This window comes from Streptomyces sp. NPDC001568, from assembly GCF_042893755.1.
Taxonomy (GTDB): domain Bacteria; phylum Actinomycetota; class Actinomycetes; order Streptomycetales; family Streptomycetaceae; genus Streptomyces.
On sequence record NZ_JBIAVF010000001.1, the window covers coordinates 110,196 to 167,494 of the forward strand.

Sequence of the window (57,299 nt, forward strand, 5' to 3'; positions counted from 1 at the left end):
GCCGCATGCTTGAGGTGTGCCGCATTCTTGGAGACGTGCAGTCCTCGGGGAAGATCCGGGCCGAGCGGAGGGGAGGGTGCAGGAGATGACTTCCGGCGCACCCGCTCCCAACGCTCCGCATAACGCTTCGACGCACAACACGGACCGCGGTGCCGCGAATCCTCCGACGCCAAGGCACCATGGATTGATGCGCGACGACGAGGCCCTGGGGTCACCCGCGGCCACCGGCCCGAACGGCGCCGCCAAGAGCGGCGGTACCGGGGCCGTCAGCGCGCTCGTGCGGCGGGCCGTCGACGGTGACGAACAGGCCACGCACGACCTGCTGGCCTTCGTGCACCCCCTCGCCATCCGCTACTGCCGCACCCGCCTGTCGAGGCTCCCGGGTGACGCTCGTCACTTCGTGGAGGACCTGGCGCAGGAGGTGTGCGTCGCGGTGCTGATGGCGCTTCCCCGGTACCGGGACACCGGTCGCCCCTTCGAGGCGTTCGTGTTCGCGATCGCCGCGCACAAGGTCGCCGACCTCCAGCGGGCCGCGATGCGTCACCCCGGCAGTACGGCCGTGCCCTCGGACGAGATGCCGGAGCGGCCGGACGACTCGCTCGGGCCCGAGGAGCGCGCCCTGCTCAGCAGTGACGCCGCCTGGGCGAAGAAGCTGCTCGCCAACCTGCCCGAGAACCAGCGCGAGCTGCTCGTCCTGCGGGTCGCCGTCGGGCTGACGGCCGAGGAGACCGGGCAGATGCTCGGGATGTCACCGGGTGCGGTGCGCGTCGCGCAACACCGCGCGCTCAGCAGGCTCAGGGCGCTCGCCGAGCAGTGAGTCCGTTCGGCGGGACGAGCGGGTCCGGCCCGTCGGCTTCGAGTGGCTCGATCTCGTCGATTTCATCGTAGGAAACGACGAAACTTCTGCTTGGTCTTGGTCGTGGAATGAGACGCTGCGGGATCCCGTTAGCATGGACATCCGCGCTGGGCAAGACCATTTGGGAAGGTGTCATGACTGACAGCGGTTCGACTGGAGTACCCGACAAATTCGCCACGCTCGGACTGACCTACGACGACGTGCTGCTGCTGCCGGGCGCGTCGGACATGTCGCCTGACGCGATCGACACCTCTTCCCTGATCTCGCGGAACGTCCGGGTGAACGTCCCGCTGCTGTCGGCCGCCATGGACAAGGTCACCGAGGCCCGCATGGCCATCGCGATGGCCCGCCAGGGTGGCGTCGGCGTCCTGCACCGCAACCTGTCGATCGCCGATCAGGCGAACCAGGTCGACCTGGTCAAGCGCTCCGAGTCCGGCATGGTCACCGACCCGATCACCGTGCACCCGGACGCCACGCTGCGCGAGGCCGACGAACTCTGCGCCAAGTTCCGGATCTCCGGCGTCCCGGTCACCGACCCGGCGGGCAAGCTGCTGGGCATCGTCACCAACCGCGACATGGCCTTCGAGTCGGACCGCAGCCGTCAGGTGCGCGAGGTCATGACCCCGATGCCGCTGGTCACCGGCAAGGTCGGCATCTCCGGCGTCGACGCCATGGAGCTGCTGCGCCGCCACAAGATCGAGAAGCTTCCGCTGGTCGACGACGCGGGCACCCTCAAGGGCCTCATCACGGTCAAGGACTTCGTCAAGGCCGAGAAGTACCCGAACGCCGCCAAGGACAAGGACGGCCGCCTGCTGGTCGGCGCGGCCGTCGGCGTCGCGGGCGACGCGTACGAGCGGGCCCAGGCGCTGATCGAGGCGGGCGCCGACTTCATCGTCGTCGACACCGCGCACGGTCACTCGCGTCTCGTCGGCGACATGGTCTCCAAGATCAAGTCGAACTCCTCGGTGGACGTCATCGGCGGCAACATCGCCACCCGTGACGGCGCCCAGGCCCTGATCGACGCCGGCTGCGACGGCATCAAGGTCGGCGTCGGCCCCGGCTCCATCTGCACCACCCGCGTCGTCGCCGGCATCGGCGTCCCGCAGGTCACCGCGATCTACGAGGCCTCGCTGGCCGCCAAGGCCGCGGGCGTCCCCGTCATCGGTGACGGCGGCCTGCAGTACTCCGGCGACATCGCCAAGGCGCTCGTCGCGGGCGCCGACACGGTGATGCTCGGCTCGCTCCTCGCGGGCTGCGAGGAGTCCCCGGGCGAGCTGCTGTTCATCAACGGCAAGCAGTTCAAGTCCTACCGCGGCATGGGCTCGCTCGGCGCGATGCAGTCCCGAGGCGACCGCAAGTCCTTCTCCAAGGACCGCTACTTCCAGGAAGGGGTCGGCGGCGACGACAAGCTGATCCCCGAGGGCATCGAGGGCCAGGTCCCCTATCGCGGCCCGCTGTCCGCGGTCGTGCACCAGCTCGTCGGCGGTCTGCGCCAGTCGATGTTCTACGTCGGCGGGCGCACCGTTCCCGAGCTCCAGGACCGGGGCCGGTTCGTCCGGATCACCTCGGCGGGCCTCAAGGAGAGCCACCCGCACGACATCCAGATGACGGTCGAAGCGCCGAACTACAGCCGCAAGGGCTGAATCGCGTGAGGTGAGGGGCGGACCCGGCGGAGCGCCGGGTCCGCCCCTTCGCCGTGCCCGGGCAGGCCGCGTACGTCCGTACAGCGGTCACCGAAACGCAGTCCCGCGCCCGTCGGGGATACTGGACGGGCAGACCCACAGGAAAGGCCACCACACGTGACTGAGATCGAGATCGGGCGCGGCAAGCGCGGCCGCAGGGCGTACGCGTTCGACGACATCGCCATCGTCCCGAGCCGGCGTACCCGGGACCCGAAGGAGGTCTCGATCGCCTGGCAGATCGACGCGTACCGCTTCGAGCTCCCGTTCCTGGCCGCCCCCATGGACTCGGTCGTCTCCCCGCAGACCGCGATCCGCATCGGCGAGCTCGGCGGCCTCGGCGTGCTGAACCTCGAAGGACTGTGGACCCGCCACGAGGACCCGCAGCCGCTGCTCGACGAGATCGCCGGGCTGGACGAGGAGACGGCCACCCGCCGCCTCCAGGAGATCTACTCCGCTCCGATCCAGGCCGACCTGATCCGGCAGCGCATCAAGGAGGTGCGCGACTCGGGCGTCGTCACCGCCGCCGCGCTGTCCCCGCAGCGCACCGCCGAGTTCTCCAAGGCCGTCGTCGACGCGGGCGTGGACATCTTCGTGATCCGCGGGACCACGGTCTCCGCCGAGCACGTGTCGGGCGCCGCCGAGCCGCTGAACCTGAAGCAGTTCATCTACGAGCTCGACGTCCCGGTCATCGTGGGCGGCTGCGCCACCTACACCGCGGCCCTGCACCTGATGCGCACCGGCGCGGCGGGCGTCCTGGTCGGCTTCGGCGGCGGCGCCGCGCACACCACGCGCAACGTGCTCGGCATCCAGGTCCCGATGGCGACCGCCGTCGCGGACGTGGCCGCGGCCCGCCGCGACTACATGGACGAGTCCGGCGGCCGTTACGTGCACGTCATCGCCGACGGCGGCGTGGGCTGGTCCGGCGACATCCCGAAGGCCGTCGCCTGCGGCGCCGACGCCGTGATGATGGGCTCCCCGCTGGCCCGTGCCACCGACGCGCCCGGCAAGGGCCACCACTGGGGCATGGAGGCCGTCCACGAGGACGTGCCGCGCGGCAAGAAGGTCGACCTCGGTACGGTCGGCACCACCGAGGAGATCCTCACCGGCCCGTCGCACTCCCCGGACGGCTCGATGAACATCTTCGGCGCGCTGCGTCGCTCGATGGCCACCACCGGCTACAGCGAGCTCAAGGAGTTCCAGCGGGTCGAGGTCACCGTCGCCGACTCGCAGCACCGCCGCTGACCCCACGGGTCGCACGCGTACCGGAGGGCCGGCACCCCGAGCGGGGTGCCGGCCCTCCGGCGTGCGCGGGTCGGCCCAGGCCGTTGTGGCGGCGGCGCAGGCAGACGCCCCAGGGGATCAGGAAGACCGCGGAGACGATCCAGAGGGCGGCGACGACCAGCCAGTGCCTGGGGTCGTCGGTCCCGTCGGAGAGCAGGGCGAGGGTGACGATGGCGGACAGGCCGCCCAGGACCAGCGCCGGGATGCCGAGCAGCCACATCACCGCGGTGAGCCGGCAGCCGTTTCGGTGGCTGTCCTGATCCCGTAGTGCCTGCTCAGCGCGGTGAGGGACCGGTGGGTGGGTCAGCCGCCGGCCTTCTTGGCCGCTCCGAAGGCCACGGCGGCGCCGATCACCAGGAAGGCGTGGTCCGTCACCTCGGCAGATTTCTGCCGGATGCCGGCCAGGCCGCCGAGGCCTTGGTCGCCGATGACCTCGATCAGGCCGGCCGCGTTGACGTCGGCGATGACGAGCGCGATGAAGAGCAGCTGGCCCAGGTACAGGGCGCCGAGCGTGAGGACCGCGGCGGCGGCGGGCATCAGTGACCCGCGCCGGCCGGCCTTGCCCGCGGCGAGGCCGACGAGCAGGCCGACGGCGACGGCCGCCCAGCTCGCCTGGCGGTCGATGGAGTAGCCGATGGCGCTGTAGGCGCCGGCTCCGAAGAGGGCCGCGGCGAAGGCGGCGGCGAGGCCGAGGCCGGGGCCGCGCGGTACGACGACCGCCGGGAACGGCGTGGCGGCGGTCGAGGCGGTCGGTGCGGTGGCGCGGGATGCTGACATGGTCGTCTGGTAGCTCTGGGTCATTTCGGAAATCCCCCCCCCAGGGATTCGTACGCGCGTGGGTCCTTCGGTCATAAGCGCGTGATAAGCGACGCCGCAGGCTAACAGGGAGCACTGACATCGCACGGGGGTATTTCACTCGCCTGACCGTGTCGGGGCGGGACGTGACCGGATGGGGATCGGGCCGTGATCCGAACGGATCGGCGGAATGCCCGGTTCAGAGTCGGTGGGCCGCCCCCGCCGGGCTGGCGCCGCGGGTGTCCAGGAGCAGCTGGGCCTTCACGGCGAGGCCCTGGAGGTCGTAGGTGCGGTGGTGCTGGAGCAGGATCGTCAGGTCGGCGTCGGCGGCCGCCTCGTAGAGCGACTCCGCGCGGGGCACGGGCCGGTCCCGGACCCGCCAGCCGGTGATGTACGGGTCGTGGTAGCTGATCAGGGCCCCGAGGTCGATGAGCCGGCTGGCGATCTCGCGCGCCGGGGAGCCCTCCTGGTCGGCGAGGTCCTGCTTGTACGTGACCCCGAGGAGCAGGACGCGGGCGCCGCGGGCGGACTTGCCGTGCTCGTTCAGCAGGGTGGCCGAGCGCTGGATGACGTACTGCGGCATCCGGTTGTTGATCTCCTGCGCCAGGCCGACCATGCGCAGGGGGTGACCGGGGGTGCGGGTGGTGTGGGGGAGGTAATTGGGGTCGAGGGGGACGCCGTGGCCGCCGACGCCGGGGCCGGGGCGGAAGGCCTGGAAGCCGTAGGGCTTCGTCTCGGCGCAGCGGATGACGTCCCACAGGTCGACGCCGAGGTCGTGGCACAGGACCGCCATCTCGTTCATGAGGGCGATGTTGACGTGCCGGTAATTGGTCTCCAACAGCTGCACGGTCTCGGCCTCGCGCAGACCGCGGGCGCGGACGACCTTCTCGGTGAGGCGGGCGTAGAAGGCGTGCGCGGACTCGGTGCAGGCGGGGGTGAGGCCGCCGATGACCTTGGGAGTGTTGGTGATGCCGTGCGTGCGGTTGCCCGGGTCCAGGCGGCTCGGGGAGTAGGCCAGGTGGAAGTCGCGCCCGGCGCGCAGTCCGGAGCCCTCTTCGAGGATCGGCCGCAGGTATTCGTCCGTGACGCCGGGGTGGGCGGCGGATTCCAGGATCACGGTGGTGTGCGGGCGCAGTCGGGCGGCCAGCGTACGGCCCGCCTCGCCGACCGCCGAGAGATCGAGCGCACGATCGGCGCCGAGCTGGGTAGGGGCACAGATGACGGCCGTACGGACCCGGCCGAGCTCGACCGGATTGGTGGTGATGCGGAAGCCGGCCGCCGACATGCGGCGGATCTCGGCGGCGGTGAGGGTGCTGTCCGTGGCCGGACCGCTGTCGTAGCCGACGGTCTCGATTCCGGCGGCGACGGCCGCCTGGGCGAGGGGGAGGCCGAGGTGGCCGAGTCCGATGACGGCGAGATCTGCGGGCATGGGGGGCCGTCCCTTCCCTTTCCCTGACGTGAGGGGGCGGTGCTTCCTCGTCCGGTCGACAACGGAGGTCCGGAGCCCGACAGGAGCTGGCGCTATGTCAGACTAGGCGTATATATGACAGAAATGTCGCATTCTGGGGTGGCGGTTGCCGTGTGTTGTCCACAGGCGGTGGCTGATGTGGGAACGGACGGTCACAATCGTGAACGGGGGACGTGGGCGGACCGCCCGCGCCGAGCGGGTACGGCCCGCACCAACGGGAGGCAGCCGTGAGGACAGCGACACTGGGACCGGCACAGCGGGCCGAAGCGCTCGCCCGGATGGCCGAACGGGAACTGGACGTCCTGGTCGTGGGCGCGGGCGTGGTCGGCGCCGGCACCGCGCTGGACGCCGTGACCAGGGGCCTGTCCACCGGTCTGGTGGAGGCGAGGGACTGGGCCTCCGGCACGTCGAGCAGGTCGAGCAAGCTCATCCACGGCGGACTGCGCTACCTGGAGATGCTCGACTTCGCCCTCGTCCGGGAAGCCCTGAAGGAACGCGGCCTGCTGCTGGAGCGGCTCGCCCCGCACCTGGTCAAGCCGGTGCCGTTCCTCTACCCGCTCCAGCACAAGGGCTGGGAGCGCTTCTACGCGGGCTCGGGCGTCGCCCTCTACGACGCCATGTCCATCTCCAGCGGGCACGGCCGCGGCCTGCCCACGCACCGCCACCTGTCCCGCACGCGGGCGCTGCGCATCGCCCCCGCCCTGCGCAAGGACGCCCTGGTCGGAGCCCTGCAGTACTACGACGCCCAGATGGACGACGCGCGCTACGTCGCCACGCTGGTGCGGACGGCCTCCGCGTACGGGGCGCACTGCGCCAACCGGGCGCGGGTGGTCGGGTTCCTGCGCGAGGGCGAACGGGTCGTCGGCGCGCGGGTACGGGACGTGGAGGGCGGCGCCGAGTACGAGATCCGCGCCAAGCAGGTCGTCAACGCCACCGGGGTGTGGACGGACGACACCCAGGCGCTGATCGGTGAGCGCGGACAGTTCCACGTCCGGGCCTCGAAGGGCATCCATCTGGTCGTCCCGAAGGACCGGATCCATTCGAGCACCGGGCTGATCCTGCGGACCGAGAAGTCGGTGCTGTTCGTGATCCCGTGGGGCCGCCACTGGATCGTGGGCACCACGGACACGGACTGGGACCTCGACAAGGCGCATCCGGCCGCCTCCAGCGCCGACATCGACTACCTGCTGGAGCACGTCAACTCGGTCCTGGCCGTGCCCCTGACGCGCGACGACGTCCAGGGCGTCTACGCGGGCCTGCGACCGCTGCTGGCCGGGGAGTCGGACGCGACGAGCAAGCTCTCGCGCGAGCACACGGTGGCGCATCCGGTGCCCGGGCTCGTGGTGGTCGCGGGCGGCAAGTACACGACGTACCGGGTCATGGCGAAGGACGCTGTCGACGAGGCGGTGCACGGGCTGGACCAACGGGTCGCGGACTGCGTCACGGAGGACGTGCCGCTCGTGGGGGCCGAGGGGTACCGGGCCCTGTGGAACGCCCGCGCCCGCACGGCCGCCCGGACGGGGCTTCACGTGGTGCGGGTCGAGCACCTGTTGAACCGGTACGGCTCGCTGACGGAGGAACTGCTCGACCTCATCGCGAAGGATCCCGGACTCGGCGAGCCGGTGTCCGGGGCGGACGACTACCTGCGGGCGGAGGTCGTCTACGCGGCCTCGCACGAGGGGGCGCGGCACCTGGACGACGTCCTGACGCGGCGGACCCGGATCTCCATCGAGACCTTCGACCGGGGGACCCGGTCCGCGCGGGAGTGCGCGGAATTGATGGCTCCGGTGCTGGGGTGGGACAAGCAGCAGATCGAGAAGGAAGTGGAGCACTACGAGAAGCGGGTGCAGGCGGAACGGGAGTCGCAGCGTCAGCCCGACGACCAGACGGCGGACGCGGCGCGGCTGGGAGCGCCCGACATCGTTCCGTTGTAACTCCGCGATGCGGAAGGCGGAACCGCGGACCCGGGGCGCCCGTCCGTTGCGGAGTGAGCAACAATGAGGTTTCTGCCGGGGCGGGTTATCGTGCCCCCCGGCGGCTGCCGGGGCAGCCGGGGCAGGCTGCACGAACGCAGAGGGGACGCATGTCGAAGCCGGAGCACACCGAGTCGCCTGCCGGGGCGCCTGCGGCGAAGCGGGATGGCGCGGACGAGGCTGCGTCTTCGGCGGTGCCGTCCACGAGCGCGCCCGCCGCGCAGGACGCGAAGCCCGAGGCCGCGAGGACGGTGCCCGCGCCGAGGTCCCGATCCGGATCGGGAGCCGGGGGTCGGAAACCGGCCACGCCGGGGGCGACGAAGCCGAAGCCGTCGCGGAAGCCGAAGCCGGCCGAGCCGGCCGTTGCGGGGCCCGAGGTCGGGGCCGAGGACGTGGAGCCGACTGCCGCCAAGACCGGTGTCGGGGACGGGAAGCCGGGAGCGGCTGCGGTCGGTGGCGGTGCCGGTGGGGCGAAGCCCGGTGGCGCCGAGGTCGACCCTGCGGCGGCAAACCCAGGTACGGCCGGGGCGGCTGCGACGGACGCGGAGCCGGGTACGGGCGGGGCGCCCGTGGCTGGATCCGGCGGGTCCATACCCCCGACGAAGACGCCGACTCCGGTGGATGTCACCCCGGTTGTCGAGGTGCCGGACGAGTCCGCCGCTCCTGCTGTCGAGCCCGCTGACGCGGCGTCGGTCGATGCCGGTGCCGCGAAGCCGGGTGTCGCCACGGGCGCGGCGGAGCCGGCGGATGCCCGGCCGGCCGACGCCGACGCCGACGCCAAAACCACGAAGCCGAACTTCGCCAAGCCCGCCGCCCGGCCGGCCGACGTCACCTCGACCGAGGCCGATTCGGAGTCCGCGACGTCGAGCCCGGCCGAGTCCGGGCCCGCTGACGACGCGCCGGCTGCGGCCCCGCCCGCGGACGCCGAGCCCACGGACGCCGAGCCCACGGCGGCGGCAGGGGCGGCGAAGCCGAAGCTTGCCAAGAGCGCGGCGGAGCCCGCCGCCGCGAAGCCGAGTTCCGCGGAGCCCGTCGCCGAGCTCGCGGACGCGAAGCCCGCCGGGGCGGCGAAGCCGAGTGCGTCGCGGCCCGCTGACGACGCGCCGGCTGCGGCCAAGGCCAAGGCCGAGGCCGAGGCCGTGGACGTGAAGTCCGGCGCGAAGCCCCTGGACGACGCGGTGCGGCGGCCGACCGGGTCGGTGCGGACCACCGCCTTCCCGCCGGCGCCCGGCCAGAGCACCGGCCAGGGCACCGGCAAGGACCAGGGTCGCCTGCTCGCCGGCCGCTACCGGCTGGGCTCCGTGCTCGGCAAGGGCGGCATGGGCACCGTGTGGCGTGCCGAGGACGAGGTCCTCGGCAGGACCGTCGCCGTCAAGGAACTCCGCTTCGGCAGCGGCGTCGACGAGGACGAGAAGCGCCGCCTCATCACGCGCACCCTGCGCGAGGCCAAGGCGATCGCCCGCATCCGCAGCGCGGGCGCCGTCACCGTCTTCGACGTGGTCGACGAGGACGCCCGCCCCTGGATCGTCATGGAGCTCGTCGAGGGCTCCTCGCTCGCCGAGTTCGTCCGGGAGAACGGCCCGCTCACCCCGCGCCGCGCCGCCGAGGTCGGCCTCGCGGTGCTCGACGTACTGAGCGCCGCGCACCGGCAGGGGATCCTGCACCGTGACGTCAAGCCGTCCAACGTGCTCATCGCCGGCACCGGTCGGGTCGTCCTGACCGACTTCGGCATCGCGCAGGTCGAGGGCGACCCGTCCATCACCTCCACCGGCATGCTCGTCGGCGCCCCCTCGTACATCTCGCCGGAGCGCGCCCGTGGCCAGAAGCCGGGCCCGCCCGCCGACATGTGGTCGCTCGGCGGCCTGTTGTACGCGGCGGTCGAGGGCGTGCCCCCGTACGACAAGGGTTCCGCGCTCGCCACCCTCACCGCGGTGATGACCGAGGCGGTCGACCCGCCGAAGAATGCCGGTCCTGCGCTGACCGAGGTCATCTACGGACTGCTGGTGAAGGACCCGGCCCTGCGCCTCGGCGAGGAGCAGGCCCGCACGATGCTGGCCTCGGTGCTCAACGCACCCGAGCCCGAGCCGGCGCCGCTGCCGGTGCCGGCCGTGGAGGAGACGCGCCGGATCTCCCTGGCCATGGCGGACGCGGCATCCGACAAGGCGGCGGAGAAGGCGGCCGAGAAGGCCGCGGAGAAGGCCGCCAAGAAGGAACGCGACCGGCGTGAGCGCGAACAGCGCGAACGGACGCGCGCCGCGCTGAAGTCGACGCGCAAGGCCGCCGCCGCCGAGGCGGCGGCGACCGCGGCAGCGGCGACCGCGGCCAAGGCCCCGAACCGGCCCGCTCCGGTGTCGGCGTCCCTCACCGACGTGATGTCGCGCCGCACGATCGTGCTCGCGATAACCGGCGTCGTCGTGGTCCTCGCCGTGATCGGCTCGCTGATCGCGTACGCGCTCCGAGGTGACGACGAGGGCGACGGCAAGAACCAGGGCAAGGGCGAGGGCGGCCCGGGTCCGGTGTCCTCCGGAACCCCGACCCCCGGCGCTTCGGCCGGGGCGGGCGCGGGCGGCACCGCCCCGAGTCCGAACCAGAGCACTCCCGGACAGGGGGGCCAGGCCGACGCCACCCCCGGCGGCGGCGCGAGCGCGGATCCCGGTCAGGGTCAGGGCCAGAACCAAGGCCAAAGCCAGGGCCAGGGGCAAGGTCAGAACCAAGGTCAGGGTCAGGGCCAGGGGCAGGGCACCGGCCCGGGCGGCCCCGGCGGGCTGCCCGCCGGATACGCCATGGTGTCGGAACCCCGGTTCCGGTTCTCGATGGCGATGCCCGAGGGCTTCCACCAGACGGCCACCGCCGGGAAGAACTCCGGCGGCATATACACCCGCGACGGCGGCTTCCCGCGGATCCAGGTGGACTTCGGCGACAAGCCGAGCGACGACGCCCGCCTCGCGTGGGCCCAGCTCGCCCCCGCCGTGGCCGGCAGCAGCACGGGCTACCGCCTCCTGCGCCTGGACAAGGTGGACTACCGCGGCTACCCGACCGTCGCCGACTGGGAGTTCGAGCGCGAGCAGCAGGGCGTCAAGGTCAGGGTCCTCAACCGCGGCTTCAAGGTGGACGCGAAGCACGGCTACGCCATCATGATCAGCTGCGCCGTGGACCAGTGGGACGGCGCCGAATGCACACAGATGCGCAACACGGCGTTCGAGACCTTCCAGGTGCTCGGCTGACGAGCCTCGCCAGGCCCGGGACGCGGGCGGCATGAGCGTCGTATCGTGTCGAGGGGGGCCATGGGGGGCCCGACGCACTCGGGGGAGTCGATGTGGAGGACTACGCGGGCCGGATCCTGGCCGACCGCTACCGTCTGCCGCTGCCGCCGTCCGACGAGTACGAGCTGACGGAGACCAGGGCCTTCGACACCCGTAGCGGACAGGAAGTACTGGTCCGGCAGGTGCCGTTGCCGGAGGTCGTGGACGCCGAGCTGCTCGACGGCTCGTCCGGTCCGCAGGCCGCGCAGGGGCAACGCACGGGGGAACTACCCGCGGTGCGGCGGGCCATCGCCGCCGCGCAGGCGGCGGCGTCCGTACCCGACCACGCGCGACTGGACCAGGTCTTCGACGTGTTCGCGGAGGGCGGCTCGCTGTGGATCGTGAGCGAGCTCGTCCCCGCGAGGCCGCTGGCCGCGTTGATCGCCGAGGAACCGCTGAGCCCCTACAGGGCGGCGGAGGTGGCCTCCGACGTGCTGACCGCGCTGCGGGTGCTGCACGCGCACGGCTGGACGCATCGGAACATCACCGTCCGGACGGTGTTGATATGCGATGACGGCCGAGTCGTCCTGACCGGGCTGGCGGCGGGCGCCGCCGAGGAGGCCCTGTGCGGGTACGACCCGGTGCCGCGGCCGGACTTCGAGGACCCCGCCGACACCGACTCCGGATGGGGCCCGCCGGCCGGCCCCGGCCCCGGGTACGACAGCCCCGGGTACGAGGGCCCCGGCTACGGGGTGCCTTCGCCGGAGCCGCTCGGTGCCGGTTTCGGGGCCGAGGCGTGGGAGCCGTCGGAGCGGCGTGCCCAGGGGCCCGCGTACGCGCCGGAGCCGCCGGCGCCCGGTCCGGCGTACGCGCCGCTCGTCGCTCCCGGGTACGACACCGGGCCGCGGTACTCCGACCACATCACCCCGCAGCGGGCGCTGCCCCCGCAGGACGACGCCGCCGACCTCCAGGCGACCGCCCGCGCCGGCACCATCGCCGCCTACCGGGCCGGGGCGCGGGCCGCCGCCGCGAAGGTGGCGGAGGAGCGCGGGGCGGTGGCCGGGGCCGAGCCGCCGCCGGGCCTCCTGCCGCCGGTGCGGCCGACGGGGGCCAACCTGCCGCAGGGCTACGCCTACCCGTACGGCGGCCCGGACGGCCCCGCCGCCACGCCCTGGCACGGCGCCACCCGGCGCGGCCGGCCGGAGGCCGCGCAGCCGACGGAGCCGCCGCGGCAGGAGCTCCCGGAGCCGTCGTACGAGGAGCTGCCCGAGCCGCCCCACGAGGAGCGTGCCGAGCCGGAGCCCGAGGGTCCGCTCGGCGATCCGGCCCGGCCCGCGCTCCCCGCCCGACTGGCGCTGCCCCAGGGCTACCGGCAGGCGGAGACCCCGGGCAGGCCCCCGACGCCGACCCCGGCGCACCCGGGCGGCGCCGGCCGGGACACGGCCGGCGGCCACCGTCCCGGCACCGGGCTCCAGGTCCCGACGCCCGTCCCGACGCCGGTACCGACGCCCGCCGCCCCGGCGCGCGGCGGCTGGGACGCGCCCGGTGGGCGCGGTGGGGGTCCGCGCACCGGGTTGGACGCCGAGCGGGCCCGGCAGACGCGGATGGCCGTCGTCGGGGCCGTCACCGAGCGGTGGGCGCCCGAACAGGCCGGCCCCGTGCACGGCCACTGGCAGCTCGCCGCGCCCGTCGGCCCGGCCACCGATTTGTGGGCGCTCGGCGCGCTGCTCTACCGGGCCGTGCAGGGCCACGCCCCGTACCCGGAGGACAACGCGGCCGAACTCGTCGAGATGGTGTGCGCGGAGGCCCCCGCCTTCGCCGAGGAGTGCGGCCCGCTGCGCCCCGTCGTGGAGTCGCTGCTGCGCCAGGACCCCACCGAGCGGCCCGACTTCGAGGAGCTGCGCGGCTGGCTGCGGTCCCTCGTGCGTTCCGCGCCGGAGCCCGACGGCGACCTCGGCATGCTCCTGACGCCGGAAGCCGACCCCGCCCGGCTGCCGCTTCCGCGCCGGCGCGCCGAACTGCACGGGCGGCACCGCAATCCGGCCGCCCCGCGCAAGCCGCGCGCCCTGGGCAGGACCCTGCTCGTCGGGGTCCTGGCCGTCCTCGCGGGGGCGGTGGCGTACGCGATGCTGTTCATGCCCCGGTCGGGGGACCCGGAGGCCGGGGGGCGGCAGCCGACGGCGGCGCAGAGCCCGAAGCCCTCCGCCTCCGCCCCGACCGGGAGCGGTCCCGCGCGGCCCGAGCCGAGCCGTACCCCCTCCGGGAACCCCGAGTCCAAGCCCGCCCCGCAGACGGACGCGCCCGCGCCGCAGGGCTTCACCGTCCAGCAGGACCCCGCGCACTTCTCGATCGCTGTCCCCGACGGCTGGGAGCGGCAGACGATCAACGAGGCCGGTCAGGTGCGCTACGTACAGGGCCAGTTCACCCTGATCGTGGTCCCGGGCCGGGATCAGGTGGAGGGCGGCAATCCGGATCCGGTGGGCTACCAGAAGGACAAGGAGCCGGAACTGGCCCCGTACCGCAACTCCACCTGGGCGTCCGGCGGCGACGTGAAGTCCACCAAGGTGGGCCAGCAGCTGCGGGTCACCGGCCGGTACACCTGGATCGACGCGGCGGGCCGGTCCCTGTTCGCCCGGAACTTCGTCGTGGCGCTCGGGGGCAAGTACCACATCGTCATGGTCACGGGTCCGGAGGACAACCAGGACAAGGTCACCGACGTCTTCGAGAAGGCCACGGCGAGTTACCGGTCCGGGGGTTGACAAGGGACTGACGGCCTGTCAATACGGCAATTGCGTCACAGTGCTGTCCTACCGCCCCCGCGCGGTTTCGGCTCTGGCCGCAGGCTCCGTAATCTGGCCCGAAGTGCACAGAGCGGCGGGGTTTCGTGGAACAGCAGACAGGCGCGGGTGCGGTGCTCGCGGGCCGGTACCGGCTCGTGGAGCCCATCGGCAGTGGCGGCATGGGCAAGGTGTGGCGTGCGCACGACGAGCTGCTGCACCGGACCGTGGCCGTCAAGGAACTGACGGCGGGTCTGTACGTGGCGCAAGCGGACCGTGAGGTCCTGCACGCCCGTACCCAGAAGGAGGCCCGGGCGGCGGCCCGGATCCAGCATCCGGCGGTCGTCACCGTGCACGACGTACTGGAACACGACGACCGGCCGTGGATCGTCATGGAGTACATCGACGGCCCCTCCCTCGCCGAGGCGGCGAAGGCGGCGGGCCGCATCGAGCCCATGGAGGCCGCCCGGATCGGGCTGCACGTGCTGGGCGCGCTGCGCGCCGCGCACGCGGTCGGCGTGCTGCACCGGGACGTGAAGCCCGGCAACGTGCTGCTCGCGAAGGACGGTCGGGTGCTGCTGACCGACTTCGGCATCGCGGCGATCGAGGGCGACTCCTCCATCACCCGTACCGGGGAGCTCGTCGGCTCCATCGACTACCTGGCCCCGGAGCGGGTCACCGGCGGGGCCCCCGACCCGGCCTCCGACCTGTGGTCCCTCGGCGCGACGCTGTACACGGCCGTCGAGGCCCTCTCGCCGTTCCGTCGGACCTCGCCCATCTCCAGCCTCCAGGCCGTCGTCAACGACGAACCGCCCGCCCTGCGCCAGTCCGGCGCGCTGGGACCGGTCATCACCGCCCTGCTGCGCAAGGACCCCGCCGAGCGGCCGTCGGCGGCCGAGGCCGAGCAGATGCTGCTGGAGGCGATGGAGGGCCGGGAGCCCAGGGCCGCGCACGCGTACGTGCCCACCCGGGCGGTGACCGTCGCCGAACGCGAGTCCCAGGAGCAGGCGCCCCCGCCGCCGCCGGAGCCGGTCCCCGCCGCCCCGGCCGCGACCACCGCCGTCCCCGTGTCCCCGACGGGCCCCGCCGGACCCGCCCCCGGGCGGCTCAAGCGGGCCGCCGCCGTGGCCGTGGTGGCGGCGCTGCTGGGCGGCGGCGGCGTGTTCGGCGTACTGACCTGGCTGGACGGGTCCGACGACGGGACCGCGGGCAAGAGCGGGTCGACGCCCTCGGCCGGTGCGCCCGATGTCGCCGCGTCCGGTGACGACGCCGCGACCAGGGCGGTGCCGGCGGGCTGGAAGCGGGTCAAGGACGAGGAGGGGTTCACGCTCTTCGTCCCGGAGGGCTGGCAGCGCCTGATGAACGGCAACCAGATCGACTACACCCCCGACAACGGTCGGCACGTCCTGCGGATCGCCATCGACACCACCCCGGACTACCCGAACCCGTACATGCACGTCCTCGACATGGAACGACAGGTCAAGGAGCGCATGGACTACAAGCGCGAGATCCTGCGCCAGAACAGCTTCCGGGACACGGCCCTGGGAGCCCAGTGGGAGTTCAGCTGGACGGAGAAGGTGCAGTTCCCCGGACCGCGCCGGGCCATCGAGCAGATGTACGTCACGCCCGATGGCGTCGAGTACGCGATCTACATGGCCGGGCCGGTGAGCGACTGGACGAAGACGCGGCAACAGTTCGACGTCGTGCTCAGCGGGTGGCAGGCCGCGCCCAGGAAGGGCTGATCGCGCCGCACCGCACCCAATGCGCCAGCGATTACTGGCAGACTTGGCAAAATCCGGTTACCCACGGGTACCCAAAGGCCGCCCGGCGGAATACGCTCACCGCCATGACGGACTCGCAGGCCCCCGCCGCCCCCCTCCGCAGCGCACCGCAGCCCACCAACCCGGTCGCCCCGGCCCCGGCAGGCGTGCGTACGGCCGCCGACGTGGTGACCCCCGACCTGGTCGCCCGGCTGACCCGCGGAGTCATCGGCTCCGGCCGGACCGCCAACCACACCCCCTTCACCGGGGACAAGCTGGCGGACCTGCCCGAAGCCACCCCCGAGGACGTGGCCGAGGCCTTCGACAGGGCCCGCGCCGCCCAGGGCGCCTGGGCCGCCGTGCCCGTACGCCGGCGTGCCGCCGTGCTGCTGCGCTTCCACGACCTGGTCCTGGAGCGGCAGGCGGAGGTGCTCGACCTCATCCAGCTGGAGACGGGCAAGGCCCGTCTGCACGCCCACGAGGAGGTGCAGGCCGTCGTGGTCGCCGCCCGGCACTACGGCCGCAAGGCGCCCTCCTACCTGCGGCCCAAGGGGCACACCGGCGCGATGCCGACCCTCACCAAGGTGACCGAGCTGCGCCAGCCGCGCGGGGTCGTCGGCCAGATCGCCCCCTGGAACTACCCCCTCGAACTCTCCGTCGGCGACGCCCTGCCCGCCTTCGTCTCCGGCAACGCCGTCGTCATGAAGCCCGACACCGAGACCGCCCTCACCGCACTGTGGGCCCGTGACCTGCTGATCGAGGCCGGACTGCCCGCCGAGGTCTTCCAGGTCGTCCTCGGCGAGGGCCCGGTCGTCGGCCCCGAGGTCGTCCGCCACGCCGACTACGTCTCCTTCACCGGCTCCACCCGCACCGGCCGCGAGGTCGCGCAGGGCGCCGCCGCCCGCCTCGTCGGCGTCAGCCTGGAACTCGGCGGCAAGAACGCCATGCTCGTCCTCGCCGACGCGGACGTGGAGAAGGCCGCCGCGGGCGCCGTACGGGCCTGCTTCTCCTCCGCCGGCCAGCTGTGCATCTCCATCGAGCGGCTCTACGTCCACGCCTCGATCGCCGACGAGTTCGTCGAGCGCTTCGCGGCCCGCACCCGGGCCATGCGCCTGGGCAGCGCCCTCGCCTACGGGGCGGACATGGGCTCGCTGGTCGGCGAACGGCAACTGGAGACCGTGCGGCGGCACGTGGACGAGGCCGTCGCCAAGGGAGCCACCCTCGTCGCGGGCGGCGTCGCCCGCCCCGACCTCGGCCCGCTCTTCTACGAACCCACCATCCTCGACGGGGTCGAGGCCCCGATGGCGGTCTGCGCCGAGGAGACCTTCGGCCCGGTCGTGTCCGTCTACCGCTTCACCGACGAGGACGAGGCCGTCGCGAGCGCCAACGCCACCAGCTACGGCCTCAACGCCAGCGTCTGGACCAAGGACGCCCGCCGCGGCCACTCCGTCGCGGCCCGCCTGCGCACCGGCACCGTCAACATCAACGACGGCTACGCCCCGGCCTACGGCAGCGCCCAGGCGCCCATGGGCGGCATGAAGGACTCCGGCCTCGGCCGCCGGCACGGCTCCGAGGGCATCCTCAAGTACACGGAGGCGCAGACGGTGGCCCACCAGCGGCTGCTGCCCATGGCCCCGTCGATGGGCATGGACGACGAGCAGTACGCGCGGTTCATGACCCGCAGCCTCAAGGTCCTGAAGGCACTGCGGTTCCGCTAGGCGGTCCCGTCCGGATCCTGCTTGACCGGCACGGTCCGGAAGGGACGGCCCCGTCCCGTCCGGATCCTGCCCGACCCGCGCGACCGATTGGGAGGCACGGCAGTGTCGTACGAGAACGACGGCGGCAACGGAAGCGGCCGACAGGACCACGTGGACGGCCGGGGCGACGCGGACGGCGTCGACGGCTACGACTACGACGTCCTCGTCATCGGGTCGGGCTTCGGCGGGGCCGTCTCCGCGCTGCGGCTCACCGAGAAGGGCTACCGGGTCGGCGTGCTGGAGGCCGGGCGGCGCTTCACCCGCGAGAGCCTGCCCCGCAACAGCTGGGACCTGCGCAACTACCTGTGGGCGCCCGCCCTCGGACTGTTCGGGATCCAGCGCATCCACCTGCTCGGCAACGTGATGGTGCTCGCGGGCGCCGGCGTGGGCGGCGGCTCGCTCAACTACGCCAACACCCTCTACGTGCCGCCCGCGGCCTTCTTCGAGGACCGGCAGTGGGCGGCCATCACCGACTGGCGCGCGGAGCTGGCCCCGTACTACGACCAGGCCAAGCGGATGCTCGGCGTGCGGCTCAACCCGACGCTGACGCCCTCCGACGTCCACCTCAAGGCGGCCGCCGAGAAGATGGGCGTCGGGGACTCCTTCCACATGGCCCCGGTCGGCGTCTTCTTCGGCGACGGCGAGGACGCCGGGGGAGCGGACGGAGCCGGGGACGAGCGCCGTCTCCTGCCCGGACAAGAGGCGGCGGACCCGTACTTCGGCGGGGCCGGCCCTTCCCGCCGGGCCTGCACCGAGTGCGGCGAGTGCATGACCGGTTGCCGGCACGGCGCGAAGAACACCCTGAACGAGAACTACCTGCACCTCGCCGAACGCGCCGGCGCCGTCATCCACCCCATGACCACCGTCACCGCGCTCTCCGAGCACCCCGACGGCGGCCACCGCGTCCGCACGGTCCCCACCGACCACCGCCGCAAGGGCCGGGCCAAGGTGCTCCGGTCCCGGTACGTGGTCGTCGCGGCGGGCACGTACGGCACCCAGACCCTGCTGCACGCCATGAAGGACCGGGGCGAGCTGCCCCACCTCTCGGACCGGCTCGGCGAGCTGACCCGGACCAATTCCGAAGGCCTGGTCGGCGCGCAGACCGACGACCGCCGCTACCGCGGCCGACACGGCGGTGTCGGACGGGTGGACTTCACGCGGGGCGTCGCGATCACCTCGTCCGTCCACCCCGACGCCGACACCCACATCGAGCCCGTCCGCTACGGCAAGGGCTCCAACGCCATGGGGTTCATGACCATCCTCCAGGTGCCCTACGGCGCGCACCGGGTGCGGTCCTGGCTCGCCCGCACCGCCAAGCACCCCGTACAGCTGCTGCGCGCGCTGTCCAACCGGCGCTGGTCGGAGCGGACGATCATCGGCCTGGTCATGCAGTCGGTGGACAACTCCCTGACGACGTACCGCAAGCCCGGCGGCATCGGCAAGGGCCTGCTCACCGCGCGGCAGGGCCACGGCGCCCCCAACCCCGTGCAGATCGAGGCGGCGACGCGGGCCGCGACGCTGCTGGCCGAGGAGATCAACGGCTTCGCGGGGAGCAACATCGGCGAACTGATGGGGACCCCGCTGACCGCGCACTTCCTCGGCGGCTGTCCCATCGGCGCCTCGCCGCGGGAGGGCGTGGTCGACCCGTACCACCGGCTCCACGGGCACCCGGGCATCTCCGTCGTCGACGGTTCGGCGGTCTCCGCGAACCTCGGGGTCAACCCGTCGCTGACGATCACGGCGCAGGCCGAGCGGGCGATGTCGTACTGGCCCAACAAGGGCGAGGCGGACCGGCGGCCCGCGCAGGGGGAGGCGTACGTACGGCTGGCGGCGGTGGAGCCGAACCGGCCGGCGGTCCCGAAGGAGGCCTTCGGGGCGCTGAGGCTGCCGTTCCTGGCGGTCCCGGACGTGCCCCGCAGGCAATCGGAACCGGAGCAATGACGACGGTGAGCACCGCGCTCCCCCTCCGAGCGCGGTACTCACCGCAGTACATGAGTGACAGGCGGTCGCCGGAGAAGGTTGTACCGGAATCCGGTTCCCGGAGCTGTGGTGTCGGTCACACGGCGAAGTGCGCAACTGTGCGGGCCGTCCGGCGGTCAAGTGGTGCATGAGACAGCGCATCGCCCTGCTGGCCGTCTGCGGCCTGTTCGCCGCAGGGCCGGCCGTCCCCTCCGCACACGCCGCGCAGCCGCTGCTCCCGCTGGTCGGACCGGCCGCGCTGACCCTCCCGGCGCGTCCCGCCACGGATGCCGCGCAGCCGACGCCGCTGACCTTCCGCCTGGACCTGCCGGCTGCGGGGGAGGGCCTGGGGACGGACGCGATCGACGCGACGGACGCGACGGACGCGACGGACATGACGGACGCGACGGCCGGGGCCCGGGATGCGGACGCCGCGACGGGCGCCACCGGCTTCCGCGGCGGTGACGTCACCTTCACCGTCGACCTGAGCGGCGTCGCGGGCGTGGCGATCGTCCGGGAGGGCGGGGCGGCGCCGGTGGCGAGGTGCGCGGCCGACGGAGCCCGCCTCGTCTGCGTCGAGCGGGCGGCCCGCCCGGGCACGAGCCTCGTGCTCGACCTGGACGTCACCGCCGAGCAGGGCGCCGGCGCCGGCGCGAGCGGCACCCTCACGGTCACCGCCCGGGCGGCCGGCGTCGCCGTCGCGGCGGCCGTCACCCGGGTCACGGTCGGCGGTCCGGACCTGGTGGTGGAGGAGATGCGGCTCAAGCGGGACCCGAAGCCGGGCGAGAGCCAGCCGCTGCCGCTCGCCTTCGCGAACCGCGGCACCGGCCCGGCGAGCGGCGTGGTCCTGGAACTCACCGCCACCCGCGGCCTGGAACTGACCCGGCGCTACGACAACTGCGCCTACCGCACCGGCCCGACCTCGACCACGGCCCTGTGCACCGTCGACGGCGACTTCGCCGCAGGCGAGGTCTACGAGATCGCCGGCGACAGCCCCCTCGACCTCAGGGCCGCCCCGTACGCCCGCACCGAACTGCTCGGCTACGGCGTCACCCCCGCCGGCCCGGATCGCACCGGGCGCTCGGACGCGGACCGGCCCGCGCACGGCGGGCACGCCACCGGCCGGACGCTCACCCTCGTCAGGCGGGCGGCGCCGGTCGCGCCGGGGGCGCTCGCCCCGCCCGGTCGGGCCTCGCGCGGCGCGACCCCGGCGGCCCGCGCCGACCGGCGCGAGTTCGCTTTCGCCGTGGAGAACGCGGCGGACCTCGCGGTCGAGCCCCTGTCCGTCAGGGGCGCCGCCGGGAGCCGGGTCAGGGCCGCGGTGGTGCTGCGCAACCACGGGCCGGCCTGGGTGTTCGACCCCCGGCCCGGCGCCGCCGCGGCCGTCGTCGACGTACGGGTGCCGCCGGGCCTGAGGGTGACCCGGGTCCCGGCCGGCTGCCGGGTCGTCCCCGGTCGCGGGCCGGCCCGGCTGCTGTGCGCGACGGGACCGTCCGTGAGGGAGTCCGAGCGCGTCGAGTTCGTCCTCGAACTGAGGGTCGAGCAGGTGGTGCCGAACGCCCAGGGCGCCGTCGTCGCGGGCGGACCCGGCCCGCGGGGCGAGCCCCGACGGCCCGTCCTCGACCCGTACCCGGCCAACAACGCCGCGCTCTTCCTGGCCAACGCGACGGGCACCGCGGTCGGTCCGGGCCCCGGCGCCCCGGTCGCGATCCCCGATCCGTGGGTCTCGCAGGACCCGACGGACGACCCCGGCGCGAGGGCGAGGACGACCGCCGCCGGGGGACTCGGTGACGAGGGACCCCTGGCCCCCACCGGCAGCATCGCGGGCCTGCTCGGGTTCGGCGGGGCCGCGCTGGTCGCGGCGGGCGGCGCGCTGTGCGTGGTCTTCCAACGCCGCCGCGCGGGGCGCGGCTGACGCCGGCGACGGGACGACGGGGTTCGGGGAACGCGACGGCGGACACGAGAACAGTCGGCCCGGGGAACGCGAGGGCGGACACGAGAACGGCCGGCCCGGGGCGTCCCCCGAACCGGCCGTCCTCCACGGGGTGACCGGGCTGCTGTCCCCTGCCGTCCGGTCACGCGAAGGAGCGAGGTCCCACGACGCGCGCCGTCGGGCGTCACGTCTCATCGCTCCCGCGGAGTCACGCGTGGTGGTGCGGACCCGTGCCTGGCCGGCACGGACATCGACACCAACGAAGCGCCGCGGGGCCGGTCACGGCCCGGACGGGTGACGAACGGCAGCCCGCGCCTCAGACACGACCCCGGCACAGCTCCAGCAGGGTCATCGCGAGCGTGGTGCCGGGCTTGCCGAGGGCGTCGCTCCAGTGCGCCAGCACCTCCATCTCGCGCGACAGGTGCACCCGGCGACCCCCGGAGCCGATGCGCGCGTCCTGGATGACGGTCGAGACGGCCATCCGTTCCTGGATGAGGCCGATGATCCGGTCGTCGATGGCGTCGATGCGGATCCGGGAGTCGGCGATGAGCTGCTCGGGGGTGGTGGTGATCGTGGTCATGTCGGTGCTCCTGTGGGTGGTGGGGACCGACGGGAGCGGAAACGCGAGAGCGCCCCGGTCCTGTCGGACCGGGGCGCTCTGGGAAGTCAGCGGCTCAAGCGAGCATCACGATGACCCATGGCGACCGGACCGGCCGGTGCCATAGGTAAAGAGGAAGCTCAGCTGCTTGCGCATGGAACGGATTATTACCTTCCGTCCCGCTCCGGGCCAAGCCGGTTCGGATGGTGAGACGAAAAGGGGCTTACGGCCCCCGTTAGAATCGACAAAACAAAGCCACCTCTTCCGCCGGAAGGCCGCCCCGTGCCAGAAGCACCCTCCGCCGCCCACGACAGCGCCCCGGACACGGTTCTCGTCGTCGACTTCGGCGCCCAGTACGCCCAGCTCATCGCCCGCCGCGTCCGCGAGGCCCGGGTCTACAGCGAGATCGTGCCCAGCACGATGCCCGTGGCCGAGATGCTCGCCAAGGACCCGAAGGCGATCATCCTCTCCGGCGGTCCGTCCTCCGTGTACGAAGAGGGCGCCCCGCGCCTGGACGACTCCCGTGCCCTCTTCGAGGCAGGCGTCCCCGTCTTCGGGATGTGCTACGGCTTCCAGCTGATGGCGACCACCCTCGGCGGCACCGTCGACAACACCGGCGCGCGCGAGTACGGCCGCACCCCGCTGGCCGTCTCCAAGGCCGGCTCCACCCTCTTCGAGGGCACCCCGGCGAACCAGTCCGTGTGGATGTCCCACGGCGACGCCTGCTCCGCCGCCCCCGAGGGCTTCGCCGTCACCGCCTCGACGAACGTCGTCCCGGTCGCGGCTTTCGAGAACGACGAGAAGCGGCTGTACGGGGTCCAGTACCACCCCGAGGTCATGCACTCCACGCACGGCCAGCAGATCCTGGAGCACTTCCTCTACCGCGGCGCCGGCCTGGCCCCCACCTGGACCACCGGCAACATCGTCGAGGAGCAGATCGCGGCCATCCGCGAGCAGGTCGGCGACAAGCGCGCCATCTGCGGCCTCTCCGGCGGCGTGGACTCCGCGGTCGCCGCGGCCCTCGTCCAGAAGGCCATCGGCTCGCAGCTGACCTGCGTCTACGTCGACCACGGCCTGATGCGCAAGGGCGAGACCGAGCAGGTCGAGAAGGACTTCGTCGCGGCCACCGGCGTCCAGCTGAAGGTCGTCGACGCCCAGGAGCGCTTCCTGACCGCGCTGGCCGGTGTCTCCGACCCGGAGACCAAGCGGAAGATCATCGGCCGCGAGTTCATCCGCGTCTTCGAGCAGGCACAGCTGGAGATCCTCCAGGAGGACGGCCCCGCGGTCGCCTTCCTCGTCCAGGGCACCCTGTACCCGGACGTCGTCGAGTCCGGCGGCGGCACCGGCACCGCGAACATCAAGTCGCACCACAACGTGGGCGGCCTCCCCGACGACATCGAGTTCGAACTCGTCGAGCCGCTGCGCCAGCTGTTCAAGGACGAGGTCCGAATGGTCGGCCAGGAGCTCGGCCTGCCCGACGAGATCGTCCAGCGCCAGCCGTTCCCCGGCCCCGGCCTCGGCATCCGCATCGTCGGCGAGGTCACCAAGGAGCGCCTGGACCTGCTGCGCGAGGCCGACGCCATCGCCCGCCACGAGCTCACCGCCGCCGGCCTCGACCGGGAGATCTGGCAGTGCCCGGTCGTCCTGCTCGCGGACGTCCGCAGCGTCGGCGTCCAGGGCGACGGCCGCACCTACGGCCACCCGATCGTGCTGCGCCCCGTCTCCTCCGAGGACGCGATGACCGCGGACTGGACGCGGATGCCGTACGAGGTGCTCGCGAAGATCTCCACCCGGATCACCAACGAGGTCCCCGACGTGAACCGCGTGGTCCTGGACTGCACGAGCAAGCCGCCGGGCACCATCGAGTGGGAGTAGGACTCCCCGCCCGCACCACCGGCGGAGCCGCCGCCCCCTTACCGGGGGCGGCGGCTCCGCCGTTTTGCGCCCTCCCGCCCGCGCCCCGCCTCTGGCCTCTTCGACCGGCCGCCGGTACCTTGCGCCGCGACCCGCAGGAGGTGCCATGGCCGAACGACCCGGACCCGTGCCCGTGGAGCGGCTGCGATTCGACATGCCGCCCGTCCACGACACCGTCGAGGAGGAGCGCGCCCACCGCAAGGAACGCCTCGCCGAGGCGCTGCGGCTGCTGGCCCGGCTCGACCACGAGGACGGGGTGGCCGGCCTGGTCACCGTCCGGGATCCCGAATTCGAGGACTGCTACTGGGTCAACCCCTTCGGCCGGGCCTTCGGCGGGCTCACCGCCGACGACCTGTTGCTGGCCGACGGCGACGGTCGGGTACTCCAGGGCGCCCGCCGGCTCAACGAGTTGGCCTTCGCCGTGCACGTCGCCGTCCACCGGGCGCGGCCCGGGGCGGCGGCCGTCGTCCGCACGCAGGCCCCGTACGGCAGGGCGCTCGCCGTGCTCGGTGACCTGCTGGCCCCGCTGACGCCCGAGGCCTGCGCCTTCTACGAGGACCACGCCCTGCTGGACGAGTTCACCGAGGACGGCCCCGTCGCCGCCGCCCGGATCGCGCACGCGCTCGGCCCCTACAAGGCGCTGATCCTGCGCCACCGCGGGCTGCTGACCGTCGGGGACTCGGTGGACGCGGCCGTCTGGTGGTTCGTCGCCGCCGAACGGGCCGCCCGGGTCCAGCTGATCGCGCGGGCCGCGGGCAAACCCGTACCCGTGGACCACCGCAGCGCCGTCCTCACGCGGGAGCGGTTCGGCTCCGATCTGGCGGCCTGGGTCAGCTACCAGCCGCTGCGCCACGGGGGCGACGCGCCGATGGCGTCAACATCATGAACGGTTAATCACCTGCTCTGACATCGTGCGCAATCCGGAGCACTGCCGCAGTGGTGCACAATTCGCTGGCACTGCACCGGAGTTCAGAGAGGCGGCACGCACGTGGCTGTCCAAGAGATCCCCCGAACCACCCACGGCGGCGCCTGCACCTGCGACGACTGCCCGCACGGCGCACGGGAGGGGCACCGCCGGGCGGTGGCCGCCTTCCTGGAGAAGCGCGACGAGTTCGCCGCCGGCCAGGGGGTGCCGGCCGCCGTGGCCCATTCCCTCGGCGCCTCCCGCCAGTGGGTGTCCGACGAACTGACCCTGTCCGCCCGCACCGCCGCCGACCGCGGCCGAGAGGCCGGGCACTCCTGGCTGTACCTGCTCTCCCGACGGACCGTCCTCACCCTGTGGATCGCCGCCGGCGTCCTGCTGGTGGTGCAGGTCGGCACCGCCCTCGGCACCGGCTGGTCGACCGCCCGCACCGCCGGCCTGCTGGCCGTCCTCGTCCTGGCCGGGCTGCTCACCGTCGCCGCCCGCGCCCAGACGCTGCGCGGCGGCCTGCTGGCCCCGCTGGTCGGCGAGGACAACCGGCTGTCCACCTCCAAGGCCGTCCCCGCCGCCTGGCTCGTGCTGACGGCGTTCGCCGCGCTGCTGCCCGCGCTGCGGCTCGCCGCCTCCGCCCCCGGGCCCGAACGGGACACCCTGTACGCCGGGCTGGCGCTCGGCCGCGCGCTGCCGCTGCTGGCCGTGCTCGGGCTGACCTCGGGCGTCGCGGTGCTGGTCCGCCGGGTGGTCACCGTACGGATCATGAACCAGCGGTTGCAGAAGCTGCCCGCGGACCGGCCCGCCGGGGCCGACCTGCTGACCGACGACGCCGGACGGGGCAGCTTCCCCGACGCCCAGTACGTCCTGGTCTCCACGGTCGTGCTGGCCTACGCCGCGGTGACGCTGGCCCGCTTCCCCGACCGGCTGCCGCGGCTGCCGTGGTCGCTCGCGCTGCTCGTCGCCCTGTCGGCGGTGGTGTACCTGGCCGCGAAGTACGCCGAGGGCAGCCGCCCGCTCGTGCTGTCCGTGGTGCGCAGACGGGAGCCCGGGGACCTGGACTCCGCCGTCCGCCCCGGGGACGACATCGAGATCCGCGGCGTGGGCTTCGTACCCCCGGGGGCGCAGACGCCGGAGATGATGGCCAGGCTGGTCGTACGGATCGGGCAGGTGCACGTCCACGTGCCGTTGGTGCCGGTGACCGGAGGCTTCACCAACCCGTCGGACGCGGTGCTGACCGTGCCGGTCCCCGCGGAGGTCGAACCGGGGCGCACCGACGTCCAGGTGGTCACCGCCGCCGGAGTGGAATCGAACCGCTACAGCATCGACGTGGCGGAGTGAACGGCGACGGGGTATGCATGGGGCGTGACCCGAACTGACGTCCTTTCCGGTGCTCCCTCCGACCTGCGGGACCGAGCCGCCCGGTACGCGCTCCTGCCCCTGCGCCTCTTCCTCGGCGTGACCTTCGTCTACGCGGGTCTGGACAAGCTGACCGACTCCGCGTTCCTGTCGGCCTCCGGCGCCGGATCCATCGGCGACATGATGCGCGGCGTGCGCGACACCTCCGCGATCCCCGCCCTGGTCGACCTGGCCCTGAAGGCGCCCGTCGGTTTCGCCGTGGTGCTGGCCGCCGGTGAACTCCTGGTGGGACTCGCCACCCTGGCGGGACTGCTGACCCGGCTCGCCGCCGCCGGCGGGGCGCTGATCGCGCTCAGCCTGTGGCTCACGGTCTCCTGGGCGGTCACCCCGTACTACTACGGCAACGACCTCGTCTACCTGGTCGCCTGGCTCCCGCTGGTCCTCGCCGGCGCCCCCTACCTGTCGTTGGACGCGCTCGCCCGGCGCTCCGAGGGCTCCTCGAGCCGGTGGCGCCTGTCGCGGCGCACCGCGTAGGTCACCATGCCGACGAGCGCGGCGAGCGAGAGCCCGCCCAGGGCCATCGGCACCACCAGGAACCACGGCACGTCGGCCTCGCCGCCCGCGTCGAGCAGGTAGAGCACCCCTGCCACGATCAGCACCAGCCCGGCCAGCAGCCGTCCCGGCTGGAAGTCATGACGCCGCACGGGCCACCTCCACCTGTCCCACGGCCGCGCGCAGGCGCAGCTCGATCGTCCCGCCGGCCTCGGTGCCGGCGGGGGGCGCCAGCGTCGCCTCCCGGGTTTCGCCGCCGCGTCTGATGCGTACGTCCTCACCGGTCTCGCCGGGGAACCGGATGTCACCCAGCCGGACGGTGACGACGGCCTTCGCGGTGACCTCCCGGGGGAGGACCACCTTCAGCCGGCCCGCCTCGATGGAGGCGCCGACCGTCACCGTGGAGCCCTTCGGTACGTCCAGCCGGCTCAGGTCGAGGGTGGCCAGCCCGGTGCCCGACGCGTACGCGGGCCTTACGTCGGCCACCGCGGCCGGACGCCAGGCGACCTCCCGCCAGTCGGTGCCGATCTCGCGCGGCAGCGCGGTGGCCGTCGCGAGCAGGCCCGCGGTGATCAGGCCGAGCAGGATCGTGCCGAACCCGGTCCGGCCCTTGACCGAGCTGACCGCGAGGCCCAGCCCGAAGACCGTGAGGGCGCACGCGAGGCCCACCTGGAGGGCGTGCCCGAGGGAACTGCCCTCCCACACCGAGCCCGCGCCGATGCCCGCCGCGACGAGGGCCAGGACGAAGACCCGGCCGCCGATGCCCCCGCCGAACCCGCGCACCGCCGCCGGAGCGCTCGGCCGCCGCTCGGCCGGTTCCGCACCCGTGGCGGTGGGCGGGGTGTCGTCGGGGCCCCACAGGTAGCCGCTCGCGCCGATGTGTCCCGTCGTACCGTCCTTCACCAGCGGATCGCGCCACCAGGACGGGCTGCCGGGCACGGGCGGGGCCTGCGTCTCGGGCGGCGCCGGGGACGCGGGCCGGTGCGCCGCCGGGGCCTCGGCCTCGGGGGCGTAGGTGTGCCGGTGCCGCTGGGACCAGTACGAGGCGCCGCCGAGCGCCAGGATGACCAGGACCGAGAAGACCCCCATCACCCCGTTGTCCATCATCGACAGGAACAGCGCGCAGCCCACCAGCGCGCTGAACACCGCCGCCAGGGTGGCGCCCTCGACGCGGCCGGTCAGCAACCGCTTGCCCTCGCTGTCGTCCTCGCCCTCCTGGGGCAGCAGCAGCCAGGCGAACCCGTAGAAGATCAGGCCGACGCCGCCGGTGACGGCGAGCACCCCGAGGACGATGCGGAACACCAACGGGTCCAGGTCGAAGTACCGGCCGAGACCACCGCATACGCCCGCGAGGACCTTGTCGCGCTTGCTGCGGCGCAGGGGCGGCCGCGGGGCCGCAGCCGGGGCGGGGGCTCCGGCGGCCGGGGCGTCGTGTACTTCGGTCATGTGTCCATGGTGACGGGCCTTACGGCCGCGCGGCACCCGGCCCGACCCTGGCGCAACCCTGATATCCCCCGGCCGGAACTGGGGGGACGCCCTGATGTCCTCGGTCCCGCGCACGTGTGACCATCGGTGACATGCCCGCAGCAGCCGCCTCCCGCACCCCGCACGCACCGGACCCCGTCGATCCCGCGATCCCGCACCGCCGGCTCTACCGCAGCGCCGACGGCAGGATGCTCGGCGGCGTCGCCCGCGGCCTGGCCGGGCACCTGGGGCTGCCCGTGCTCTGGGTCCGTCTCGCGTTCCTCGGCATGTTCATGTTCGGGGACGGGCTCGGGGTGCTGCTCTACGCGGCGTTCTGGGTCTTCGTACCGCTCGGCGTGGGCGGCAGCACCGGACACCACTCCTTCTTCGAGACCCTCCCCGACGGCACCCGCCGGCTGCGCAAGCCCGGCAAGGGGCAGATCTCCGGCCTGATCGCGCTCGCCGTCGGCGCGGGCATCTTCTTCTCCCAGCTCCGCGTGGGCGGGGAGAACGGCCGCTACGTCTGGCCGACCCTGCTCGTCGGCGCCGGCGTCGTCCTCGTCTGGCGCCAGGCCGACAACGCGCGCCGCGCCCACTGGAGCGCCGCCGCCGGCCGGCACGGCCGGCTCTTCCAGGTGGTCCGGGCCCTCGCGGGCGTCGCCCTCGTCGGCGTCGGCCTGACCCTCTTCATCGTCGTACGGGGCTCGGCCGCCCAACTGGGCAACGTCCTCACCGCCACCCTCGCCGTCCTCGTCGGCGTCGCCCTGCTCGCCGGACCCTGGCTGATCCGGATGACCCAGGACCTCTCCGAGGAACGCCTGATGCGCATCCGCGCCCAGGAACGCGCCGAGGTCGCCGCCCACGTCCACGACTCCGTACTGCACACCCTGACGCTGATCCAGCGCAACGCCGAGGACGTCGGAGAGGTGCGCCGACTGGCCCGCGCCCAGGAACGCGAGCTGCGGAACTGGCTGTACAAGCCCGAGGGCACCGGCAAGGACGAGGCCGAGGAGCCCACCACCCTCGCCGAGGCCGTGAAGAAGACCGCCGCCGAGGTGGAGGACCACCACGGCGTCCCCATCGAGGTCGTCGTCGTCGGCGACTGCCCGCTCGACGAGAAGCTGGCCGCACAGATCCAGGCCGCACGCGAGGCAATGGTCAACGCGGCCAAGTACGGTGGCGAGGGGGGCCCGGTACAGGTCTACGCGGAGGTCGAGGGCAACACCGTCTTCGTCTCCGTACGGGACCGCGGACCGGGCTTCGACATCGACGCCGTACCGGACGACCGGATGGGCGTACGAGAATCGATCATCGGCCGGATGCAGCGCAACGGCGGGACCGCACGACTGCGGTCCGCGCCCGACGGCGGCACGGAAGTCGAGCTGGAGATGGAGAGGGCGGCATGACCGAGGACAACGCGGTGACGGAGGCCAGGCGGGTCCGGGTGGTGCTCGTCGACGACCACCGGATGTTCCGCACCGGAGTACAGGCCGAGATCGGGGAGACCGCGCGCACCGGCGTCGAGGTCGTCGGCGAGGCGGCCGACGTCGACCAGGCGGTCACCGTCATCACCGCCACCCGCCCCGAGGTGGTGCTCCTCGACGTGCACCTGCCCGGCGGCGGCGGCGTCGAGGTGCTGCGGCGCTGCGCCCCGCTGATGGCGGCGGCCGAGAACCCGGTGCGGTTCCTGGCGCTGTCGGTGTCGGACGCCGCCGAGGACGTCATCGGCGTCATCCGGGGCGGCGCCCGCGGGTACGTCACCAAGACCATCACCGGCAGCGACCTGGTGGACTCGGTCTTCCGCGTCCAGGACGGCGACGCGGTGTTCTCGCCGCGACTGGCCGGCTTCGTGCTCGACGCGTTCGCGTCGACGGACGCCCCGCCCGTCGACGAGGACCTCGACCGGCTCACCCAGCGCGAACGCGAGGTGCTCCGGCTGATCGCCCGCGGCTACGCGTACAAGGAGATCGCCAAGCAGCTGTTCATCTCGGTGAAGACCGTCGAATCGCACGTCTCGGCGGTCCTGCGCAAGCTCCAACTGTCCAACCGTCACGAACTGACCCGCTGGGCGACGGCCCGCCGGCTGGTCTGACGGGCGCCGCCCGACCGTTTCGCCGTCGTACCGACCGCCCGCGATGTGATCCACATCGCGGGCGGTCGGCGCAACCGGGGAACGGGCGTCCGCCCTCTTCGGGGGCGTGATGAGCCTGACGGGGACCCCCTTCTTCGCCACCGTGGTCGCCCTGGCGGCGATCGCCGTCGTCCTGCCGTTGGCCGTGTGGAGCAGGGTGCGCGGCCCCGCCGCCGTACGTCTCGTCACGCGCGGCCTCATGGTGGTCTTCGCCCAGGTCACGGCCGTGGCCCTGGTGTTCGTCGCGGTCAACCGGGACATGAACTTCTACGCGTCCTGGGGCGACCTCCTCGGCACCGGCACGTACGTGACCGCCGCCCCCGACCTCGGCCCCGACGGGCTCGGCGGGAAGAAGGCCGAGCAGGTGAGGGAAGAGCCCAAGGTCCGCCAGGAGTTCGTCCCGGTCGACGGGCTCGGCGGCCGGGTGAAGAAGACCGAGCTGGACGGAAAGGTCTCCGGGGTCAAGGGCGACGTCATGGTGTGGCTGCCCCCGCAGTACGACGACCCCGCGTTCAAGGACAGGAAGTTCCCCGTCGTCGAACTGATCCCCGGCATCCCCGGCACCGGCAAGTCCTGGTTCCAGGGACTCAAGGCCCACGAGGTGCTGGAACCCCTGATGAAGAGCGGCAAGGTCCAGCCGTTCATCCTCGTCTCCCCGCGCGCCATGCTGCTCGGCAACGCCGACACCGGCTGCGCCAACATCCCCGGCAAGGTCAACGCGGACAGCTGGTTCAGCGTCGACGTCCGCAAGATGGTCACCGACAACTTCCGGGCCACGGACGAGGCCCGCAACTGGGGCGTCGCCGGCTACTCGGCGGGCGCGTACTGCGCCGCCAAGCTGGCCATCGCCCACCCCGACCGCTACGGCGCGGCCGTCTCGCTCTCCGGCTACAACGACCCGGGCCAGGAACCCTCCTCGCTCGTCGCCCAGGACCCCGAACTGCGCCGCACCCACAACCTGAAGCACCTGCTGAAGTCCGCGCCCACACCGCCGCCGGTGTCCCTGTGGATGTCGGGCGCCGAACAGGACGGCTACCTGTCCGGCACGGACCTCAAGGCGATCGCGCAGGCCCCCACCGTGGTCCACGCGGAGAAGGTGACCGGCGGCCACAACCTCGACTCCTGGTCGAAGCAACTCCCGCAGACCTTCGACTGGCTGAGCCGGACGGTCAAGGCGCCGTAGCCGGCCCGGACCCCGACACCCTCACGCCGGGCGGGTCGCGCCCGCCCACGGCATGGAGTCGACCGGTGCGAGGCGGACCGTGGAGCCGGGGCGCGGGGCGTGGATCATCTGGCCGTTGCCGACGTACATGCCGACGTGCGTGACGCCGGAGTAGAAGAAGACCAGGTCCCCGGGGGCCAGTTGGCCGCGCGCGACGCGCTGCCCGGCGTTGATCTGGGTGTAGGTCGTGCGGGGCAGGGACACCCCGGCCGCGCGCCAGGCGGCCTGCGTCAGCCCGGAGCAGTCGAAGGAGCCCGGGCCCGTCGCGCCCCAGACGTACGGCTTGCCGATCGCCCCGTACGCGAACGCCACGGCCCGGGCCGCGCGGGAGCCGTCGGCGGGAGCCGGGGTCGGGGGAGTGCCGGGCGTGCGGGCGGGGGCGGCGGCGGTCGTGGTGCCCGACTGCGCCTCGTACGCGGCCCGTTCCTCGGAGGTCAGCCGGGCCAGCAGGCGCTTCGCCTCGCTGAGCTTCGCCTCGGCGGTGGCCTTGTGCCGGGCCGACTCGCCCTGCCGGGCGCGCAGGTCCGCGAGTCGCCCGGAGGCCTGGTCACGGAGCTTGCCGATGTCGTCCAGGCCGCGTCGTACGGAGGACACCTCCGCGGCGGTGCGCCTGCCGGCCCGGGTCAGCAACGAGGCCCGGTCGAGATAGTCCTGCGGATCGGTCGCCATGACCAACTGGATCGCGGGGCCGAGGCCGCCGCTGCGGTACTGGCCGGCGGCCAGCGACCCGAGCGCGGTGCGGGCGGTGTTCAGCCGGTCGGTGCGGCGGGCGGACTCCTCGCGCAGGCCGGTGAGGGCCCGTTCGGCCTCGTCGGCCTTCTCCTTCGCCCCGTTGTACTGCTCGGTGGCGGCCTCGGCCTCCTCGTAGAGCCGGTCGACCTCCGTCTTCACCTCGGCGGGGCTCTGCCGGGGGTCCGCGTGCGAGGTGCCCTCGAAGGCGGTGGCGGTGGCAGCGCCCGCCAGCACGAGCGTGGCGGCGGTCCGTACGCCGCCACCGCTGAACGGGCGCTGCCTGGGCTTTCGATGACTGGCCACGGGGGCCTCACGTCCTTCCGTCGGTCTCGGGGGAGGACGCTAGACCCGAAGGTAACGGGACGGTGACGAGATGGTCCGAAGTGGCCGTTCGTGATCGGGACCGACCGGTCAGTGCCAGAGGACGGCGATAAAGATGTTGGCCGTGGTCAGTGCGCCGACCGTCGCGAAGAGCCCCTTGTCCACGTGCTCGTCGTCGCGCTTGACGTAGACGAGGGCGAGGACCACGAAGAGGATCGCGAGCTTCACGCCGATCTTGACGTGGTTCAGCGGGGCGCCGTCGCCCATCTCGCGGAAGCCGACGAGCAGGACGCCCGTCACCAGCATGGTCAGCGCGCCGTGCAGCATCGCGGGCACGAAGCGGGCGGTGCCGGCGCCCATCGCCTTCATCTGGGTCAGGAAACCGCCCAGGAGGGAGGCGATCCCGATGATGTGCAGGCCGACGAAGACATTGATCAGTACGTCCATGCGGTCGAGCGTACGGGGCACCCCGGACGCTCCGACGGGCACCCTCGGCAGCCCCGACGGACCCGCGCGGACCGGAACAGGACATGGCCTGTTCGGGCCCCCGGGAACCCCTTCCGCGCCCTGCGCCGGGAGGCGAAGCTAGTGCACGTCGCCGAGGGAAACCGCCGGTGACACCCCCTCGAAGCCCCGAAGGACGTCACCGCGGGACGTGCACGGGCCACGGGGAGGACACCACCCAGCCGTCGCACGTCGTACCGGAAGGAACACCTCTCATCATGCGCATCGGACTCGCACGGGCCGCCGCGGTCGTCGCCCTCACCCTCGGCATCACCGCCATCGCCCCCGTCGCCTCCGCGGTACCCGCCGCCAGGATCGTGACCCCGGGCTGACCGCCCACGCCGGCCGACTTCCCACGCCGGCCGGGAACGGTGCTCCACCGGACCGCTGTACCTGCAGGACAGCTGTCCCCCGGTCACACCGGCGCACCTCGCACGCCGCACTGGGCCCGCTCGGCCCGAACGCCGGCGCGCGCCCCACACCTCGCGCACCACCCCCAGTCCTCGCGGCACCCCCGCACTTCCGCACGCCCCGCAGTCGTCGTAGCACCCCCGCACTTCCCGCACGCCCCGTACGTGCCGTAGGCGCCGCGCGGCTTCCCCGCGCACCGCTCACGGCGGCCGGTCGAGCACCCGCTCCCGGCCCCTCACACCTCATCGAACGCGAACCGGAGTTCCGTCATGCCCCGTTACACCCGCCGCACCCGCAACACCGCCGTCGCCACCCTGATCACCGCCGCCGTCGCCATGGGCGCCGTGGCGGGCATCGACTCGGCGGCGTTCGCCTCGCCGGCCGCCGCACCCGCCGCCGCCCCGCTCGCCGACCCGGCGCCCAACCCCGACTGGGGCAGCACCGGCCAGGGCGCCGAGGCCCCGAGCGAGTTGAGAGCCTCGACGTTCGCCGCCTCCGCGTCGACGATCACCCGCAGCCAGGTCATAGCGCGGGCCAAGAGCTGGGTCGGCATCGGCCTCGACTACAACTGGGGTACGAAGCACGGCGGTTACCGCACCGACTGCTCCGGCTTCGTCTCGATGGCCTGGGACCTGGACGACTCGCTCACCACCCCCACCTTCGAGACCCGCGGCGTCGTCGAATCGATCACCAAGGCCGAGCTGAAGGCGGGCGACGCCCTCCTCGACAACGACAGCGGCGCCAACGGCCACATCGCCCTCTTCGAGAAGTGGGCGAACAGCGACAAGACCAAGTACTGGGGCTTCGACTTCACCCCGAGCGGCGTGCACTACCGCGTGTACGACTACCCGTACTACGGGAACTACGGCCCCTTCTACCCGGTCCGCTACAAGAACATCGTCGACGACTCGACGACCCCCAAGCCGCCGAAGCCCGCCGGCATGACCGACCTCGTCTCCGCCAACATCAACGGGGACTCGGTGGACGACGTGGTGGGCGTGGAGGCCTCCACCGGCAAGCTGTGGCTGTACAAGGGCAACGCGAACGGGACCATCGCGAGCGGCGGTTCCCGCGTCGAGATCGGCTCGGGCGGCTGGAACGGCATGACCAACCTGGCGGCCGGCGACTTCACGGGCGACGGCAAGGACGACATCGTCGCCACCGAGGAGGACTCGGGCAAGCTCTACCTCTACCCGGGCAACGGCAGCGGTCTGAACTCCCGCAAGGAGATCGGCTCCGGCGGTTGGAACGGCATGCACGACCTGATCGGCGGCGACTTCAACGGTGACGGCAAGGCCGACGTCGTCGGCGTCGAGACGGCCAGCGGCAAGCTGTGGCTGTACAAGGGCAACGGCGCCGGCTCGATCGGCGGCGGCGGCACCCGCGTCCTGATCGGCACGGGCGGCTGGAACGGCATGCACGACCTGGTCGGCATGGACGTCGACAACGACGGCAGGACGGACGTCGTCGGCGTCGACACCGCCGGCAGCGACCTCTTCTTCTACAAGAGCAACGGCTCCGGCCTGGACGCCCGCAAGCTGATCGGCAACGGCGGCTGGAACACCATGAACGACCTGATCGGCGGCGACTTCACCTCGAACGCCTACGACGACCTCATCGGTGTCGAGAAGGCCAACAACGACCTCTTCCTCTACCCGGGCACCGGCTCCGGCCTCGGCGCCCGCAAGCTGATCGGCAACGGCGGCTGGTAGCCCCTCCTGGAGGGCGGCCCGCAGCACCTCCGCCCTCCGGGCCCGGCTCCGTCCCGCGCCCGCGCCGGGACCCCGGCCCCCGATCCACCCCTGCGCACGCCCACGGCCCCACGGCCGCAGCGGCCCGCAGCCCCGTACTTCGGCAACCCAGTACTTCGGCATCACCGCACTTCAGCAGTACCGCCGCCCCGAGCGGCCCGCTCCGACGGGCGGTCCCGTCCCGTGAGCGCTTCCGAAGCCTTCGCCCCCTTCCCCAGGCACCCCCGTGCCGGTTTGGACCACTCCCGTGTCTGCTGCCACCACCCCGATCGCCCGCCGCATGTCCAAGCGCGTCGCCATCGCCACCGGCCTCATCTGCGCCACCCTGGCCGCCACCGCCCTCTCGATCGGCGGCGCCCAGGCCGAGGGCGAGGACCACCACGGCGTGCTGCCCATCCTGACCCCGGCCGAGATGGGTCTGCCCGACGCCCCGATCGCCGCGCCGATGGCCGCGTCCGCCACCACCGACGGCGGCCGCCCCAAGTTCCAGATGCCGTTCACCTGCGGCGAGACCTGGCTCGGTGACTCCCGCTCGTACCACAGCCCCTCCGCCAACGCGATCGACTGGACGCACGGCGGCACCACCTCGAACAAGCCCGTCCTGGCCAGCGCCGGCGGCACGGCCCACATCAGGGACAAGGGCAACACCAGCTACGGCAAGTTCGTCACCATCGACCACGGCAACGGTTGGAGTACCCTCTACGCCCACCTCAACGCCTTCAAGGTGTCCGAGGGCGAGAAGGTCGACGCTGGGGAACTGATCGGCCTCGTCGGCAGCACCGGCGGATCGAGCGGCGCCCACCTGCACTACGAACAGCGCTACAACGGCAGCTACCAGCGCACCGTCTTCAACGGCACCGCCTTCTACCCCGACCGCAGCCTGACCAGCAAGAACTGCGCCAACCCGGACCCCGACCCGAAGCCGCAGCCCCCGAAGCCCCCGGTCGGTCCCGGCGCCGGCACCGGCATGATCGACCTGGCCTCGGCCGACCTGTCCGGAGACGGCGTCGTCGACGTGGTGGGCGTGGAGGCCTCCACCGGCAAGCTGTGGCTGTACAAGGGCAACGCGAACGGGACCATCGCGAGCGGCGGTTCCCGCGTCGAGATCGGCTCCGGCGGTTGGAACGGCATGTCCAACCTGACCGGCGGGGACTTCACAGGCGACGGCAAGGACGACATCGTCGGCGTCGAGGAGTCCACCGGCAAGCTGTGGCTGTACAAGGGCGCCGACAACTCGACCCTCACCGGCGGCGGCTCCCGCATCCTGATCGGCACCGGCGGCTGGAACGGCATGTCCGACCTGACCGCGCTCAACCTCAACGGCGACACGGTCTCCGACCTCGCCGGCGTCGAGAAGTCCACCGGCAAGCTGTACCTCTACCCGGGCTCGTCCTCGGGCCAGCTCGGTACCCGCAAGGAGATCGGTTCGGGCGGCTGGAACGGCATGTCCAACCTGACCGGCATGGACGTGAACAACAGCGGCAAGCAGGACCTCGTCGCGGTCGAGGAGTCCACCGGCGACCTCTTCCTCTACCCCGGTGACCGCGGCTACCTCAGCCCCCGCATCCTGATCGGCAACGGCGGCTGGAACAGCATGTCCGACCTGATCGGCGGCGACCTCAAGGGCACCAGCGGCCCGGACGACCTGATCGCCGTCCAGAACTCGACCGGCAAGCTCTTCCTCTACCCGGGCACCGGCACCGGCCTCGGCGCCCGCACGGAGATCGGCTCCGGCGGCTGGTAGGCGGAACCGCACTCGAGACCAGAGGCACCGCACGTCGAGAACGACAGAACCGCACGTCGAGAACGACAGAACCGCACGTCACGAGGTGGCCCGTCCCCGGCAGGGGGCGGGCCACCGCGGCGTGCGGGCTCCGCGGATCCGGCCGATTCCCGGGGGACGGGACCGGCTGTCGGTCCCGCCCCCTAGACTCGGAAGGCGATGAGTAGCCTCTTTGACGACAGTTTCCTGGCGGACCTGACCCCCTCCGACGAGGTCCCGCCGCCCCCCGAGGAACACGCTGCCCCGGAGCCGGACGCGGACGACCTCTTCGGCGGTCGGTTCGACGCACCCATGAGCGGGGACGCGTACTACCGGGACGGCGCCCCCAGGCCCGTCATCGACCCGGCGACGCTCCTCGACGGGCTGAACGAGGAGCAGGCCGCCGCCGTGGTGCACGCGGGCTCCCCGCTGCTCATCGTGGCCGGCGCCGGTTCCGGCAAGACCCGGGTGCTCACCCACCGGATCGGCCACCTGCTGTCCGCGCGGCACGTCCACCCCGGGCAGATCCTGGCGATCACCTTCACCAACAAGGCCGCCGGCGAGATGAAGGAGCGCGTCGAGAACCTCGTCGGCCCGCGCGCGAACGCCATGTGGGTGTCCACCTTCCACAGCGCCTGCGTCCGCATCCTGCGCCGCGAGTCCAAGCTCCTCGGCTTCACCTCGTCGTTCTCGATCTACGACGCCGCCGACTCGAAGCGCCTCATGGCGCTCGTCTGCCGCGACCTGGACCTGGACCCGAAGAAGTTCCCGCCGAAGTCGTTCAACGCCAAGATCTCCAACCTGAAGAACGAGCTGATCGACGACGAGGCCTTCGCGGCCCAGGCCGTCGACGGCTTCGAGAAGACCGTGGCCCAGGCGTACGCGATGTACCAGGGCCGGCTGCGCGAGGCCAACGCCCTCGACTTCGACGACATCATCATGACGACGGTCCACCTGCTCCAGTCCCACCCGGACGTCGCCGAGCACTACCGCCGCCGGTTCCGGCACGTCCTGGTCGACGAGTACCAGGACACCAATCACGCCCAGTACACGCTCGTGCGCGAGCTGGTCGGCACCGGATACCCGGACCTGCCGCCCGCCGAGCTGTGCGTCGTGGGTGACGCCGACCAGTCGATCTACGCCTTCCGCGGCGCGACCATCCGCAACATCCTCCAGTTCGAGGAGGACTACGCGGACGCGACCACGATCCTGCTGGAGCAGAACTACCGCTCCACGCAGACGATCCTGTCCGCCGCCAACGCGGTCATCGAGCGCAACCAGAACCGCCGCGCCAAGAACCTGTGGACCCAGGCCGGCACCGGATCCGTGATCACCGGCTACGTCGCGGACACCGAGCACGACGAGGCGCAGTTCGTCGCCGACGAGATCGACCGCCTGACCGACGCCAAGGAGGCCAAGGCCGGCGACGTCGCGATCTTCTACCGGACGAACGCCCAGTCGCGCGTGTTCGAGGAGATCTTCATCCGCGTCGGGCTGCCCTACAAGGTCGTCGGCGGCGTCCGGTTCTACGAGCGCAAGGAGGTCCGGGACGTCCTGGCCTACCTGCGCGTCCTGGCGAACCCCGAGGACAACGTCCCGCTGCGGCGGATCCTGAACGTGCCCAAGCGCGGCATCGGCGAGCGGGCCGAGGCGATGATCGACGCCCTCGCGATGCGCGAGAGGATCACCTTCCCGCAGGCGCTGAAGCGCGTCGACGAGGCCTTCGGAATGGCCGCCCGCTCCACCAACGCCGTCAAGCGGTTCAACGTGCTGATGGAGGAGCTCCGCACCATCGTCGAATCCGGCGCCGGTCCGGCGGTCGTGCTGGAAGCGGTCCTGGAGCGGACGGGCTACCTCGCCGAACTCCAGGCGTCCACCGATCCGCAGGACGAGACGAGGATCGAAAACCTTCAGGAACTGGCGGCCGTCGCCCTCGAATTCGAGCAGGCGCGCGCCGGAGCGGACGCCCCGGCGGCCGACGGCGAGGCCGCCGACGACACGGCCGCGGACAACGTCGACGGCGCGGCCGGTGCCACGGCCGCCGCGGCCGGTCCGGGCACCCTCTCCGAATTCCTGGAGCAGGTCGCGCTCGTCGCCGACTCCGACCAGATCCCGGACGAGGACGAGGACGGCAGCGGCGTCATCACCCTGATGACCCTGCACACCGCCAAGGGTCTCGAGTTCCCCGTGGTCTTCCTGACGGGCATGGAGGACGGCGTCTTCCCGCACATGCGCGCCCTCGGCCAGACCAAGGAACTGGAGGAGGAGCGGCGGCTCGCCTACGTCGGCATCACCCGGGCGCGCGAGCGGCTGTACCTGACGCGCTCCGGTATGCGCAGTGCCTGGGGCACCCCCTCGTACAACCCGCCGTCACGGTTCCTGGAGGAGATCCCCACCGAGTACCTCCAGTGGAAGCGGACGGGAGCCACCCAGAAGCCGGCCGGCCCGATGCGCGGCTCGGGGTACGGATCCGGTTCGAGTTCCGGCAAGGCGACCTTCGGGACCTCGCCCGAGGCGTTCCTGTCCTCGTCCCGTACGAAGGCGGGTCCGTCGGGATTCGCCACGCGCCGGGCCTCCGACAAGCCGGTCATCGCGCTGGCCGTCGGGGACCGGGTCACGCACGACCAGTTCGGCCTGGGCACGGTCATGGAGGTCCGGGGAGCCGGCGCGGACGCGCAGGCCACGATCGACTTCGGTGACGACAAGCCGAAGCGGCTGTTGCTGCGCTACGCGCCGGTGCAGAAGCTGTAGGTCCGGCGGGCCGGGGGTCCTGTGCCCGGTGGCCCGAGGTCCAACGCCTCGGGCCGGGGCGTGCGTTACCTCGGGTCCAGGCCGTGGCTGCGCAGCCAGGCCAGCGGGTCGATCGCGGACCCGCCGCCCGGTCGCACCTCGAAGTGGAGGTGCGGGCCCGTGGAGTTGCCGGAGTTGCCGGAGTAGGCGATGACCTCGCCGGCCTTGACCTTGCCGGAACGGATCTTGGTGCTGCCGAGGTGGCAGTACCAGGTCTCGGTCCCGTCGGGCGAGGTCACTATGGCCATGTTGCCGTAGGCGCTGTTCCACTGGGTGCGCACGGTGCCGTCGGTGGCGGCCATGACCGGGGTTCCGTAGGAGACCGGGAAGTCGATGCCGGTGTGCACGGACATCCACATGCCGCCGGCCTGACCGAAGCTGGCGGAGAGGCCGTTCTGGGCGACGGGCACCGCGAACTTGGGCCGGGCCGCTTCCTTGGCGGCGGCCTCCTCGGCCCGCTTCTTCTTCTCGTCCTCCTGGCGCTGACGCAGGTCGATGCGCTCCTGCGTACGGCTCGCGCGGTCCGCGAAGTCACCGGCGTCGGCGCTGAGCGCGGCCAGTTGGGTGTCGAGCTTGTTGTTCGCGGCGACCGGCTTCACCGAGGCGGGATCGGGCGCCGCCATCGTGGTGGTTTCCTCGGACGGCTTCTCGGTGCTCCCGGTGAGTCCGCCGACCGACGCGGCGGCCACTCCGGCGACGCCCATCACGCAGGCGGAGGGCACGGCGACGGTCAGCAGGGCGGACCGCTTGGCCGGGGTGCGGCGACGGGTGTTGCCGCCGGCGCCGCCGGCCTTGACGGGGTTGGTCCGGGAACCGCTCTTGGAGGCGGACGTCGACGTGGGCGGCGTGGACGTCGTCTTCGTCTTCGTCTTCGCCGAGCCCTTGGCTCCGGCCCGACGCGCCGAGCGGGGTTCGCCGGGGGTCACCGGCATGGCCTGGGTGGGCAGGTCGTGCACTCCGTCGATGAAGACCGGCTCGTTCGCGGACGGAGCGGCCACCGCCTCGAAGACCGAGGTCTCGGCGGTGTGCAGGTCGGCTTCGGCCCGGCCTTCGGCGTACGGGTCGACGTAGGGCTCGGGGGAGGTGCCCGCGTAGGACCCGGCGTACGGATCGGCGTAGGAGTCCGCGTAGCCGTCGCCGTACGGGCCGGCGCTCCCGGAGGCCGGCACGACCGGGACGACGGTCGTGGCCTCGTAACCGTAGGAGCCCGCCTGGGAGGTGACGTCGACGTAGGTCCCGGCGCCGGCATCGGCGACCGGCTCGGTGCCGCCGCCGTTCCAGGCGGTGGCGTCGTAGGTGCCGGTCTCCTGCCCGTATCCCGGGAGGGTCCAGTGACCCGTCTGCTCCGGGGCGGGGTCGTAGCCGAAGGACACCGACTCGAAGCCCGTTCCGGTTCCGGATCCGGTCGCGTTCCAGGCGCTCGCGTCCCACTGGCCGGTGCCGTCCTCGGGGACGCTCTGGCTGGGCACGGTCGGCAGATAGGTCTCCGGCACGGACCACGCGGTGGTGTCGTACGAACCGGTCGACTGGTACGAGCCGTAGGCGTCGTAGGTCCCGGAAGCCGTGTAATCCGCAGGGTATTGGTAGCCCTGGCCCTGCGTTTCATAGGAAACGTATGCCTGGTCACCAGCGAAAGTGGTGGTGGAAAGGCCGTCATACCCGGTTTCGGGGTACTGGCCCGACGTCGGGCGGTCGTTCACCAACTTCTCTTTCGCCTCGGCAGTGGGGGGCCTGGGTGGCCGGGGAACTCGAGGTTCACCGGAGGAGAGCAGTGGCGTGACTGTACCCGCCGGTTACTGGGGACGACAATCTTCGGCGGGTTCCGTTCTCACGGGAACGGGGCATTCGGCGGCCTTTCGGTCCTCCGAACACCGAGCCTTGGCCTTGAGTTCGAAATTAGTTCGACTGAGGTTGGCGTGGAGCGTGAGTGAAACTCCGGCGCCGGCGCCCGGAAAGCGTGTGTCGCCCTCCGGCGTGTTCGCGTCCTCGCGGCTCAGATGGCCAGGCTCCGGTCCTCGGTTCCCGCGGAAGCGGTGGTCCCGGTGGAAGGTGCGGCCGGTGTGGCCGGTGCGCTCGATGGCTTCGCGGGTGCCGTCGCGTCGGTGATCGGGCCGTCCAGCGCGCGGCGGACGGCGGTGATCACGGTGGGATGGACCGGCAGGGCGAGGTGACCGATGCCGGTGACCTGCACGTTCGTCGCGTCCAGATCGGGGTGCTCGATCCTGGCCGTCCCCGTCGGCGCCATCAACGCGTCGAACTCGCTCCAGAAGGCGACGCACCGGGTCCGGCAGCCGGGCGACGGGGCGCCCAGTTCGGTCAGCACCTCGGACTCCGGACGCATCTGCCGGACCAGCGGGTGCGCGTCCATGAAGGGCGCCACCCGGGTGCCGGCGTGGGGGGTGCCGAGCGTGACGAGCGTGCGCACCCGCGCGTCACCCCCGAGGCGCTGCACGTAGTAACGGGCGACGAGGCCACCGAGACTGTGCCCGACGAGGTCCACCCGGTCCTGCCCGCTGCGCTCGCACAGCTCCTCCACGCGCCGGGCGAGATGCCGGGCCGTGACGCGCAGATCGCGGGTGAAGGGCGAGTAGTTGTACGTCTCCACCCGGCGCAGGCCGTCCGCGCCGAGGGCGCGCCGCAACAGGACGAAGACCGAACGGTTGTCGGTGAACCCGTGCAGGAGCAGCACGGGGGGACGCTGCCCGGGTGGGGCGGGCGGGGCGCCGGCGGCGCCGGGCTCGACGTCGGCGCTCGGGGCGCCGGGCTCGGGGTCGGCGTTCGGGGCGGCTGGTGCGGGGCGCTCCTCGAGGACCCCGGTGGGATAGAGGAGAAGGTGTCCGGCCAGGACGACGGCCTCCAGGACGGCGGCGCGCAGGGCCGCCCCGGTCATCGACAGCGGCAGCGGTGTGATCGACAGCCCCATGGACGGCCCTCCCCTGGACCTCTCGGGGACGTGGCCGCACCGCCGAAGCGACCCCGCCACCGTGCCGGGCGGCTGTCGGCGCGGTGGCGGGGCGACTCGGCGGTAATGAATCCGCTGTGTCCCACGTGTGATTTCCCCCTCCCGGTTGACCGCGAAACGGTGCGGTGCGCGATGCTGTACTTAACGTTCGTTCACTCGGGAGGCAGTGCGATGGGTGTGACCGGTCCGATCCGTGTGGTGGTGGCCAAGCCGGGTCTCGACGGCCACGACCGGGGTGCCAAGGTGATCGCACGTGCGCTGCGCGACGCCGGCATGGAGGTCATCTACACCGGCCTCCACCAGACCCCCGAGCAGATCGTGGACACCGCCATTCAGGAGGACGCCGACGCGATCGGTCTCTCGATCCTGTCCGGCGCCCACAACACGTTGTTCGCGCGCGTGCTGGAGCTCCTGAAGGAGCGGGACGCGGAGGACATCAAGGTGTTCGGCGGCGGGATCATCCCCGAGGACGACATCGCTCCGCTCAAGGCGAAGGGGGTCGCGGAGATCTTCACGCCGGGGGCGACCACGACGGCGATCGTGGAGTGGGTCAACGGGAACGTCCGGCAGTAGTTCCGGCCGGCCGGTCGCCGCCGGGTCGGGTCGGCCCCCGCCCCGACCTGCGGCGTCCGGGGGCCGGGTCTCCTGCTGCCCGGGGTCAGGCGGGCGGGGCGAGTTCGGTGAGCATCGTGGCGCGGAGGCGGAGGGTGGCCACCAGGCGTTGGAAGGCCTCCGACCAGTAGGCGGCCGCGCCCGGTGAGGCGTCCGGGGGATCCTGGGCGCCGGCGGTGAGGGCCTCCAGATGACCGGCCTCGGTGGGGTCGAGGCAGCGTTCCGCCAGGCCCATGATCCCGCTGAAGCTCCACGGGTAGCTGCCCGCCTCGCGGGCGGAGTCCAGGGCTTCGACCACGGCCCGACCCAGCGCCCCGGACCACGGGACCACGCAGACGCCGAGTAGCTGGAAGGCCTCCGAGAGGCCGTGGGCCCGTACGAACTCCGCCACCCAAGCGGCCCGTTCGCCCTCCGGCAGGGTTTCCAGCAGCTTGGCGCGTTCGGCCAGGGAGGCGGTGCCCGGGCCCGCCGCCGGCGGTGCGGACGGTGGGCCGAGCAGGGCCTTCGACCACTCCGCGTCGCCCTGGCGGACGGCCGCCCGGCACCACGCCGCGTGCAGTTCCTCCGCCCAGCCGTCGGTCACCGGCAGGGCCACGATCTCCGCCGGGCCGAGCCCGCCGAACCGGTCCCGCCAGCAGTCCAACGGGGCCGCCTCCACGAGTTGGCCGAGCCACCAGGCCCGTTCGCCGCGTCCCGCCGGAGGGCGCTTGACCACCCCGTCACGGAGCATGCCCGCGTCGCACTCCGCGGGCGGGATCACCGATCGCGGGCCGACGCAGGCCAGGGCGCGCTCCGCCATCCGGCCGGCCAGGGCGGACCCCGGCAGTGCGGACAGCAGTTCGGCGGCGGTCGCCCGTACGTTGCGGCTGCGGTCCCCGAGCGCGGACTCCAGGAACGGCTCGTCCGCGGGGGAGAGGCCTTCCCGGAGGGAGTCCAGGAACATCAGCCGGTCCTCGGCCCGTTCGGTGGACCAGGTGGTGGCCAGCAGGCGGGGCGCGGCCGACGCCTCGTGCGCCCGTACGGCGCCCAGCAGGGCGACCCGTTCGGCGAACAGCCCCTCCTCCCAGAGTCGGACCACCGCCTCCTGGTCGGCGGGATCGGGCAGTTCGCCCGCGCCCCCCGTCCCGCCGCGCAGCGCGAACCGCCAGTCCGGGTTGAAGCGGGCCAGCCACAGCCCCCGCGCCCCGGCCAGGGCGAGGGCCTGGGGGCGCAGGTCGGTCCGGGCCCGGGCCGCGTCCAGCAGCGCCGGGACCAGCGCCGACGGGGCCCGGTAGCCGTGCCGCGCCGCCGTGGCGAGCCACTGCGGCAGCAGTTCCGTCAGATCGGGGGCGGCTCCGCGCCGACCCCCGGCGCTGCCCGCGCCCGTGCGGCCCGCCAGGAGTTGCGCGAGCCGCCGACGGGCCGCCTCCGGCGGGGCCGGACGCGGATCCCGCGGCGCGGGCTGCGGAAGCCGGCCGGCCGGAGCCGGCCGGAGCCCGGCGCGGCGGCGCAGGGTCCGCACGGCCGCCGCGTCGAGCAGGGCCCGCGGTGCGCCGCCCCGCCGCTCGGTTCCCAGCAGCGCGGTGGCGACCAGTTCCTCCCAGGCCTGCGGTTCCACGCTCTTCTCGTCCGCCTCGGCCGTGCCGTTCATCGGACCCCTCCCTCTTCGTGTTCGTGCTCCGGTCCCGCCCCCTCCGCGGGACCGGAGCGTCCGTGGTCGGATCGGTCAGTGCCTCAGCTCGCGTGGTTGTCGTTCATCAAAGCCCCCCGGCTTACTCGTTTCCTCACGACGGCGCCCCCGCGCCGTCGCTTCCCGCATCCCGCCCGACGTCACCCGAGGGCGACCGGCTCCGCCCCCTGCGGATGCCATGCCGTCAGCGGGGTGAACCCGCGGTGACCGCACTCGCCGAACACCGTGACGGGGCCGCCGCCCGAAAGGGCGGCCAGCTGCCACAGGCCCGACCGTGTGCGACCTCCGGCGAGGTTCACCGGCAAGGCGAACGCCCCGTCCGCGTCCGCGAGTTGCCAGCTCCCGTCACCCGATTCCCCCGGTATCGGGATCACCGGGCCCAGCACCACCGGCCACGACTCCAGCCACGGGTCCTCCCGCAGCGCGTCGCCGTAGGCGGCGAGTGCCCCCTGTGTGTCCACCCCGGCCGGAACCCGGGTGTCCGGTACCGCCGGCGCGAACCGTTCTCCCAGGTCGGCCCGCAACCCCGCCGAGCCGGGACGGAAGCGGGCTTCCGCCTCCAGTACCAGTCCGACCGGCAGGGCCTGCCCCGGTGGCCGCCCGGGCGGCCCGAAGTCCAGCACCAGGGCCGGGCGCCCGCTCCCCAACCCGTGCAGCCATATTCGGCGGGTGGTGAGCCGTCCGTCCGGGGACACCGAGTCGTACTGGGCCAGGACGAGCCAGTGGTCCCGTACGGTTTCGCCCTCCGCCGAGGACGGGAGCCCCACCCGGCTCCGGACGGTCGCGGCCAGCGGCTCCGGCAGCCCGGACACCCCCAGCCAGGCCCTGTCCAGCAGGTGCAGCAGCGCGAACTCCTCAAGCATCCGGGCGGGCCAGCCCGGGCCGCAACCGGGTATTGTCCCCAACTCCCTTACGCGGGAGGCCAGTCCCGGAGCCTGCGCGTCGACCATCCGGGCCGCCGTCTCCTCCCACGGCGCGTAGCCCGTCTGCTCCTGGCCGGCCAGGCCGGCGCGCACCAGGTCCACGAGCCGCTGTTCCAGCTCGGTGACCCCCGCACCGATCCGTTCCGCCCGCCGCAGTGCGCGGCGCCTGGCCCCCTCCTCGTCCACCGGTCCGGCCGCCGGTCGGGCGGCCTTCGCCGCCCGCTCCGCCAGCCATTCCCCCGCCCAGTCCGGTGCCTCGACCGGATCCCCCGCCCCCTCCGCCGCCCACAGCAACAGCAGTCCCAGCGCGTGCTTGCACGGGAACTTCCGGCTCGGGCAGGAGCACTTGTACGCCGGTCCCGTCAGGTCCACGACCGTCCGGTACGGCTTGCTGCCGCTGCCCTTGCACAACCCCCACACCGCACCGGAAGCGGAACCTCCGGTCTGCGACCACGGACCTGCCCCGCCCAGCCTGCCCCCCGCCTTGCGCGACGCGTCGTCAGGTGCCAGGGCCAGTACCTGTTCCGCCGTCCAGCGAACCCCCTGCTCAGTCATGGGAACAACCGTAGGGACCCCCACTGACAATCGCTCTGACCTGCAACAACGCCTCGAACGAAGGGTGTTGTCAGTGGCATGGTGCACCTTGGTCGCAGCAGCCGGAAGCGGCTGGAGAGCCTTGGAGGGGGACCATGACCACGACCGAGAACGAGAGCCCCGCAGAAGCCCTGCGACCGCACGCCGAGGACGCCTTCGCGCACGAACTGAAAGCCCTGGCCGCCGCCGACGACCGGCCCCGGCCCACCCGTTGGAAGCTCTCCCCGTGGGCCGTGGCGACCTACCTGCTCGGCGGCGCGCTCGACGACGGCACCGTCATCACGCCCAAGTACGTCGGCCCGCGCCGCATCGTCGAAGTGGCCGTCACCACCCTCGCCACCGATCGCGCCCTGCTCCTCCTCGGAGTGCCGGGAACCGCCAAGACCTGGGTCTCCGAACACCTCGCCGCCGCCGTCAGCGGGGACTCCACGCTCCTCGTCCAGGGCACCGCCGGCACCCCCGAGGAAGCCATCCGCTACGGCTGGAACTACGCCCGCCTCCTCGCCCACGGGCCGAGCCGCGAAGCCCTCGTCCCCAGCCCCGTCATGCGGGCCATGGCCGAGGGCATGACCGCCCGCGTCGAGGAACTCACCCGCATCCCCGCCGACGTCCAGGACACGCTCATCACCGTCCTGTCCGAGAAGACGCTCCCGATACCCGAGCTCGGCCAAGAGGTGCAGGCCGTCCGCGGGTTCAACCTCATCGCCACCGCCAACGACCGCGACCGCGGGGTCAACGAGCTGTCCAGCGCACTGCGCCGGCGCTTCAACACCGTCGTCCTGCCGCTGCCCGCCACCGCCGACGCCGAGGTCGACATCGTCGCCCGCCGCGTCGACCAGATGGGCCGCGCGCTCGACCTGCCCGCCGCGCCCGAGGGCCTGGAGGAGATCCGTCGGGTCGTCACCGTCTTCCGCGAGCTGCGCGACGGGGTCACCGGCGACGGTCGGACGAAGGTGAAGTCGCCCAGCGGGACCCTGTCCACGGCCGAGGCCATCTCCGTCGTCACCGGCGGGCTCGCGCTCGCCGCCCACTTCGGGGACGGCGTCCTGCGACCCTCCGACGTGGCCGCCGGAATCATGGGCGCCGTCATCCGTGACCCGGCCGCCGACCGGGTCGTCTGGCAGGAGTACCTGGAGGCCGTGGTCCGCGAGCGGGACGGCTGGAAGGACTTCTACCGCGCCTGCCGGGAGGTCTCGGCATGAGCCCGGCCGCCAAGGGGCCGCTGCTGCTGGGCGTGCGCCACCACGGGCCGGGCTCCGCGCGGGCGGTGCGGGCCGCGCTGGACGCGTCGCAGCCTCGGGCCGTGCTGATCGAGGGCCCGCCCGAGGGGGACGCGCTGCTGCCGCTGGCGGCCGAGCCCGGGATGCGTCCGCCGATCGCCCTGCTCGCGCACGCCGCCGACGATCCGGGCCGGGCCGCGTTCTGGCCGCTGGCCGGCTTCTCGCCGGAGTGGGTCGCCATCCGCTGGGCGCAGGCCCGGGACGTGCCGGTGCGCTTCATCGACCTGCCGGCCGCGCACTCGCTCGCCGCGACCGCGCCCGAGGGGGAGGCGGGCTCCGGCGACGGCGAGGAGGGCGGCGACGTACGGCTGGACCCGCTCGGGGTGCTGGCCGGGACCGCCGGGTACGACGACCCCGAACGCTGGTGGGAGGACGTCGTCGAGCACCGCGGCAGCGGGGCCGCGGGCGACCCGCTCGCCGCCTTCGAGGCGCTCGCGGAGGCCATGGGGGCCCTGCGCGAGGCCCACGGGGACGGCGGCCACCGGCGCGACCTGGTCCGCGAGGCGCACATGCGGCAGCGGATGCGGGCCGCCCGCAGGGAGTTCGGCGACGACTACGCCGTGGTCTGCGGGGCCTGGCACGTCCCGGCGCTGGCGGCCAAGGTCACGGCGGCCGCCGACAAGGCACTGCTGACCGGCCTGCCCAAGGTGAAGGTGGAGACCACCTGGGTGCCCTGGACCCACCGCAGGCTCGCGCGGGCCGGCGGTTACGGGGCGGGCATCACCTCGCCCGGCTGGTACGCCCACCTGTTCGCGGCCCGCGACCGGCCCGTCGAGCGGTGGCTGACCAAGGTGGCCGGGCTGCTGCGCGAGGAGGACTTCCAGGTCTCCTCCGCCCACGTCATCGAGGCGGTCCGGCTGGCCTCGACCCTGGCCGCGGTGCGCGGCCGGCCGCTGCCCGGACTCACCGAGACCCTGGAGGCGGTCCGGGCCGTCATGTGCGACGGCTCCGACGTGCCGCTCGCGCTCATCGAGGACCGGCTCGTGGTCGGGGACGTCCTGGGCGAGGTCCCGGACGAGGCGCCCGTCGTACCGCTCCAGCGGGACCTCACCCGCAGCCTGCGCTCGCTGCGGCTCAAGGCGGAGGCGCAGGAGCGCGAGCTGGAGCTCGACCTGCGCAAGGACACCGACGGGGCCAAGTCCATGCTGCTGCACCGGCTGAGGCTGCTCGGGATCGACTGGGGCCTGCCCGTCGCCTCCCGGGGCAGCACCGGCACGTTCCGGGAGACCTGGCGGCTGCGGTGGGAGCCGGAGCTGTCGGTACGGGTCGCCGAGGCCGGCATCTGGGGCACCACCGTCCTGGGGGCGGCCACCGCCAGGGCCGAGGCCGACGCCGCCGGGGCGGACGACCTCGGCGCCGTCACGGCGCTGGCCGAACGGTGCCTGCTGGCCGGGCTGTCGCAGGCACTGCCGGCCGTGCTGCGGGCGCTCGCCGACCGGGCGGCGCTCGACACCGACGTGGCGGGCCTGGCCAAGGCGCTGCCGGCGCTGGCCCGTTCACTGCGGTACGGGGACGTACGGGGGACGGACGCGGCGGCGCTGGGCACGGTCGCCGCCGGGCTCGCCGAACGGATCTGCGTGGCGCTGCCGCCCGCGTGCGGGGCCGCACTGGACGCCGACGGGGCGGCCGAGCTGCGCGGCCACGTGGACGGCGTGCACGGGGCGGTCGCCCTGCTGGCGGACGCGCGGGAGGCCGGGGGGCTGCGCGAGCGCTGGTCGGCGGTCCTGCGGTCGTTGGCCGGGCGGGACAGCGTGCCCGGGCTGATACGCGGCCGGGCCGCGCGGCTGCTGCTGGACGACGGCCGGCTCCCGCCCGAGGAGACGGCCCGGCTGATGGGCCTCGCCCTGTCCCCGGCGTCCGACCCGGCCGACGCGGCGGGCTGGATCGAGGGATTCGCCGGGGGCGGCGCGGGCGGCGGCACGCTGCTGGTCCACGACGACCGGCTGCTCGGCCTGATCGACGCCTGGCTGGTGTCGGTGCCGGAGGGCGCCTTCATCGACGTACTGCCGTTGCTGCGACGGACGTTCGGGGCGTACGAGCCGGGGGTCAAGCGGACCCTGGGCGAGCTGGTCCGGCGCGGACCGGGGGGACGGGCCGAGGCCGCCGCACCGGGCGACGCCCCGGCGGGCTTCGCCGCGGAACTCGACCCGGTCCGGGCGGACGCGGCGGCCGGGCTGGCCCGGCTGCTGCTGTCCGCGGCGCCGGCCTAGGCCGTCTCGGGCGGAGTACGGAACGAGTGGGAAACGAGTGGGAGGGGACGGGGACATGAGGGCAGCGGAGAGCTCGGCGGAGACCGCCGGGGGCGTGGACACCGGCGGCGACGCGGAGCGGCTGAGGCGCTGGCGGCTGGTGCTCGGCGGGGGCGAGGCCGACGGCACCGGCCGCACGCTGACCGGGCAGGACGCGGCGATGGACGCCGCACTGGGGGCCCTGTACGGCGCCGGCGCCGGCGGCTCCCGCCGGACCTCGGGGGAGCGGTCCGCGGGCCTGGGCGGCAGCGCGCCGAACGTGGCGCGCTGGCTCGGGGACATCCGTACGTACTTCCCGGCCTCGGTGGTGCAGGTCATGCAGCGGGACGCGATCGAGCGGCTGGGGCTGGCCTCGTTGCTGCTGGAGCCGGAGATGCTGGAGGCCGTCGAGCCGGACGTCCACCTGGTCGGCACCCTGCTCTCGCTCAACAAGGCCATGCCGGACACCACGAAGGAGACGGCCCGGGCCGTCGTCCGCAAGGTGGTGGAGCAGTTGGAGAAGCGCCTGGCGACCCGCACGCGGGCCACGCTCACGGGCGCCCTGGACCGGTCCGCGCGGATCAATCGGCCCCGGCACCACGACATCGACTGGGACCGGACGATCCGGGCCAACCTCAAGAACTACCTGCCCGAGTACCGCACGGTCGTCCCGGAGCGGCTCGTCGGCTACGGCCGGGCCTCGCAGTCGGTGAAGAAGGAGGTCATCCTCTGCATCGACCAGTCGGGTTCGATGGCGGCGTCCGTCGTCTACGCCTCCGTCTTCGGCGCGGTCCTCGCCTCCATGCGGTCGATCGCGACCCGGCTGGTCGTCTTCGACACCGCGGTCGTCGATCTGACCGACCAGCTCGACGACCCCGTCGACGTGCTCTTCGGCACCCAGCTGGGGGGCGGCACCGACATCAACCGGGCGCTGGCCCACTGCCAGTCGAAGATCACCCGACCCGCCGACACCGTGGTCGTCCTGATCAGCGACCTCTACGAGGGCGGCATACGCAACGAGATGCTCAAGCGGGTCGCCGCGATGAAGGGCGCCGGGGTGGAGTTCGTGACCCTGCTCGCGCTCTCCGACGAAGGCGCCCCCGCCTACGACCGCGAACACGCGGCGGCCCTCGCGGCCCTCGGGGCGCCCGCGTTCGCCTGCACCCCCGACCTGTTCCCGGACGTGATGGCGGCGGCGCTGGAGAAGCGACCCCTGCCGGTTCCCTGACGGGGACCGGGCGCGGTCGCGCACCGTGCGGTCGTAAATCGGCAGATCACACGAAGATGCAGTTCAACCGTGAGGCGATCTGTGACAGGTATCACCGCTCAGGTGTGATCTGCGATTTAGGGACCCACGGCCCACGGGGATAACCTGCGGGACGGACATGCCGCGTCCACGGTCACCGTGTGCGCCTTCCTTGTGACAGCGCCGTCACGTTGCCCTCCGCGGCACGCCCACGCAGATAGCAGACAACCGCGAATCACTGCGAATCTTTGAAGACAAGGGACGGACGCGCGTGGACCTGTTCGAGTACCAGGCGAGGGACCTCTTCGCCAAGCACGGTGTACCGGTGCTGGCCGGTGAAGTCATCGACACGCCTGAGGCGGCTCGCGAGGCCACCGAGAAGCTGGGCGGCAAGTCGGTAGTCAAGGCGCAGGTGAAGGTTGGCGGCCGCGGCAAGGCCGGCGGCGTCAAGCTCGCCGCCACCCCGGACGAGGCCGTCGCCCGGGCGACGGACATCCTGGGCATGGACATCAAGGGCCACACGGTCCACAAGGTGATGATCGCCGAGACCGCTCCCGAGATCCTCGAGGAGTACTACGTCTCGTACCTCCTCGACCGGACCAACCGCACCTTCCTGGCCATGGCCTCGGTGCAGGGCGGCATGGACATCGAGGAGGTCGCGGAGAAGACCCCCGAGGCCCTCGCGAAGGTCCCGGTCAACGCCAACGAGGGCGTCACGATCGAGAAGGCCCGCGAGATCGTCGCGCTGGCGAAGTTCCCGGCCGAGGTCGCCGAGAAGGTGGCCGAGGTCCTCGTGACCCTGTGGGCGACCTTCATCGCCGAGGACGCGCTCCTCGTCGAGGTCAACCCGCTCGCGAAGGTCGCCAACGGCGACATCATCGCGCTCGACGGCAAGGTCTCGCTCGACGAGAACGCCGAGTTCCGCCAGCCGGGCCACGAGGAGTTCGTGGACCACGCGGCCGCGAACCCGCTCGAGGCCGCCGCCAAGGCGAAGAACCTCAACTACGTCAAGCTCGACGGCGAGGTCGGCATCATCGGCAACGGCGCGGGTCTCGTCATGAGCACCCTCGACGTCGTCGCCTACGCCGGCGAGAACCACGGCGGCGTCAAGCCGGCCAACTTCCTCGACATCGGCGGTGGCGCCTCCGCCGCCGTCATGGCGAACGGCCTGGAGATCATCCTCGGCGACCCGGACGTCAAGTCCGTCTTCGTCAACGTCTTCGGTGGCATCACCGCGTGTGACGAGGTCGCCAACGGCATCGTCCAGGCGCTCCAGCTGCTCGCGGACAAGGGCGAGGCGGTCACCAAGCCGCTGGTCGTCCGCCTCGACGGCAACAACGCCGAGCTGGGTCGCAAGATCCTGTCGGACGCCAACCACCCGCTGGTCCAGCGTGTGGACACCATGGACGGCGCGGCCGACAAGGCCGCCGAGCTCGCGGCTGCGAAGTAAGGGCAGAGGTCACAGACTCACATGGCTATCTTCCTCAACAAGGACAGCAAGGTCATCGTCCAGGGCATGACCGGTGCCACGGGCATGAAGCACACCAAGCTGATGCTGGCTGACGGCACCAACATCGTCGGCGGCGTGAACCCGCGCAAGGCCGGCACCACCGTCGACTTCGACGGCACCGAGGTCCCGGTCTTCGGTTCCGTCGCCGAGGCGATCGAGAAGACGGGCGCCAACGTCTCCGTCCTCTTCGTCCCGCCGGCCTTCGCCAAGGCCGCCGTCGTCGAGGCCATCGACGCCGAGATCCCGCTGGCCGTCGTCATCACCGAGGGCATCGCGGTGCACGACTCGGCCGCCTTCTGGGCGTACGCGACCGCCAAGGGCAACAAGACCCGGATCATCGGCCCGAACTGCCCGGGTCTGATCACCCCCGGCCAGTCCAACGCCGGCATCATCCCGGGTGACATCACCAAGCCCGGCAAGATCGGTCTCGTGTCCAAGTCGGGCACGCTGACCTACCAGATGATGTACGAACTGCGCGACATCGGCTTCACCTCCGCCGTCGGCATCGGTGGCGACCCGGTCATCGGCACCACGCACATCGATGCCCTGGAGGCCTTCGAGGCCGACCCGGACACCGAGCTGATCGTCATGATCGGCGAGATCGGCGGCGACGCCGAGGAGCGTGCGGCGGACTTCATCGCCAAGAACGTCACCAAGCCGGTCGTCGGTTACGTCGCGGGCTTCACCGCCCCCGAGGGCAAGACCATGGGCCACGCCGGCGCCATCGTCTCGGGTTCTTCCGGCACCGCACAGGCCAAGAAGGAAGCCCTCGAAGCCGCGGGCGTCAAGGTCGGCAAGACGCCGACCGAGACCGCGAAGCTGGCGCGCGAGATCCTCAACGCCGCGAAGTAGTCAGTCGCCGCCGGCACGCACGCAGGTGCGTGGGGCGGCCACGGGCGTGGCCCGCACCCCTCGGGGGTGCGGGCCACGCCCGTTCTTCATTCCAGGCCGGGCGAGACCCGGGCGGGTCCCGCGGCGGGGTCGGCGCGCAGTTTGTCCTGGAGTTCCCGGCTCTGCTCGGTCAGCCGCTGGGGTCCGCTGTGCGGAGGGACGCCGGACACGCTCGTGCCGGGGGAGCTGGGGGGCTCGTACTCCCGAGGCGCGGTCGCCGTGGTGTACGCGGTCGCGACGGCGATCAGCGCGGTCATGACCAGGCCGGCCCGGGTCCACCGCCGGCCGCGGTGCTCCCCGGCCGCGCGGACGACGGACGCGGGGCGCGGCTCCAGCCGTACGGCGGGTCGGACCGCCCCGAGCCGTTCGCGCAGCAGCGCGGACTGCTTCTCGGGCGGTACGTCGGCCAGTTCGGGCACGCGGTCCGCGAGGTCGGCGTGCGCGTGGAGCAGGCGGTTCCCCGTGGTCGGGGTGCTGGCCTCGGTCTCGGCGGCGGTGTCGGGCAGGTCGAGGCCGACGCCGTCGTAGAGCAGCACCGTGCGGCGGTGCACCGGGGGCAGTGCGAGGAGGGCGTCGAGCAGGATCCGGTCGGCGGGCTCGGCCGGCGGCTTGTCGGGGTGGCGGTGGGCGCGGCGGAACCGGTGCCAGGGGGAGAGGGCGTATTCGTACACGGCCGCGCGCACCCAGCCGACGGGGTCGGGGTCGGTGGCGACCTCGGGCCAGCGGTCCCAGGCCTGCTGGAAGGCCCGCTCCACCGACTCGTGGGCGAGGGCCCGGCGGGCCGTGAGGAGGTAGGCCTGCCGGACGAGGGCCGGGGCGGCGTAGGCGTAGAGGGCCTCGAAGGCCTGGACGGGGTCGGACGGGCGCGCCACGGGCGCTTCCGATCCGGTGGCCTCGGGGGTGGCCGCCGCCTCGTCCGCCTCCGGTGCGGCCCCCGTCTCCTTCGGCGCGAGCCCCGCGTCCGCCGCGGGGGCCGCCGGCTCGGGGGCGCGAACCTCGGCGGGCGCGTCGGCGGGTGCGCCGGGGTGCGCCGGGGCGGAGGTGTCGGTCGGGTGCGCCGGCCCGGGGGGCGCGGGCGGTCCGGCGGGTCGCCCCGGGTCGGGGCCGCCCGCGGAGCCGCCGCCACCGCTCCTGACGGGGGTCTTCGTGTCGTGGCGGGCCGCGCCGACCGGCTTCGCGGCCCGCTTGGTCGCGGGCCTGGGCCGGGTACTGGGCCCGCCGGACCGTCCCTGGCCCCCGCCCGCGAGGGCCCGTACGCCGCCTGCGGTGCGCGGCGCCCACCCCGCGAAGGGCGCGGCCGGGGCGCGCTCCGGTTCCGCCTCCGGCTCGCGCGCGTGGGGTTCGGGAGGGGGCGGGGTCCGGGGCGGCTCCGGGCGCGCGGAAGCGGTGACGCGCAGGTCGGGCGTGTCCGCGTCCGGGACGGCATCGGCCGCGGCGAGGCGGGCCAGGATCTCGGCGTACACCTCGCGCTTGCGCCCGCGCGGCTCGGTGCGGCCCGTCTCCCACGAGCGGAGCGTCGCCGGGGTGACCCCGATGACCGCCGCGACCTCCTCGTGGCTCAGTTCGCCCGCCTCGCGGAGCCTGCGGCGCTCCTTGGGGGAGGGCAGGCCCAGTTCCGAGCCGGAGGTCGTATCGACGCCTTGTGTCATGCCACACTCCCCGCGACCCGGCAGCCTTGGGCGAAAAAGTACATAAACGTATATTGAGCGACACCACGGGCATTCGCCTGTTACCCGCCCATAGCGCGTGTCGTTGGCACCATGGGCGGGGTGACCCAAGTGACTGAACTCGGGACCCCGTTGCCGGCGGCCCCGCGCCCCGGTGTGCGGCGCCGTTCACCGGCCGCCGCCGCCTGCGTGCTGGGCGGCGCCGTGGCCGCCGGACTGGGGCTCGGCTTCCTCGCCGTGCTCGTGATCGTGCTGTGGATCAGCTCCCCCTATCCCGACAGCGGGCCCGGCGGTGCGCTGCACCTCGCCGCCGGGCTGTGGCTGATGGCCCACGGGACGGAGCTCGTCCGCTACGAGACCCTGTCCGGGGTGCCCGCACCCGTGGGCGTGACGCCGTTGCTCCTGGTGGCCCTACCCGCCCTGCTGATGCGGCGCGCGGCCCGGTTGGGCAGCGCCTCCGGGGACGCCGCCGGGGCGGACGGGGAGGAGGTCCTGCCGGCCGGCGCCGTGTTCTCCGCCGTGCTCTGCGGCTATCTCGCCGTCGGTGCGCTGGCCACCGTGTACGCGGCCGGCGGACCGATGCCCGCCGATCCGCTGAGCGCGGCCTGGCACCTGCCGCTGGTGGCGGCGCTCGCCGCCGCCGGCGGGGTGTGGGCCGCGAAGGGTCGGCCGCTGGGACCCCTGCCGGACCGGGTCCCGAGGGGCGTGCGGAAGGCGATCACGCGCCCCCGGTACGCGCTGGCGCTGCGATCCGGGGCGGCCGGGGTGCTGGTGCTGCTGGGCGGCGGGACCCTGCTCGTCGGCGCCTCCCTGGCCTGGCACGGGCCCCAGGTGCAGGCGTCGTTCCTCCAGCTGACCGGCGTCTGGTCGGGCCGGTTCGCGGTGCTGCTGCTGGCGGTGGCCCTGATCCCGAACGCGATGGTGTGGGGCGCGGCCTACGGGCTCGGGCCCGGCTTCGCGCTGGGCGCGGGCGCGACGGCGACCCCGCTCGGCTTCGAGGGCGCGGCGGCGCTGCCCGGGTTCCCGCTGCTGGCGGCGCTGCCGCCGGAGGGGCCGGGGACCCCGGTCACCTGGGCGGCGGCCGGGGTTCCGGTGGCCGCCGGACTGGCGGTGGGCTGGTTCGCGGTGCGCCGGGCGCGGGAGGTCCCGTACGGGGAGACCGCGCTGACGGCGGCGCTGGGCTCGGTGGTGTGCGGACTGGCGATGGCCGCGCTGGCGGCGGTGTCGGGCGGCCCGATGGGTACGGCGGCGCTGGCGAGCTTCGGGCCCGTGTGGTGGGCCGTCGGGGGCGCGGCGGTGGCCTGGACCCTGGTGGTGGCGGTTCCGCTGGCGGTCGGGGTGCACGCCTGGCGGACGCGACCGGCGCGGGGGGCCGCCGAGGAGGCGGCCGCCGACACCTGGCACGACTCGGGGGTCCGGGAGCTGCGCTGGCAGGCGCTGCGCAGCGCGGCGCAGCCCCTGGTCCCGCCCACGACACGACGCGGAACCCCGGCTGCTCCGGTCGCTCCGGCGACGGTGCGGCCCCCGTCCGTCCCCGAAGCCGGCACGCCCCCACCGGTCGCCGTCGGCGCTCCGGCCCCGGCCCAGGCGCCCGACGTCGAGGCGTCCCGGGCGGTCGGGGCGGCGGCCGGGACGCCGCCGCTGGGCCGCCCCGTCGGGCCGGCGCCCCTGCTCCCGCCGGTGGCGGGGTCCAGGATCCTGGCGCGGCGCCCCCCGGAGGAGTGACGTCACTTCGCCCGAACGCCGGCGGGCGGGCCCCCCCCCCGGCCGGCGCCCCCGCCCGGGGGACGGGGGTGGGGGTTTGTCCAAC

At 73.3% G+C, this 57,299-nt stretch carries 40 protein-coding genes; 27 read left to right on the top strand and 13 right to left on the bottom strand.

Annotated features, from left to right (window positions below; translation table 11 throughout):
- Positions 1-187 precede the first annotated feature (187 nt).
- The 3 genes from ACFY0I_RS00615 (at position 188) to ACFY0I_RS00625 (ending at position 3,780) form a co-directional block, all read left to right on the top strand.
- Complete coding sequence (locus ACFY0I_RS00615) at positions 188-817, top strand: sigma-70 family RNA polymerase sigma factor (protein WP_362881873.1); 630 nt, start codon at positions 188-190, stop codon at positions 815-817.
- Positions 818-990: 173 nt separating this feature from the next.
- Entirely contained in the window at positions 991-2,499 is a 1,509-nt protein-coding gene (gene guaB / locus ACFY0I_RS00620; protein WP_388888158.1) for an IMP dehydrogenase, read from the top strand.
- A gap of 156 nt (positions 2,500-2,655) precedes the next feature.
- Positions 2,656-3,780 (top strand): GuaB3 family IMP dehydrogenase-related protein, encoded by a 1,125-nt coding sequence (locus ACFY0I_RS00625; protein WP_388888161.1) that lies wholly within the window; start codon positions 2,656-2,658, stop codon positions 3,778-3,780.
- Here ACFY0I_RS00625 and ACFY0I_RS00630 read toward each other — a convergent pair.
- The 3 genes from ACFY0I_RS00630 to ACFY0I_RS00640 all read right to left on the bottom strand — a co-directional run bounded on the left by ACFY0I_RS00630 (position 3,749) and on the right by ACFY0I_RS00640 (position 6,043).
- A complete protein-coding gene (locus tag ACFY0I_RS00630) occupies positions 3,749-4,042 on the bottom strand; it encodes a hypothetical protein (RefSeq protein ID WP_388888164.1) in 294 nt (97 codons plus the stop codon). The genes ACFY0I_RS00625 and ACFY0I_RS00630 overlap by 32 nt on opposite strands.
- 80 nt (positions 4,043-4,122) lie before the next feature.
- A complete protein-coding gene (locus ACFY0I_RS00635) occupies positions 4,123-4,620 on the bottom strand; it encodes a hypothetical protein (protein ID WP_388888167.1) in 498 nt (165 codons plus the stop codon).
- Between the two features lie 193 nt (positions 4,621-4,813).
- A complete protein-coding gene (locus tag ACFY0I_RS00640; protein ID WP_388888169.1) occupies positions 4,814-6,043 on the bottom strand; it encodes a nucleotide sugar dehydrogenase in 1,230 nt (409 codons plus the stop codon).
- A gap of 266 nt (positions 6,044-6,309) precedes the next feature.
- Here ACFY0I_RS00640 and ACFY0I_RS00645 point away from each other — a divergent pair, with 266 nt between their 5' ends.
- From ACFY0I_RS00645 to ACFY0I_RS00675, 7 genes are all read left to right on the top strand, one after another.
- Positions 6,310-8,016, top strand: coding sequence for a glycerol-3-phosphate dehydrogenase/oxidase (locus ACFY0I_RS00645; RefSeq protein ID WP_388888171.1), 1,707 nt, complete (start codon positions 6,310-6,312; stop codon positions 8,014-8,016).
- 656 nt (positions 8,017-8,672) lie between these two features.
- Positions 8,673-11,279, top strand: a complete 2,607-nt coding sequence (locus ACFY0I_RS00650) for a serine/threonine-protein kinase (protein ID WP_388888173.1) — start codon at positions 8,673-8,675, stop codon at positions 11,277-11,279.
- A gap of 92 nt (positions 11,280-11,371) precedes the next feature.
- Positions 11,372-14,056 (top strand): serine/threonine protein kinase, encoded by a 2,685-nt coding sequence (locus ACFY0I_RS00655; RefSeq protein WP_388888175.1) that lies wholly within the window; start codon positions 11,372-11,374, stop codon positions 14,054-14,056.
- 125 nt (positions 14,057-14,181) lie between these two features.
- The gene (locus ACFY0I_RS00660) at positions 14,182-15,816 is read left to right on the top strand and encodes a serine/threonine-protein kinase (RefSeq protein WP_388888177.1); all 1,635 of its coding nucleotides are present in this window, start codon (positions 14,182-14,184) and stop codon (positions 15,814-15,816) included.
- Positions 15,817-15,920: 104 nt separating this feature from the next.
- On the top strand, positions 15,921-17,552 hold the full coding sequence (locus ACFY0I_RS00665) for a succinic semialdehyde dehydrogenase (protein WP_388888184.1): 1,632 nt from the start codon (positions 15,921-15,923) through the stop codon (positions 17,550-17,552).
- 150 nt (positions 17,553-17,702) lie between these two features.
- Entirely contained in the window at positions 17,703-19,532 is a 1,830-nt protein-coding gene (locus tag ACFY0I_RS00670; RefSeq protein ID WP_388889267.1) for an FAD-dependent oxidoreductase, read from the top strand.
- A 166-nt stretch (positions 19,533-19,698) separates the two neighbouring features.
- Complete coding sequence (locus ACFY0I_RS00675; RefSeq protein WP_388888186.1) at positions 19,699-21,465, top strand: hypothetical protein; 1,767 nt, start codon at positions 19,699-19,701, stop codon at positions 21,463-21,465.
- A 334-nt stretch (positions 21,466-21,799) separates the two neighbouring features.
- On the opposite strand, the gene ACFY0I_RS00680 is transcribed toward ACFY0I_RS00675, so the two are convergent.
- Entirely contained in the window at positions 21,800-22,063 is a 264-nt protein-coding gene (locus ACFY0I_RS00680) for a chorismate mutase (protein WP_388888189.1), read from the bottom strand.
- Between the two features lie 300 nt (positions 22,064-22,363).
- Between ACFY0I_RS00680 and guaA the strand changes: the two genes are divergently transcribed.
- The 4 genes from guaA (at position 22,364) to ACFY0I_RS00700 (ending at position 26,801) form a co-directional block, all read left to right on the top strand.
- Positions 22,364-23,956: a glutamine-hydrolyzing GMP synthase gene (guaA, locus tag ACFY0I_RS00685; protein WP_388888193.1), complete on the top strand. Its 1,593-nt coding sequence runs from the start codon at positions 22,364-22,366 to the stop codon at positions 23,954-23,956.
- 145 nt (positions 23,957-24,101) lie between these two features.
- Positions 24,102-24,881, top strand: a complete 780-nt coding sequence (locus tag ACFY0I_RS00690; protein WP_388888196.1) for a class II aldolase/adducin family protein — start codon at positions 24,102-24,104, stop codon at positions 24,879-24,881.
- Between the two features lie 102 nt (positions 24,882-24,983).
- Entirely contained in the window at positions 24,984-26,249 is a 1,266-nt protein-coding gene (locus ACFY0I_RS00695; protein ID WP_388888199.1) for a hypothetical protein, read from the top strand.
- A 24-nt stretch (positions 26,250-26,273) separates the two neighbouring features.
- Positions 26,274-26,801: a TQO small subunit DoxD gene (locus ACFY0I_RS00700; RefSeq protein ID WP_388888201.1), complete on the top strand. Its 528-nt coding sequence runs from the start codon at positions 26,274-26,276 to the stop codon at positions 26,799-26,801.
- Here the strand turns inward: ACFY0I_RS00700 and ACFY0I_RS00705 are convergent.
- Positions 26,723-26,971: a hypothetical protein gene (locus ACFY0I_RS00705; protein ID WP_388888204.1), complete on the bottom strand. Its 249-nt coding sequence runs from the start codon at positions 26,969-26,971 to the stop codon at positions 26,723-26,725. The two genes, ACFY0I_RS00700 and ACFY0I_RS00705, sit on opposite strands and share 79 nt — an antisense overlap.
- Entirely contained in the window at positions 26,958-28,265 is a 1,308-nt protein-coding gene (locus ACFY0I_RS00710; RefSeq protein WP_388888206.1) for a PspC domain-containing protein, read from the bottom strand. Before ACFY0I_RS00710 ends, ACFY0I_RS00705 begins: the two co-directional genes overlap by 14 nt.
- A gap of 131 nt (positions 28,266-28,396) precedes the next feature.
- On the opposite strand from ACFY0I_RS00710, the gene ACFY0I_RS00715 reads away from it, so the two are divergent.
- The 3 genes from ACFY0I_RS00715 to ACFY0I_RS00725 all read left to right on the top strand — a co-directional run bounded on the left by ACFY0I_RS00715 (position 28,397) and on the right by ACFY0I_RS00725 (position 31,597).
- Positions 28,397-29,689, top strand: a complete 1,293-nt coding sequence (locus tag ACFY0I_RS00715) for a PspC domain-containing protein (RefSeq protein ID WP_388888209.1) — start codon at positions 28,397-28,399, stop codon at positions 29,687-29,689.
- The gene (locus tag ACFY0I_RS00720) at positions 29,686-30,375 is read left to right on the top strand and encodes a LuxR C-terminal-related transcriptional regulator (protein ID WP_281209609.1); all 690 of its coding nucleotides are present in this window, start codon (positions 29,686-29,688) and stop codon (positions 30,373-30,375) included. The genes ACFY0I_RS00715 and ACFY0I_RS00720 overlap by 4 nt, the downstream gene beginning before the upstream one ends.
- 109 nt (positions 30,376-30,484) lie before the next feature.
- Complete coding sequence (locus ACFY0I_RS00725; protein WP_388888212.1) at positions 30,485-31,597, top strand: alpha/beta hydrolase; 1,113 nt, start codon at positions 30,485-30,487, stop codon at positions 31,595-31,597.
- A 21-nt stretch (positions 31,598-31,618) separates the two neighbouring features.
- Here the strand turns inward: ACFY0I_RS00725 and ACFY0I_RS00730 are convergent, their stop codons facing one another.
- Both ACFY0I_RS00730 and ACFY0I_RS00735 read right to left on the bottom strand, forming a co-directional pair.
- On the bottom strand, positions 31,619-32,671 hold the full coding sequence (locus ACFY0I_RS00730) for an NlpC/P60 family protein (RefSeq protein WP_388888215.1): 1,053 nt from the start codon (positions 32,669-32,671) through the stop codon (positions 31,619-31,621).
- 108 nt (positions 32,672-32,779) lie between these two features.
- Entirely contained in the window at positions 32,780-33,136 is a 357-nt protein-coding gene (locus ACFY0I_RS00735) for a hypothetical protein (protein WP_383989214.1), read from the bottom strand.
- A gap of 737 nt (positions 33,137-33,873) precedes the next feature.
- On the opposite strand from ACFY0I_RS00735, the gene ACFY0I_RS00740 reads away from it, so the two are divergent.
- The 3 genes from ACFY0I_RS00740 to pcrA all read left to right on the top strand — a co-directional run bounded on the left by ACFY0I_RS00740 (position 33,874) and on the right by pcrA (position 39,868).
- A complete protein-coding gene (locus ACFY0I_RS00740) occupies positions 33,874-35,316 on the top strand; it encodes an FG-GAP-like repeat-containing protein (protein WP_388888219.1) in 1,443 nt (480 codons plus the stop codon).
- 286 nt (positions 35,317-35,602) lie between these two features.
- Positions 35,603-37,099 carry a peptidoglycan DD-metalloendopeptidase family protein gene (locus tag ACFY0I_RS00745; protein WP_388888222.1) on the top strand — a complete coding sequence of 499 codons (1,497 nt, stop codon included), beginning with the start codon at positions 35,603-35,605 and terminating at the stop codon, positions 37,097-37,099.
- 198 nt (positions 37,100-37,297) lie between these two features.
- A complete protein-coding gene (gene pcrA, locus ACFY0I_RS00750) occupies positions 37,298-39,868 on the top strand; it encodes a DNA helicase PcrA (RefSeq protein WP_388888225.1) in 2,571 nt (856 codons plus the stop codon).
- Positions 39,869-39,933: 65 nt separating this feature from the next.
- On the opposite strand, the gene ACFY0I_RS00755 is transcribed toward pcrA, so the two are convergent.
- Positions 39,934-41,400, bottom strand: coding sequence for a M23 family metallopeptidase (locus ACFY0I_RS00755; protein WP_388888227.1), 1,467 nt, complete (start codon positions 41,398-41,400; stop codon positions 39,934-39,936).
- 500 nt (positions 41,401-41,900) lie between these two features.
- The gene (locus ACFY0I_RS00760) at positions 41,901-42,830 is read right to left on the bottom strand and encodes an esterase/lipase family protein (protein ID WP_388888230.1); all 930 of its coding nucleotides are present in this window, start codon (positions 42,828-42,830) and stop codon (positions 41,901-41,903) included.
- 210 nt (positions 42,831-43,040) lie between these two features.
- Between ACFY0I_RS00760 and ACFY0I_RS00765 the strand changes: the two genes are divergently transcribed.
- Positions 43,041-43,442, top strand: a complete 402-nt coding sequence (locus ACFY0I_RS00765; protein WP_281209601.1) for a cobalamin B12-binding domain-containing protein — start codon at positions 43,041-43,043, stop codon at positions 43,440-43,442.
- 85 nt (positions 43,443-43,527) lie between these two features.
- On the opposite strand, the gene ACFY0I_RS00770 is transcribed toward ACFY0I_RS00765, so the two are convergent.
- Both ACFY0I_RS00770 and ACFY0I_RS00775 read right to left on the bottom strand, forming a co-directional pair.
- Positions 43,528-45,111: a DUF5691 domain-containing protein gene (locus tag ACFY0I_RS00770; RefSeq protein ID WP_388888232.1), complete on the bottom strand. Its 1,584-nt coding sequence runs from the start codon at positions 45,109-45,111 to the stop codon at positions 43,528-43,530.
- A 179-nt stretch (positions 45,112-45,290) separates the two neighbouring features.
- Positions 45,291-46,628 (bottom strand): SWIM zinc finger family protein, encoded by a 1,338-nt coding sequence (locus ACFY0I_RS00775; protein ID WP_388888235.1) that lies wholly within the window; start codon positions 46,626-46,628, stop codon positions 45,291-45,293.
- A gap of 134 nt (positions 46,629-46,762) precedes the next feature.
- On the opposite strand from ACFY0I_RS00775, the gene ACFY0I_RS00780 reads away from it, so the two are divergent.
- The 5 genes from ACFY0I_RS00780 to sucD all read left to right on the top strand — a co-directional run bounded on the left by ACFY0I_RS00780 (position 46,763) and on the right by sucD (position 53,783).
- A complete protein-coding gene (locus ACFY0I_RS00780) occupies positions 46,763-47,869 on the top strand; it encodes an AAA family ATPase (protein ID WP_388888238.1) in 1,107 nt (368 codons plus the stop codon).
- Positions 47,866-50,157 (top strand): DUF5682 family protein, encoded by a 2,292-nt coding sequence (locus tag ACFY0I_RS00785; RefSeq protein WP_388888241.1) that lies wholly within the window; start codon positions 47,866-47,868, stop codon positions 50,155-50,157. Before ACFY0I_RS00780 ends, ACFY0I_RS00785 begins: the two co-directional genes overlap by 4 nt.
- 55 nt (positions 50,158-50,212) lie before the next feature.
- A complete protein-coding gene (locus ACFY0I_RS00790) occupies positions 50,213-51,403 on the top strand; it encodes a VWA domain-containing protein (protein ID WP_388888243.1) in 1,191 nt (396 codons plus the stop codon).
- Between the two features lie 289 nt (positions 51,404-51,692).
- Positions 51,693-52,871, top strand: coding sequence for an ADP-forming succinate--CoA ligase subunit beta (gene sucC, locus ACFY0I_RS00795; RefSeq protein ID WP_356870877.1), 1,179 nt, complete (start codon positions 51,693-51,695; stop codon positions 52,869-52,871).
- A gap of 21 nt (positions 52,872-52,892) precedes the next feature.
- On the top strand, positions 52,893-53,783 hold the full coding sequence (sucD, locus tag ACFY0I_RS00800) for a succinate--CoA ligase subunit alpha (RefSeq protein WP_362881815.1): 891 nt from the start codon (positions 52,893-52,895) through the stop codon (positions 53,781-53,783).
- Between the two features lie 86 nt (positions 53,784-53,869).
- On the opposite strand, the gene ACFY0I_RS00805 is transcribed toward sucD, so the two are convergent.
- Positions 53,870-55,471, bottom strand: coding sequence for a helix-turn-helix domain-containing protein (locus ACFY0I_RS00805; RefSeq protein WP_388888246.1), 1,602 nt, complete (start codon positions 55,469-55,471; stop codon positions 53,870-53,872).
- 111 nt (positions 55,472-55,582) lie between these two features.
- Here ACFY0I_RS00805 and ACFY0I_RS00810 point away from each other — a divergent pair, with 111 nt between their 5' ends.
- On the top strand, positions 55,583-57,214 hold the full coding sequence (locus tag ACFY0I_RS00810; RefSeq protein WP_388888248.1) for a DUF6350 family protein: 1,632 nt from the start codon (positions 55,583-55,585) through the stop codon (positions 57,212-57,214).
- The last annotated feature ends 85 nt before the right edge of the window (positions 57,215-57,299 follow it).

Bases quoted from the DNA above. Each gene is read 5' to 3' on its own strand.
- ACFY0I_RS00615 (WP_362881873.1), top strand. From the start codon at position 188: ATGCGCGACGACGAGGCCCTGGGGTCACCCGCGGCCACCGGCCCGAAC.
- guaB (WP_388888158.1), top strand. From the start codon at position 991: ATGACTGACAGCGGTTCGACTGGAGTACCCGACAAATTCGCCACGCTC.
- ACFY0I_RS00635 (WP_388888167.1), bottom strand. From the start codon at position 4,620: ATGACCCAGAGCTACCAGACGACCATGTCAGCATCCCGCGCCACCGCA.
- ACFY0I_RS00640 (WP_388888169.1), bottom strand. From the start codon at position 6,043: ATGCCCGCAGATCTCGCCGTCATCGGACTCGGCCACCTCGGCCTCCCC.
- ACFY0I_RS00665 (WP_388888184.1), top strand. From the start codon at position 15,921: ATGACGGACTCGCAGGCCCCCGCCGCCCCCCTCCGCAGCGCACCGCAG.
- ACFY0I_RS00675 (WP_388888186.1), top strand. From the start codon at position 19,699: ATGAGACAGCGCATCGCCCTGCTGGCCGTCTGCGGCCTGTTCGCCGCA.
- ACFY0I_RS00680 (WP_388888189.1), bottom strand. From the start codon at position 22,063: ATGACCACGATCACCACCACCCCCGAGCAGCTCATCGCCGACTCCCGG.
- ACFY0I_RS00690 (WP_388888196.1), top strand. From the start codon at position 24,102: ATGGCCGAACGACCCGGACCCGTGCCCGTGGAGCGGCTGCGATTCGAC.
- ACFY0I_RS00710 (WP_388888206.1), bottom strand. From the start codon at position 28,265: ATGACCGAAGTACACGACGCCCCGGCCGCCGGAGCCCCCGCCCCGGCT.
- ACFY0I_RS00715 (WP_388888209.1), top strand. From the start codon at position 28,397: ATGCCCGCAGCAGCCGCCTCCCGCACCCCGCACGCACCGGACCCCGTC.
- ACFY0I_RS00720 (WP_281209609.1), top strand. From the start codon at position 29,686: ATGACCGAGGACAACGCGGTGACGGAGGCCAGGCGGGTCCGGGTGGTG.
- ACFY0I_RS00725 (WP_388888212.1), top strand. From the start codon at position 30,485: ATGAGCCTGACGGGGACCCCCTTCTTCGCCACCGTGGTCGCCCTGGCG.
- ACFY0I_RS00735 (WP_383989214.1), bottom strand. From the start codon at position 33,136: ATGGACGTACTGATCAATGTCTTCGTCGGCCTGCACATCATCGGGATC.
- ACFY0I_RS00740 (WP_388888219.1), top strand. From the start codon at position 33,874: ATGCCCCGTTACACCCGCCGCACCCGCAACACCGCCGTCGCCACCCTG.
- pcrA (WP_388888225.1), top strand. From the start codon at position 37,298: ATGAGTAGCCTCTTTGACGACAGTTTCCTGGCGGACCTGACCCCCTCC.
- ACFY0I_RS00760 (WP_388888230.1), bottom strand. From the start codon at position 42,830: ATGGGGCTGTCGATCACACCGCTGCCGCTGTCGATGACCGGGGCGGCC.
- ACFY0I_RS00765 (WP_281209601.1), top strand. From the start codon at position 43,041: ATGGGTGTGACCGGTCCGATCCGTGTGGTGGTGGCCAAGCCGGGTCTC.
- ACFY0I_RS00770 (WP_388888232.1), bottom strand. From the start codon at position 45,111: ATGAACGGCACGGCCGAGGCGGACGAGAAGAGCGTGGAACCGCAGGCC.
- ACFY0I_RS00775 (WP_388888235.1), bottom strand. From the start codon at position 46,628: ATGACTGAGCAGGGGGTTCGCTGGACGGCGGAACAGGTACTGGCCCTG.
- ACFY0I_RS00780 (WP_388888238.1), top strand. From the start codon at position 46,763: ATGACCACGACCGAGAACGAGAGCCCCGCAGAAGCCCTGCGACCGCAC.
- ACFY0I_RS00785 (WP_388888241.1), top strand. From the start codon at position 47,866: ATGAGCCCGGCCGCCAAGGGGCCGCTGCTGCTGGGCGTGCGCCACCAC.
- ACFY0I_RS00790 (WP_388888243.1), top strand. From the start codon at position 50,213: ATGAGGGCAGCGGAGAGCTCGGCGGAGACCGCCGGGGGCGTGGACACC.
- sucD (WP_362881815.1), top strand. From the start codon at position 52,893: ATGGCTATCTTCCTCAACAAGGACAGCAAGGTCATCGTCCAGGGCATG.
- ACFY0I_RS00805 (WP_388888246.1), bottom strand. From the start codon at position 55,471: ATGACACAAGGCGTCGATACGACCTCCGGCTCGGAACTGGGCCTGCCC.
- ACFY0I_RS00810 (WP_388888248.1), top strand. From the start codon at position 55,583: ATGGGCGGGGTGACCCAAGTGACTGAACTCGGGACCCCGTTGCCGGCG.